Genomic DNA, 56,614 nt, shown 5'->3' with positions numbered 1-56,614 from the left:
GGCCGCGATGGTGCTTGAGGAGCGGAACAACACAGAACAGCGCCACAGCAACGGCGGCGAGCACGGCGGCGCCGATCAGCCCCGCCAAGTGCAGGACCCTGGCCGAGACAGCCGAGGAGCCCGTCACCGGTGCCCCGGACCACCTCCCCGTGAGCACGGCGGCTTCGCCGCGACGCGTCTGGAACGACTGGGCCTTACCGCTCCAGCCGTCGGATCGGAGTCGGCGCGCCGGCCAAGTGCCCGGATGCCGTCCGCAACGCCGGCCCAGCACGTAACCAGGGCCAGGGGCCACCGACCTGACGGCCGACGGCCCTCAAGCAAACCGGAACAAGTGGCTGAGAAGCAGCTCTGCCGATTTCAAGGAGTCTCATCACCGTTCGGAGCCGTGCGGCCGAGACGCGGCAGCTGTATGCGGACCGAAGACGGCCTTGGGTCATGCCGAAGGGGCGGGTGCGAAGGCCACCCCGGTCAGCTCCTCGGACAGCACCCACAGGCGGCGTGCGGTGTCAGGGTCCTCCGCCGCGGGGTCGGGGCGGACAACCGTGGGATGTCCGCGCAACTCCTTCCATCCGTCGGGGCCGAAGAACTGCCCGCCTTCGACGTCCGGTGCCGTCGCGGCGCGCAGCTGGGGAAGCGTGCCGATCTCGACGTCCTGGGCGAACAGCCGGTTGACGAGGGCGCCTCCCACCCGGAACAGGCCGGTCGGGCCGGTGAGCTGGAGGTTGGTGGCTGTGATCCCGGGGTGGGCGAGCAGGCTGCGGACCGGGCTGCCGGCCGCGCGGAGCCTGCGGTCGAGTTCCAGGCCGAAGAGGACGTTGGCGAACTTCGACTGGTCGTAGTACTTCACTCGCTGGTACTTCCGGGCGCCGGAGAGGTCGTCGAAGTGGATCTGCCCGCCGTGATGCCCGATGGAGCTGACGGTCACCACTCGCGGGTCACGGCCCTGCCGCAGCAGGTCCATGAGCAGGCCGGTGAGGGCGAAGTGGCCGAGGTGGTTGCCGGCGAACTGTGACTCGTGGCCCTGGGGGCTCAGCGTTCGGGGTGGCGTCATGACACCCGCGTTGTTGATCAGGACGTCGACGTGCAGTGCGTCGTCGTGCGCGCGGGCGGCGAACGCCTTGACCGAGTCCAGGTCGGCGAGGTCGAGATGGCGTATCTCAAGGCTTGCGTCGGGGTCGGCGGCGCGGATGTCGGCGACGGCCCGGCGGCCCTTGGCCTCGTTGCGTACGGCCATGACGACGTGTGCACCGTGCCGCGCCAGGTGGCGGGTGGTGGCCAGGCCGAGGCCGCTGTTGGCTCCGGTGACGACGAAGGTCCGGCCCGTCAGGTCGGGGATGCGGGATGCGGTCCATCTGCTGTCTGCCATGAGACCCAGACTGCCGTTGATGGCACAGTGAATCAACCAAGTCTCGGTGTGACCTCTCTGGCTCGGGCTAGCATCGGTGTCGTGGGAGATGCGAAGACGGCCCCGGCGGCCACCATGGCGGAGCGCAAGCGCCTGCTCGTGCGCAGCGAACTGGCGGAGGCCGCGGTCAAGCTGCTGGCCGACCAGGGATTCGAAGAGACGACGGTCGACCAGATCGTGGCCGCCGTGGGAATGTCACGCCGCACGTTCTCGCGCTACTTCGATTCCAAGGAAGACGTGATCGTGCACATGCTGGCGGGAGCCGGCGTGAGGCTGTGCGCAGAGCTGGACGCCCGGCCCGCCGACGAGCCGCCCGCGGTGGCGTTGCGCCGCGCCCTGTCGGTGTTCACCTCGATGAGTGTCGGCAATCCGGCCAAGATGCTGCGCGTGAGCAGGCTGATCCTCGACACCCCGGCCCTTCTGGCCCGTTTCCTGGAGCGGCAGTCCCAGTGGCAGGTCGAGATGACCGGCATCCTCGCCCTGCGCGCCGGACTGGACCCGGACGTCGACCTGCGTCCTGCCGTCGCGGCCGGCGTCGCCCTGACGGCCTTCCAAGCCGCCCTGCGCCGCTGGGTGGACAGCGACGGCAGCGAAAGCCTGGACGAGGTCGTCGATCAGGCTCTTGCCCTGGTCGGACCGGTGATCGACCTCCGAGTCGATGCGGGCTGACCGACTCGCGAACTGCATACCGGCCCGTCACGCGGCGACCGGTCAACGCGCAGAAAACCCGGCTGAGCTGAACTCGGCAAGAGGGACTCAGAGCCAGTCCCGTCGCTTGAAAATCACGTACAGACTGACGCAGACCACCCCCATCAAGCCGATGGCGAAGGGGTAGCCGAAGCTCCAGCTCAGCTCCGGCATGTGGTCGAAGTTCATCCCGTAGATGGTTCCCACGAGCGTCGGCGCGAAGAGGATCGCCGCCCACGACGAGATCTTCTTGATCTCCTCGTTCTGTTCGAAGCCCGCCTCCGCCAACGCCCTCATCTCCGCGTTCTGTTGCTGCGTGACCAGGGTCGCGTTGACCGTGAGGATGTCCGTGAGGGCCTGGCGGAAGCCGTCCACCCGTTCGCTGGTGTGGGTGACGTGGTCGGCCACGTCGCGCAGGTAGCGCTGGAGTTCCTCGTCCGTGCCGTACTTCGCGAAGCCCGCCATCAGGGCGTGCAGCATGCCCACCAGGGGGCGGGTCGCGCGCTGGAACTCCACCATCTCGCGCGAGAGTTCGTAGATACGGCGGGACACCTCCGGGTCGCCCCGGAAGACCTCCGTCTCGATCTCGTCGATGTCGTTCTGGACGCCCGAGACGACCGGGACGTAGCCGTCGACCACAGCGTCCAGGATGGCGTAGAGGACGGCCTCGGGGCCCAGCCTCAGCAACTCCGGGGTCTGCTCCATGCGGTGGCGTACCGCCGACAGGTCGGGCGCCGCGCCGTGCCGGACCGTGATCACGAAGTCCGGGCCCACGAACACGTGCAGCTCGCCGAAGTCGACCTCCTCCGGTGCGTCCAGATAGCGGGCCGCCCGCAGGACGACGAAGAGCGTCTCGCCGTAGCGCTCCAGCTTCGGGCGCTGATGGGCCTCCATCGCGTCCTCGACGGACAGCGGATGCAGGTCGAACTCCTCCGCCAGCGAGAGGAGTTCGCTCTCCGGGGGACGGGCCAGGCCGATCCACGCCATGCCGGAGGGCTGGTCGCGCAGCTCCCGGAAGGTGTCTGCGAGCGTCGCCGGGGACGACACGCGTACGCCGTCGCGGTACAGCGCCGCCTGGACGATGCTCGCCGGTTCGGCCGGTTCGTGGGTGGTCGGTTCCGCCTCGGGCGCCGGAGTCCTCGAGGGCGCGGAGGGCGGGGTCAGGGCGCGGCGCCAGGCGGACTTCCTGGCGGAGTTCTTCCCTGCGGGGCGGGGGCGTCGCTCGGACATCGTGTGCCTCTCGCTCTCGGGTCGAGCCGATGTCGGCGTGATCACAGAGCAGGGTATACGGGGCAAATGACATTCCAGGAGGCCCACCCCTGCACCACGCCCTGAGTTGCGGACAGAAACTGTCCGCAAGCGCCGCTAGCGTGCTTCTCATGACGAAGACGACCGCGTCGGCCCCCGTGCTCGGCACTCGCGCCCTGAACCGCGCGACCCTCGACCGGCAGCTCCTGCTGCGCCGGTCCGGCATGTCGGCGAAGGCCGCCGTCGGGCATCTGCTCGGCCTCCAGGCCCAGAACGTCAAGCCCCCGTACTACGCGCTCGCCGCCCGCCTCGACGGGTTCGCCCCCGAGGAGCTGTCGGCGCTGATGGCCGATCGCGAGGTGGTCCGGATCGTCACCATGCGCTCGACCATCCACACCCACACCGCCGAGGACTGCCTCACCCTGCGGCCGCTGGTCCAGCCCGCCCGGAACCGTGAACTCACCCACTTCCGCAAGGGACTCCAGGGCGTCGACCTCGACCGGCTCGCCGCGCTCGCCCGGGACCTCGTCGAGAGCGAACCACGCACCATGAAGGAGCTGCGGGAGGCCCTCCTCGTCGAGTGGCCGGACGCAGACCCGCAGGCCCTGGCCGTCGCCGCCCGCTGCAAGCTCCCGCTCGTCCAGGTCACCCCGCGCGGGCTGTGGGGCCGGAGCGGCCAGGTGGCCCTCACCACCGCGGAACACTGGCTCGGCCGCCCCGCGGAACCTGTCGGCTCCACGCGGCCCACGGAACCCGCCGGCTCCACGCGGCCCACGGAACCCGCCGGCTCCACGCGGCCCACGGAACCCGCCGGCTCCACGCGCCCCACGGAACCCGCCGGCTCCACGCCTCCCGCCGACCCTGCGCCGTCGGCGGAACACCGCCCCACCGACCCCACCCGCCCCACCCCCGACGCCACCGTCCTGCGCTACCTCGCCGCCTTCGGTCCCGCCTCCGTCAAGGACATGCAGACCTGGGCCGGACTCACCCGGCTCCGCGAGGCCTTCGAACGGCTCCGCCCCGAGCTGCGCGTCTTCCGTGACGAACACGGTGCCGAGCTCTTCGACCTCCCCGACGCGCCCCGTCCCGCCGAGGACACCCCGGCCCGGCCGCGCTTCCTGCCGGAGTTCGACAACCTGCTGCTCTCCCACGCCGACCGCACCCGCGTGGTGCCCAAGGAGTACTGGGGCCGCAGCTGGCAGGGCAACCAGGCCTACTGCACCCTCCTCGTCGACGGCTTCCTCGCGGGCGTGTGGAAGCTCCACGGGGACACCCTCGTCGTCGAGCCCTTCGGCAGGCTCACCAAGGCCCAGCGGAAGGAGGTCACCGAGGAGGGACAGCGCATGCTCGCCACGCTGTACCCGGGGACGTCGTACGACATCCGGTTCGGGACCGTCGTAGAGCAGCGGGCGACGTGAAACCGACGCCTCAGTCCGCCCGCCCCGTCACCGCCACCGTCAGCCCCAGCCCGATCATCGTGAAGCCGCCCGCCCCGCCGATCAGGGACAGGCGGCGGTCGGAGCGGGCGAACCAGGTGCGGGCGGCGGACGCGGTCAGGCCCCACAGGGTGTCCGTGACCAGGCCGATGGTGATGGGGACCAGGCCGAGCAGCAGCATCTGGGCGGGGACGTGGCCTGCCGTGTGGTTCACGAACTGGGGGAGCACGGCGGCGAAGAAGACGACGCCCTTCGGGTTGGTGACGCCGACCAGGGCGCCGTCGAGCACGGTCCGCAGGTCGCCCCGTGCCGGGCCCGCGGGTTCGGCGGTGATCGCCGAGGCCCTCAGTTCGCCCCGGTGCCGGAAGGCCTGGACACCGAGGAGGACCAGATACGCGGCGCCCGCCAGTTTCACCGTCAGGTAGACGGCCGCCGACCGTTCCACCAGCGAGCCGATCCCGATCGCCACGGCCACGACGAGCAGGTAGGAACCGAGCACGTTGCCCAGGGCCGTCGCCACCGCGGTCCGGCGGCCGTGCGCCAGGGCGCGGCCGATCACGAACAGCACGCTGGGCCCCGGGATGACGATCACCAGCAGGGACATCGCGGCGAAGGCGAGGACACGGTCCGTGGACACCATGGCGGTCATTGAAACAGGCGACCGCCGTCCGCCTCCAGAGCCGTGCCCCCTGCCCGTGCTGAGCCAGCACATGGACAGGGGGCGCTGCGGGCCGCTCGTGGAGGCCCGCAACGCCCCCGGTTTCATACCTGAGGGACCCTCAGGAAACCCTTGGGGACTACGAGTTGACCTGTGCGGTCACCAGGCTGGAGAAGGTCGTCAGCCGGGTGTAGACACCCGGGTAGCCGGCCTGCGCGCAGCCCTCTCCCCAAGAAGTGATCCCTGCCAGGACGCCCCCGATGAGCAGGGGACCGCCGCTGTCGCCCTGGCAGGTGTCTGTGCCGCCGGAGGTGTATCCGGCGCAAACCATGTCGGACTGGACGAAGTCCGAACCGTAGGAGCTCTTGCAGCTGGTGTCGGACACGATCGGGACGGTCGCGGTCCGCAGCTGGTTGGAGGAGCTGCCGTTCGACGAGGTGGTGCCCCAGCCGAGGATGCGGGCCGTGGTGCCGGCCGCGTACACGCTCGTCTGGGAGGAGGAGACGTACGACGCCTTCGTGTACGGCATCGACGTCGACAGGGTCAGCACGGCCACGTCGTCGCCGTTGGTGGCGTCCGTGTAGCTCGGGTTGATCCAGATCTTGCTGACCCGGCTCACTGTGCCGTTGGTGCCGTTGAGGTAGGTGCGGCCGCCGACGACTCTGACGCTGCTGGTGGTTTCGCCGACCATGCAGTGGGCCGCGGTGACGACCTTGGTCGCGGAGACCAGGGTGCCGCCGCAGAACTGGTTCTGCGAGGCGTCCGTGATCTGCATCATGAACGGGTAGGCGGTCGTGGTCGTCGTCGTACCGCCGACGATGGGCTGGGGAGCGGCGACAGCGGTGGGGGCGCTGAGCAACGCGGTGGCGGCGGCAGCGGCCGTCGCCAGGCCGACGGCGCCGGCCTTCTTCGCACGGGTGAGACCGAACATCAGTGAGTCTCCTCAGGGTTGCCGGTGGGGGTCGCGCGGGTGTGGGGGTGGTACACGGGGGTCGCGGGACCGACCCCCGTATGCCCGGGCGAGCGGCACGTTCATAAGCTAGAACGCGGGAGTTCCCCTTCCCAATGAGGGAAGCCCCTAAGGGAGTTGGGCAGGGAAAACCCTCGGTCGGCCCTGAGTGGAGCCGTACGCAGGGGCGTTCGGTTACGACCTTCGTCCCGCCGCCAGGCGGACGATGTCCACGCGGGAGCGGATCCCGAGCTTGCGGTAGACGCGGGTGAGGGTCGCCTCGACCGTCTTCACACTGATGAACAGCCGCGCGGCTATCTCCCGGTTGGTGGCGCCCTCCATGACCAGCGCCGCCACCTGACGCTCCATCGAGGCGAGCCCTTCGAGGCTGTCCAGCCCGTCCTGCGCGGTCGTCAACGGAGCGGCCGGCTCCACCGGCCGGGTCAGCGCTGCCGTCTCCACCTGCCGCAGCCAGGGCAGCGCACGGCAGCGCCGGAAGAGCCGGGCCGCCTCGTCGTACGACGTGGGACCGGGCTGCCGGGTGCGCAACTGGGCCAGCGCGAACGCGGCGCGGGCCTCCTCCAGGCCGTAGCCCAGCTTGGCGAGCCGGTCCTGAACCGACGTCAACCGGTCGAGCGCGGCGTCGTGTTCACCACGCGCCGCCCGCACCAGCGCCTCGGCCCGGTCCAGTACGGCGAGCACGCTCTCCCGGCCGAGCCGCAGCGCGTTCACCCGGGTTCCGTCGATGACGTCCTGCGCCTCCCCGATCTCCCCGATCCGTACGAGGGCCTCGGCCAGGTCGCCCTGCCACCGGCCGCGCGCCGGGTCGGTGATGCCGAGGCCGTGCTCCAGCTCGCGCACCCGGCGCAGCGAGCGGACCGCGCCCTCCGCGTCCCCGGCGACGAGCTGGGCGTACCCGAGCGCGGCCAGGCCCCGGGACTCGTACATCTGGTCGCCGTTCTCCTCGGAGTGATCGACCGCCTCCCGGGCAAGTTCCAGGGCCCGCTCGACACTGCCGCCCGAGGCCTCCGCGAGGGAGGCGAGCACGGCCGAGGCCACCTCGCCGATCCCGGTGTCGCGGGCCATCATCAGGCTCTCGCGGGCCAGGTCGAGCGCCCGCCCGCAGTGTCCGGAGCGCAGTTCGGTCTCGGCCACCCCGCGCAGGAAGTGCACCTCGCTCTCGACCGAGCCGCGGCGGCGGACCTCGCGCAGCAGGGCGGTGACCGTGGCGCGGGCCTCGGGCAGCTGGTCGCCCATGATCAGCCAGCGGAAGCGGGAGTACCCGGCGCCGTTGTGGTGGCAGGAGACCCGCGGGTCCTGGGGCTCCTTGAGGGCGCGCTTGATGGTCGCGGGGGCGTCCGGGTGGCCCATGAGGGTCTCCAGCTGGGCCTGGAGGGACAGACCCATCAGCTCGTTGTACCGGTCGCCGGCCCGCTCGGCCAGCGCCGCCGAGCGGGCGGCCTCCGCGCGTGCCTCGTCGAAGTCGCCCTCGACGAGCAGGGCGCGCCAGGCCAGCTGGTAGCGGATCAGGGCGAGCAGCCCGGGGTCGTCGCCCGCGTCGGCCAGCGCCTGCGGGAAGACCGCGTCGACCTCGGTCATGGCGTGGCCCGCGGTGTCGATCACGATGATCCAGGCGCGCACCCGGTCCGCGGGCACGGTGGCCCGGGTCAGCACGTCCCGGGCGATGTCCCGGGCGAGGTCCAGCTCGCCCGCGGTGATCGCGTCCTCGGCCGCGGTGAGCCGCCGTACGTCCGGGGCGGGCACGCTGTCGGCCGGGGTGTGGCGGGCCGACAGCAGTCCGAGCGAGGCGGCCATCGACGGGGCGCCCCGGTCCCGGGCCAGGGCAGCGGCCTCGGCGAGCCGGGCGGCCACCTCCGGGTCGGTGCCGTGGGTGGCGAGGGCCAGGTGGCGGGCGCGCTCGATCGGGTCGGAGGCGGCCGTGGACAGCGCGCGGTGCGCCTCCCGCCGTTCCTGCGCGGGCGCCTCCGCGTACAGGGCGGCCGAGATCAGCGGATGCGCGAACCGTACGGCGGGACCCTCGGCCTCCGTGGCGAGCAGGCCCAGCGCGGCCGCCTGGGCCATCTCGGCCTCGGCGTCCCCGCGGCCCGCCGCGTGCAGCAGGGCCGGGGTGGGGCGGGCGCCCGCGCTCGCCACCAGGAGGGTGCGGCGGGCCTCCTCGGACAGCATCTCCAGGCGGCTCAGCACCAGGGCCCGCAACGAGGTGGGCACCGGCAGCGGGTCGCCGGGGCGGGGCGGGACCGGGCTCTCGGTGAGCGCGCGGCCGAGCTCCAGGGCGTAGAACGGGTTGCCGCCGCTGGTGCGGTGGATGTCCCGGACGGTGGAGCGCTGGAGGCCGGTGTAGCCGCGGTGGTCGAGCAGCGCGGCGGTCTGGGCGCGGGTGAGCGGGTTGAAGCGGACGGCGAGGCTGTCCGGGGGCAACACGCGTAGATGGTGGTCGTACTCGGGACCGTCGGTCCGGACCGCGCAGAGCATCCGGACCGGGATGTCGCCGAGCCGGCGGGCGGCGAAACCGAGCAGCTCCAGACTGGCGGGATCCAGCCACTGCATGTCGTCGGCGACGATCAGGACGGGTCCCTCGGCGGCGAGGGCGCGCAGCGCCGACAGCACCGCGAGGCGCAGGGCGAGACCGTCGCGCTGGAGGGTGGACTCGCCGCGGCCGGTCAGCGCCGACTCCAGGGCGGTGCGCTGGGCGGCGGGCAGTTTGTCGGAGATGTCGTCCAGGACCAGGCCGAAGAGGTCGGCCAGGGCCAGGAAGGGCAGGTGGGACTCCGACTCGGTGGCCGAGCAGCGCAGCACGGTGCGGGCCGTGGAACCGCATTCCGTGGCCAGGGCCCGCAGGACGGTCGACTTCCCGATACCGGCCGGGCCGTGCAGCAGCACGCTGCCGCCCCGGGTCAGCCGGTCACGGGCCTGGACGAACAGGTCGTCCCGTCCGATCACCAGGTCGGGGCGGCATCTCGCGGGCTCCTGGAAGTCGCTTGGCACGGTCAGCGCTCCCTCCCTGTGGCGTGTCCTGGCCAATATTAGGCAAGGTGCTGCGGAATTCGGCGGGAAGATGCGGTGAGGGAGATAACAACCGGTTACGTATCAAGAAATTCAAAGCGCCCGCACCTGAATGAGATGTCTACGAATGTTACGGGAGCAGCCCCGCCCGGCGCGCGGCCGCGACCGCCTCGCCCCGGGTGCCGGCGCCCAGCTTCCGCATGGCCGATCGCAGGTACGCCTTGACCGTCTCGGCACTCACCCCCAGCCGCGCCGCCGCCACGGCGTTCGTCGCACCGGCCGCCACACACGCCAGCACGTCCAGCTCACGCGGGGCCAGCGCGACCCCCGCAGGGGACGCGGGCGCCGGGGTCAGCAGGGCACACGCGTCCAGCAGCTCGGTCCTGAGCGCCGGGTCGGTGATCCGCGGGGCCAGCGCCCGCAGCGCCGCGTGCGCCTCCCGTACCTGCTCCCAGCCGGAGCTGTCGCCCGGCGGCGGCTCGGCCCGCGCCGCCGCCAGCACGTCCCGCGCCTCGTCGGCGACGACCAGCGCCTGCTCGACGTCCCGCGCCGCGTCCACCGCCGCCGCCATCGTCCGGTCGCCCAGCGGCCGGGCGTCGCGCAGGGCGCCGTAGAGCACGCCCCGCACCCGGCGCCGTACCACCACCGGCACGGCGAGCACCGAGCGCAGGCCCTCGGCGGCGACCGCGGCGTCGTACTCGTGGCTGATCTGCCGGGACACGGAGTAGTCGGCCACGGCGCACGGTCGGGCCAGCGCCACGGTCTTGCCGCCCAGGCCGTTGCCCGAGGTCACCGCGAGCGCCAGCAGCGAGGTGGTGGCCGTGCCGCTCAGTTCGCTGATCCGCATCCGCGGCCGGCCGGCCTCCACCAGGCCCCCGAAGGCGACCGGAAGGCCCGTCGTGCGCCGCAGCCGCACAAGTGCACGCCGGATCTCCACCGCACCGGCCGCGTCCACTGTCACCTGTTCGTCCCTCCGCCGCGGCACACACCCCCGTTCGGGGGTAGTGAGACCCGCATCACGGATTACACGATGGCAGAGAGCCGCCCGGCAACAGCCCGGAACCAGGAGTCCCGGCCACAGTCCGGTACGACGAGTCCCGGCAACGGTCCGGAACGAGGACTCCGGCACCAGGAGTCCGGCACGAGGAGGACGAGAGATGACGGCTACGGAGGACTTCCGCGGGGCGCGGGACTTCCTGCTGGCGCACCGCGAGGACTACGCCACCGCGTACGAGGGCTTCGACTGGCCCCGCCCGCGGCACTTCAACTGGGCGCTCGACTGGTTCGACGTCATCGCGCGCGGCAACGACCGCACCGCTCTGCACATCGTCGAGGAGGACGGCGGCGAGGTCCGGCTCTCCTTCGCGGAGATGGCCGAGCGCTCCGACCGGGTCGCCAACCTGCTGCGCGAGCGCGGGGTGGAGGCCGAGGACCGCATCCTCGTCATGCTGGGCAACCAGACCGAGCTGTGGGAGACCGCCCTCGCCGCGATGAAGCTGCGGGCCGTCGTCATCCCGGCGACCCCCCTGCTCGGCCCCGCCGACCTGCGGGACCGCGTCGAGCGCGGCCGGGTGCGGCACGTGCTGGTACGGGCCGAGGACACCGGCAAGTTCGACGACGTGCCCGGCGACTACACCCGCATCGCGGTGGGCGGCGTACCGGAGGGCTGGCAGCCGTACGAGGACGCCGACGCGGCCTCCGCGGAGTTCCTGCCCGACGGCCCGACCCTCTCCGACGACCCGCTGATGCTGTACTTCACCTCCGGGACGACGGCCCGGCCCAAGCTCGTCGAGCACACGCACACCTCGTACCCGATCGGGCACCTGGCGACCATGTACTGGATCGGCCTCAAGCCCGGAGACGTGCACCTGAACATCTCCTCGCCCGGCTGGGCCAAGCACGCCTGGTCCAATCTGTTCGCGCCCTGGAACGCCGAGGCGACCGTCTTCATCCACAACTACACGCGCTTCGACGCGGCCCGTCTGATGGCCGAGATGGACCGGGCGGGCGTCACCACCTTCTGCGCCCCGCCGACCGTGTGGCGCATGCTCATCCAGGCCGACCTGACCCAGCTGCGCACCCCGCCGCGGGAGGTGGTCGCGGCCGGTGAACCGCTGAACCCCGAGGTGATCGAGCAGGTCCGGCGGGCCTGGGGCATCACCATCCGGGACGGCTTCGGCCAGACCGAGACCGCCGTGCAGGTCTCCAACAGCCCCGGACAGGTCCTGAAGACCGGCTCCATGGGCCGGCCCAGCCCCGGCTACAAGGTGGAACTCCTGGACCCGGTGTCCGGCGCGCCCGGCGCGGCCGAGGGCGAGATCGCGCTCGACCTCTCGGCCCGGCCGGTCGGCCTGATGACCGGCTACCACGGCGACCCGGACCGTACGGCGGAGGCGATGGCCGGCGGCTACTACCGCACCGGGGACGTCGCGTCCCGGGACGAGGACGGCTACCTGACCTACATCGGTCGCAGCGACGACGTGTTCAAGGCCTCCGACTACAAGATCAGCCCCTTCGAGCTGGAGAGCGCGCTCCTGGAGCACGAGGCGGTGGCCGAGGCGGCCGTGGTGCCCGCGCCGGACGAGCTGCGGCTCGCGGTCCCGAAGGCGTACGTGGTGCTGGCGGCGGGCTGGGAGCCCGGCCCGGACACGGCCAAGGTGCTCTTCGAGCACTCCCGTCAGACCCTGGCGCCCTACAAGCGGATCCGGCGGCTGGAGTTCGGCGCGCTGCCGAAGACGGTGTCCGGGAAGATCCGCCGGATCGAGCTGCGGGAGGCCACGGCCGCCGGCTCGGACGCGGAGTACCGCGAGGAGGACTTCCGGTGAGATCGCGAGGAGGACTGCCGGTGAGCCGCGAGGAGGACTTCCGGTGAACTCGTACACGCACGGCGTGAGCACGACCGCGCTGCTCGGCGACACCATCGGCGCCAACCTGGACCGGGCGGTGGCCACCTGGCCCGACCGCGAGGCCCTGGTGGACGTGCCGTCCGGGCGGCGGTGGACCTACGCGCAGTTCGGTGCCGACGTCGACGAGCTGGCGCGGGCGCTGCTCGGTGCCGGGGTGGTGAAGGGCGACCGGGTGGGCATCTGGGCGGTCAACTGCCCCGAGTGGACGCTGGTCCAGTACGCCACCGCCCGCATCGGCGCGATCATGGTCAACATCAACCCCGCGTACCGCACCCACGAGGTCGAGTACGTCCTCAACCAGGCGGGCATCTCCCTGCTGTTCGCCTCGCTGAGCCACAAGAGCAGCGACTACCGGGCGATGGTCGACGAAGTGCGGGTCCGGTGCCGCGAGTTGCGGGAGGTCGTGTACATCGGGGACCCGAGCTGGCAGGCCTTGCTCGAACGGGCCGTGCCGGACCCGGAGTTCCCGGACCTGTCCTGCGACGACCCCATCAACATCCAGTACACCTCGGGCACGACGGGCTTCCCCAAGGGGGCCACCCTCTCCCACCACAACATCCTCAACAACGGTTATTTCGTAGGCGAGTTGATTGCCTATACCGAGCAGGACCGGATCTGCGTCCCGGTGCCGTTCTACCACTGCTTCGGCATGGTGATGGGCAACCTGGCGGCCACCTCGCACGGCGCCTGCATGGTGATCCCCGCCCCGTCCTTCGACCCGGCGGCCACCCTGCGCGCGGTCCAGCAGGAGCGCTGCACCTCGCTCTACGGCGTCCCGACCATGTTCATCGCGGAGCTGAACCTCCCCGACTTCGCGTCGTACGACCTGTCCTCGCTGCGCACCGGGATCATGGCGGGCTCGCCCTGTCCGGTGGAGGTGATGAAGCGGGTGGTCGCCGAGATGCACATGGCGGAGGTGTCCATCTGCTACGGCATGACGGAGACCTCCCCGGTCTCGCTCCAGACCCGCAGGGACGACGACCTCGAACACCGCACGGGCACGGTGGGCCGCGTCCTGCCGCACATCGAGGTCAAGGTCGTGGACCCGGCGACCGGGGTCACCCAACCCCGCGGCACGGCGGGGGAGTTGTGCACCCGGGGCTACAGCGTGATGCTCGGCTACTGGAACGAGCCCGAGAAGACCGCGGAGGCCGTCGACGCCGGGCGCTGGATGCACACCGGTGACCTGGCGACGATGCGTGAGGACGGGTACGTCGAGATCGTCGGACGCATCAAGGACATGATCATCCGGGGCGGCGAGAACATCTACCCGCGCGAGATCGAGGAGTTCCTCTACGGCCACCCGAAGATCGCGGACGTCCAGGTCGTCGGCGTCCCTCACGAGCGCTACGGCGAGGAGGTGCTGGCCTGCGTGATCCCCCGCGACCCGGCCACCCCGCCGAGCCTGGAGGAACTGCGCGCCTTCTGCAAGGGCCGCCTCGCCCACTACAAGGTCCCGACACAGCTGCGGATCCTGGACGCCTTCCCGATGACGGTGTCGGGGAAGGTGCGGAAGGTGGAGCTGCGGGAGGGGTACGGCGCCCGCACGGAGTGAGTCCCGGAGACCGGAAGCCTGCCCTGCGACCGGGACGGTCCGGTCAGGTGTTGCCCAACTCGTCGGCCAGGGCGTTCACCGGCTGCGGGGTGCCCGTCAGGTCCAGGACGAACAAGGGGACTCCCAGGGTGTCCGCGCGGGCGCGGGCCTCCGTGGTGTACCCGGCCAGGGAGAAGTAGACGCAGTGCGCGGACTCCGTCATGGCCGTCAGCCACAGGCACTCCACGTCCCGCGGTGAGGCGGGCCGTACGGTCGGGTCCACCTGGGCCAGCAGTCCGTGCGCGGCGAGACCCACGCCTGACGTGCCGCGCGCGGCGAGGCCGATGCCGGACGGCGGTCGCTGGTCCGCCCGCCGGATGTCCTGGTAGCCGAGCCAGCGCAGGTACAACGCGGCCACGGTCACCGCGTCGCGCGCCGTGCGGATCGTGATGGGCTGGAAGGCGCGGCGCGGGGGAGCGGGGGTGGCGGATGCGGGGTTCTCGGCGGGACGAGGCCTCTCTGCGGCAGCGGGCGCGTCCGTCGCGTTCGCCGTTCCGCCGCCCGCCGCGGCCCGCTCCGGCACCGACCGCGCCGGGCCCGCCCCGTCCGCCGTCACGGCGATCCGCAGCACCGTCCCGCACGCGCACCCCAGTTCCGGGTGCGGCCAATCCGACCGGCGCCCGCACAGTGCGCACTCCACGGTGACCCAGGTTTCTTCCCACACCTGATGCGTCACCGCCCGCGCCTCCGGCTCCAGCGGCGGCGAGATCGGGGCGCCGCACCCGCACGGGTACGTCGGCGCCGCGTAGAGGTGCTCGCGGCGGCAGGCCGGACAGCGCACCGGCACGCTTTCGGACATGGCCACATCGTCCTCCAGGACCCGGCCCGTTGTCCGCCTCTTGACGGTCTTCACCCACCGACCTACATTGCTTCCAGATAGCAGAAAACATATTCCGTATTGCGGAAGTGCTCACCGCGGGGCGCGACGGGAGTACGCATCCGACAGCCGACACAGTTGAAGCAGTCGAAGCAGGAGTACTCGATGGCTCGAATGACCGCTGCCCGCGCGGCAGTTGAGATCCTCAAACGCGAAGGCGTCCGGGACGCGTTCGGCGTGCCCGGCGCGGCGATCAACCCCTTCTACGCCGCGCTCAAGGCGTCCGGGGGCATCCACCACACCCTCGCCCGCCATGTCGAGGGCGCCTCGCACATGGCCGAGGGGTACACGAGGACCCGCCCGGGCAACATCGGTGTCTGTATCGGCACTTCGGGCCCTGCCGGTACCGACATGATCACCGGGCTGTACTCCGCCACCGGCGACTCCATCCCGATCCTGTGCATCACGGGCCAGGCCCCGACCGCCGTGATCCACAAGGAGGACTTCCAGGCCGTCGACATCGCGTCCATCGCGGGCCCGGTGACCAAGATGGCCGTCACCGTCCTGGAGGCCGCCCAGGTCCCCGGCGTCTTCCAGCAGGCCTTCCACCTGATGCGCTCCGGCCGCCCGGGGCCGGTCCTGATCGACCTGCCGATCGACGTCCAGCTGACCGAGATCGAGTTCGACCCGGAGACGTACGAACCCCTCCCTGTCTACAAGCCGGCCGCGAGCCGCGCGCAGATCGAGAAGGCGATCGGGATGCTGAACGCCTCCGAACGCCCGCTGATCGTCGCCGGCGGCGGTGTCATCAACGCCGACGCCGCCGAACTTCTCGTCGAATTCGCCGAGTTGACCGGCACCCCGGTCGTCCCGACCCTCATGGGCTGGGGCGTGCTGCCCGACGACCACGAGCTCAACGCAGGCATGGTGGGCCTCCAGACCTCGCACCGCTACGGCAACGCCACCTTCCTGGAGTCCGACTTCGTCCTCGGCATCGGCAACCGCTGGGCCAACCGCCACACCGGCAAACTGGACGTCTACACGGCGGGCCGGACGTTCGTCCACGTCGACGTCGAGCCCACCCAGATCGGCCGGATCTTCGCCCCGGACTACGGCATCGCCTCCGACGCCAAGGCCGCGCTGACGCTCTTCGTCGAGGTGGCACGGGAGCTGAGGGCGGCGGGCAGGCTGCCCGACCGCGGTGCCTGGGCGGCGTCCGCGCAGGAGAAGAAGGCGACCCTCCAGCGCCGTACGCACTTCGACGACATCCCCATCAAGCCGCAGCGCGTCTACGAGGAGATGAACAAGGCCTTCGGCCCGGAGACCCGGTACGTCTCCACGATCGGCCTCTCGCAGATCGCCGGCGCCCAGATGCTGCACGTCTTCCGGCCGCGGCACTGGATCAACTGCGGCCAGGCCGGTCCCCTCGGCTGGACGATCCCGGCCGCGCTCGGCGTCGCCAAGGCCGACCCGGAGGCACAGGTCGTGGCGCTCTCCGGGGACTACGACTTCCAGTTCATGCTCGAGGAGCTGGCCGTCGGGGCGCAGCACCGGATCCCGTACATCCACGTCCTGGTGAACAACTCCTACCTGGGCCTGATCCGCCAGGCGCAGCGCGCCTTCGACATCGACTTCCAGGTCAATCTGGAGTTCGAGAACGTCAACTCCCCGGAGCTGGGCGTCTACGGCGTCGACCACGTGAAGGTCGCCGAAGGTCTGGGCTGCAAGGCGATCCGGGTGACGGACCCGGCGGAACTGGGGGCCGCGCTGGAGCAGGCGAAGAAGCTCGCCGCGGAGTTCCAGGTCCCGGTCGTCGTCGAGGCGATCCTGGAGCGGGTCACCAACATCGCGATGTCCACCACCAACGACATCGGAAACGTGGTGGAGTTCGAGGAGCTCGCGACGGAGCCGGCGCACGCGCCGACGTCGATCAGGACGCTGAAGGTCTGACACCGCGGAAAGTCTGACACCACGCACAGCTGAAGGGCGGTCCCACCGCGATGGCGGGACCGCCCTTCAGCTGTGCCCGGCTCCCCCGAAGCCGTCCCCCGTCGTGCGGCCCGCCGCCCCCGTGCCGGCGAACCTCACGTGATGAGAATGCGCCCGAGGCGGGGCGAGTTGAAGCCCCCTGAGCCGTGTTCAGAGGTTGATTTGAGGTTCGGAGGAGCCGTTGCAGGTCGGCTGCGGGCCGGTGGGGGCTGGTCGCGCCGTTCCCCGCGCCCCTAGAACAACGGTGGGTGCAGTCCAGGCATGCCCAGCTGCAACCCACCCAGGGGCGAAGGGAACTGCGCGACCGGCCACGAAGCACCTGAACGCAGAAACGCGCGGGACACGGCAAATGCCATGTCCCGCGCAGGGACCGCGGCGGTCGCGACGGTACCGGTGGACCCCCTCCCCTCAGGTCGAAGAAGAAGATCCCGGCGCCTTCACCACCGCACTGGCTCGCACGCCGCCGCGGTCCGTTCCCTGCCCCGCCGTCACCGGGCGACCACCCCTCATCCGGGTCGCCGGTGCGTCGGGGCAGGGAGTCTCGAAAGAGGTTGGTACCGGGCGGCGCCACCGCCTGGGCGCGACAGGACAGATGTCGGCGAGGGCGCCGCCCGGGGTCTCGGGGGGTGTCAGACCTGGGCGCCGGACAGGCGCTCCACGGCCCGCAGCAGCGCCGAGTGGTCCAGGCCCCCGTCGCCCTGTGCCCGGAGGCCGGCGACCAGTTGGGCGACCACGGCGCCGACCGGCAGGACCGCGCCGACGGTGCGGGCGGCGTCGGTGACGATGCCCATGTCCTTGTGGTGCAGGTCGATCCGGAAGCCCGGCTTGAAGTCGCGCTGAAGGAAGTTGTCCTTCTTGCGGGTCAGCACGGTCGAGCCGGCGAGACCGCCGTTCAGGACGTCCAGCGCGGCCTTCAGGTTCACGCCCGACTTCTCCAGGAAGACCACGGCCTCGGCGCACGCCTGGATGTTCACGGCGACGATCAGCTGGTTCGCGGCCTTCACGGTCTGCCCCGAGCCGTGCGGACCGCACAGCACGATGGTCTTGCCCAGCGCCTCGAACACCGGCTCGGCCGCGTCGAAGTCGGCCTGCTCACCGCCGACCATGATGGACAGCACGGCCTCGATCGCTCCGGCCTCACCGCCGGAGACGGGCGCGTCCAGGACCCGGATGCCCTTCTCGGCGGCGGCCTTCGCGAGGTCCACCGAGGTCTGCGGGGTGATGGAGGACATGTCGATCAGCAGGGCGCCGGAGCGGGCGTTGGCGAGGATGCCGTCCGGGCCGTAGGCGATGGCCTCGACCTGCGGGGACGCGGGCACCATGGTGATGATGACGTCGGCGTCGCGCACGGCCTCGGCGATCGAGGCGGCCGCGGTGCCACCGGCGGCGGCCAGTCGGTCCAGCTTGTCCTGCTCCAGGGTGTAGCCGGTGACGTCGTAGCCCGCCTTGACCAGGTTCTCGGACATGGGGGAGCCCATGATGCCGAGGCCTATCCAGGCGATCTTGGGGAGACTGCTCATGTCGGGGGTGCCTCTCGGTGTGTAAGGGGGGTCAGCGGGCGAGCCAGTCGAAGGCCTCGGAACTCGGGCGGTCGCCGGGCTTGTACTCCAGGCCGACCCAGCCGTCGTAGCCGGCCTTGGCCAGCAGGCCCAGCAGCTCCTCCAGCGGCAGCGTCCCGGTGCCGGGAGCGCCGCGTCCGGGGTTGTCGGCGATCTGGACGTGCCCGGTCTTCGGGGTGAACTGCTCGATCACCGCCGGGAGGTCCTCGCCGTTCATGGACAGGTGGTAGAGGTCCATGAGGAAGCGGGCGTTGCCGAGGCCGCTCGCCGCGTTGACCTTGTCGACGATCCCGACCGCGGCCGCCGCGCTCACCAGCGGGTACCGGGGCGACTCGGGCTTGTTCAGGGCCTCGATCAGGAGGACCGCGCCGATCCGGTCGGCCGCGCGGGCCGCCAGGACCAGGTTCTCCAGCGCCAGCGCGTCCTGCTCGGCCGGGTCCACGCCGTCGACGCGGTTGCCGTACAGGGCGTTGAGCGCCGTGGCGCCCAGCGATCCGGCGAAGTCGGCGGCCACGTCGATGTTGGCGCGGAACCGCTCCGACTCCTCGCCCGGGATCGACAGAGCGCCGCGGTCCGGTCCCGGCAGCTCGCCGGCGTAGAAGTTCAGGCCGGTGAGCCGGACGCCGGCGTCCTCGAGGGCCCGCTTGAGGGCGTCGAGCTCCGACTGCTCGGGGGTGGGGGTGTCGATCCAGGGCCACCACAGCTCGACCGCGGTGAAGCCGGCCGCGGCGGCTGCCGCGGGGCGCTCCAGGAGCGGGAGTTCCGTGAAGAGGATCGACAGGTTGACGTTGAAGCGCTGCTCTGCGAATCCCATGGACCCGGCGCTCCCTTCCGTGTCGAGTGTTTCCGTGATGCGGAAGTTAGTTTCTGCTTATTGGAAGATTGCCGTTCGGTCGGAGGCGTTGTCAAGAGGGCCCGGCGGAAAGCCGCACCGCGGGTTAGGTTGTGCGCGTGCGATTGAGAGTGGAGTTCACGACCGAGCCCTTCGACCTCGACGAGGCCCCGGCGCACGCCCTGGTGGCCCGCGAGGTCGTCGAGGCGGCCGAACTGGACGCGGTGGACGTCGGCCCGTTCGGCAACACCGCCGAGGGCGGCGCCGACGAGGTGCTCGGCGCCGTGGACGCCCTGCTGCACAGGGCTCTCGCCGCGGGCGCCACCCGGATCTCCCTCCAGGTCAACGTGGTCGCGGAAGGGGACGTGTGAGCGCCGACGAGCCGTTCATCGCGGCGGTCAAGCCACTGGTCGACGCCATGGGCGGCGAGCTGCTGCCGCCGGACGAGGCCGGCCCCGACGACGTCGTACTCGCCTGGGAGGGCGCCGATGCCGTCGCCGTACGGCTGCCCCAGCTCGCGGACTCCCTCGACCACATCCTGGCCGCCATGGAGCGCAAGCGCGGGATGCCGCTCGCCGACCTCGACCGCAAGGCCAAGCAGGAGGTCGTACGGGTGCTGGAGGCGCGCGGCGCCTTCTCGGTGCGGCATGGTGTGGAGACCGTGGCGAGCGCGCTCGGGGTGAGCCGCTTCACCGTCTACAACTATCTGAACCGGGACAAAACGTAGGCAACACAGCCGTGCGGGTTTCGTCACCCCGAATTTTCAACAAAGTGTTGACGTGATGTCGCGTCGGGGCGTTAGCTGACTGTCGTGACTTCGACTTCCACGCCTCCCGGCCTGGCCCGGTTCAACGTCCTGGAGGAGCCCGCGGCCCGTGCCGTCCTCCTCGAGGCGTGCGCCTCCACGGCGTGGGCTCGGCGTCTGCTCGCCGGCCGCCCCTACGCGACCGCGGACGACCTCTACGCCGCCAGTGACGACGCCATGGCCGAGCTGACCGCCGACGACCTCGGCGAGGCGATGGGCGGGCATCCGCCGATCGGCCGCCCCAAGCCGGGCGACCCGACCTCGGCCCGGGAGCAGTCCGGCATGGCCTCGGCCGACGACGCGCTCAAGATCGAGATGCTCGAACTCAACCTGGCGTACCAGGAACGGTTCGGCCATGTCTTCCTGATCTGCGCGACCGGCCGCAGCGCCGAGGAGATGCGGGACGCGGTCAGGGAGCGGATCGGCAACGCGCCGGAACAGGAGCGCGAGATCGTCCGCACCGAGCTGGGCAGGATCAACCGCATCCGGCTCGCCCGCATCGTCGAAGAGGACGCCTGACCATGAGCACCAGCACCACCGCCTCCGTGTCCACGCACATCCTGGACACCAGCGTCGGCCGCCCCGCCGCGGGAGTCGCCGTCCGGCTCGCGGCCCGCAGCGGCCGGGACGCCGCATGGCAGGCGCTCGGCGGCTCCACCACCGACGCGGACGGCCGGTGCAAGGACCTGCCGGCGCTGCCGGAGGGGACCAGCCACGTACGGCTCGACTTCGAGGTCGAACCGTACTTCCTGAAGAAGCAAGCCGATGCGCAGCAGGACGCCCCCGCGAATCGGGACAGCGGTGCCGGAGCGTTCTTCCCGGAGGTGGCGATCACGTTCGCCGTCGAACCCGGCGAGCACTACCACGTACCGCTGCTGCTCAACCCGTTCGGCTACTCCGTATACCGAGGGAGCTAGCTACATGACCGACAATTCCCGCCCGGCCCGCCCTGTCATCCTGGGACAGAACCAGTACGGCAAGGCCGAGAACCGAGTCGTCAGGATCACGCGGGACGGCGCCACCCACCACATCAAGGACCTCAACGTCTCGGTGTCGCTGAGCGGCGCCATGGACGACGTCCACTACTCCGGCTCCAACGCCAGTGTCCTGCCGACCGACACCACCAAGAACACGGTGTACGCGTTCGCCAAGGAGCACGGCATCGAGTCCGCCGAGCAGTTCGGCATCCACCTCGCCCGCCACTTCGTCACGAGTCAGGAGCCGATCCACCGGGCCCGCATCCGGATCGAGGAGTACACCTGGGAGCGGATAGAGACACCCGGCGAGGCCGAGCACTCCTTCGTGCGCAAGGGCCAGGAGACCCGGCTCGCCCAGATCACCTACGACGGCTCGTCGTGGGAGGTCGTCTCCGGCCTCAAGGACCTGACCGTGCTGAACTCGACCGACTCCGAGTTCTGGGGCTACGTCAAGGACAAGTACACGACCCTGCCCGAGGCCTACGACCGCATCCTGGCCACCGACGTCTCCGGACGCTGGCGCTTCAACTGGACCGACGACGCCCAGGAGATGCCCGACTGGGATGCGTCGTACGAGCAGACGAAGCAGCACATGCTGCGGGCCTTCGCCGAGACCTACTCCCTCTCGCTCCAGCAGACCCTGTACCAGATGGGCTCGCGGATCATCGAGAACCGCGACGAGATCGACGAGGTCCGCTTCTCGCTCCCCAACAAGCACCATTTCCTGGTGGACCTGGAGCCCTTCGGGCTCAAGAACGACAACGAGGTGTACTTCGCCGCCGACCGGCCCTACGGCCTGATCGAGGCGACCGTCCTGCGGGACGGCCGCGAGGCGAGGATCCCCGCGGACCTGACCACCCTCTGAGGGGCGCACCATGACAGCAGTTCAGCGCATCGTGATCGAGAACTGTTCGATCGCGACCGTAGACGCCGACGACACCGAGTACGCCTCCGGCCATGTCGTCATCGCCGGCAACCGCATCGAGTCCCTCGGCGCGGGCCCGGCCCCCCAGGGCCTCCAGGACGTGGTGCGCCGGATCGACGCCACCGGTCACCTGGTGACCCCCGGCCTGGTCAACACCCACCACCACTACTACCAGTGGATCACCCGGGGCCTGGCCACCGACCACAACCTCTTCAACTGGCTCGTCGCGCTGTACCCGACATGGGCGCGCATCGACGAGGAGATGGTCTACGCCGCCGCCCAGGGGTCGCTCGCGATGATGGCCCGCGGTGGCGTGACCACCGCGATGGACCACCACTACGTCTTCCCGAAGGACTCCGGCGACCTGTCCGGCGCGATCATCCGCGCCGCCCGCGAGACGGGCGTCCGCTTCACCCTGGCCCGCGGCTCCATGGACCGCAGCGAGAAGGACGGCGGTCTGCCCCCGGACTTCGCGGTGGAGACCCTCGAAGGTGCCCTCGCCGCGACCGAGGCCACCGTCAAGGAGCACCACGACTCCTCCTTCGACGCCATGACCCAGGTGGCCGTCGCACCCTGCTCGCCGTTCTCCGTCTCCACCGAACTCCTTCGGGAAGGCGCCGAGTTGGCCCGCCACCTCGGCGTACGGCTGCACACCCACGGCTCGGAGACCGTGGAGGAGGAGCAGTTCTGCAAGGAACTGTTCGGCATGGGCCCGACCGACTACTTCGAGTCCACCGGCTGGCTCGGCGAGGACGTGTGGATGGCGCACTGCGTCCACATGAACGACTCCGACATCGCCGCGTTCGCCCGGACGAAGACCGGCGTGGCCCACTGCCCTTCGTCGAATGCCCGGCTGGCGGCGGGAATCGCCCGCGTCCCCGACATGCTCGCGGCCGGCGTCCCGGTCGGCCTCGGTGTCGACGGCACGGCGTCCAACGAATCCGGCGAGCTGCACACCGAGTTGCGCAACGCGCTGCTCATCAACCGGCTCGGCGCCCACCGCGAGGCCGCCCTGAACGCCCGTCAGGCCCTGCGCCTCGGAACGCACGGCGGCGCCCAGGTCCTGGGGCGCGCGGCCGAGACCGGCTCCCTGGAGGCCGGCAAGCTCGCCGACCTGGTCCTGTGGAAGCTCGACACCCTGGCCCACGCCTCGATCGCCGACCCGGTGGCCGCGCTGGTCTTCGGTGCGGCCGCCCCGGTCACGGCCTCGTTCGTGAACGGCCGTCAGATCGTCGAGAACAGCCGCCTGTTGCACGTCGACGAGGACGCCGTCGCCCGCTCCACCCGGGAACAGGCCCAGCGTCTCGCGCGGATCGCGGCGCAGGGCTGAGAGGCGACCGGAGGACGCGGAGCTGCCCGTCCTCCGGTCGCCGCCGCACCCCCGTACTCCGGCCGAGAGGGACGGCTCTCGGCCGGCAGCCGTGGACCCGGTTGCGGTTCCGCGGCGGCCGTGCCCGGGGCGCGCGTCGGACGCGCGCGCCCCGGAACGGTCCCCGTTCCCTCCCCGGGAACGACCCGTCACGGTCCCGCACGACCACTCGCACCACCTCCATGAAACCCACGTCAGTGCCGACGTGTAACCGCCCGGAGGCGAGCCGCAGTGTCAGTCCACCCCGTCGACGAGAAACTCCCCGCCCTGAAGATGGCGACCACCGGCCTCCAGCACGTGGCCGCCATGTACGCCGGAGTCGTCGCCCCACCCCTGATCGTCGGCGCGGCCATCGGCCTCACCGCCGGTGACCTCACCTTCCTGACCGGTGCCTGCCTCTTCACCGCGGGCCTCGCCACCTTCCTCCAGACCCTCGGCGTCTGGCGGATCGGCGCCCGGCTGCCCTTCGTCAACGGCGTCACCTTCGCCGGCGTCGCCCCCATGACCGCGATCGTCGCCGCCACGCACGACAAGGCGGACGCCCTGCCCGTCATCTTCGGCGCGGTGATCGTGGCCGGGTTCCTCGGCTTCCTCGCCGCCCCCTTCTTCAGCAAGGCGATCCGCTTCTTCCCACCGGTCGTCACCGGGACCGTCATCACCCTGATCGGCGTCTCCCTCCTGCCGGTCGCCTTCGGCTGGGCGCAAGGCCCCAACCCCGGTGCGCGGGACTACGGTTCGACGACCAACCTGGGCCTGGCGGCGGCCACCCTGGCGATCGTGCTGCTGCTCCGACGCTTCACCCGCGGCTTCGTCAAGCAAGTGGCCGTGCTGCTCGGCCTGGTGGCCGGCACCCTGGTCGCGATCCCCTTCGGGGCAACGGACTTCACCCCCGTCGCCGACGCGGCCGTGGTCGGCTTCCCGACCCCCTTCCACTTCGGCGCCCCGCGGTTCCAGCTCGCCGCGATCCTCTCGATGTGCGTGGTCATGGTGGTCTCGATGACCGAATCCACCGCGGACATGCTGGCGTTGGGCGAGATCGTGGAGCGCCCCGCCGACGAGCGGACCATCGCGGCCGGCCTGCGTGCCGACACCCTCGGCTCGGCCCTCAGCCCCCTGTTCAACGGCTTCATGTGCAGCGCCTTCGCCCAGAACATCGGCCTCGTCGCGATGACGAGGATCCGCAGCCGGTACGTCGTCGCCACCGGCGGCGCCTTCCTGGTGCTGATGGGGCTGTGTCCCATGGCCGCCTCGCTCATCGCCGTCGTACCGCGCCCGGTGCTCGGCGGCGCCGGAGTGGTCCTGTTCGGCTCGGTGGCCGCGAGCGGCATCCAGACCCTGGCCAAGGCGGGCCTGGACAAGGACAACAACGTCCTGATCGTCGCCGTTTCGCTGGCCGTCGGCATGATCCCGATCACCGCGCCGGAGTTCTACCACGCCTTTCCCGGGACCGCGAAGATCGTCCTGGACTCGGGGATCTCGACCGGCTGTGTCGCCGCTGTGGTGCTGAACCTGGTCTTCAACCACCTCGGCCGGGGCGCGCGGGACGGGCGGGACGCACGGGAGGTCACCCACCCCATGGAGGCCGTCCCGGCTCAGTCGATCTCGTAACTGTCGCCGTACACACGCCACTTGAGCGGGGTGTCCAGGTCGAGATTGCCCGCGGTGAGGAACAGCCGCTGGGCGGTCTCGACCCGGCTCACGTCCCGGTGCGCCGCCTCCTGCCTCATCGCCCGTACCCGCGCGTCCAGAAAGGCGTGCAGATACGCCGTCTGGTCACCGCCGTCCGCGGGGGTGTCCGCCCGCGCACGGGCCCGGTCGCGGATGCCGCCGAAGCTGCGCGCGTCACTGCCCGGACCGTGCATGACCATCGCGTCGTAGTAGATGAACTGCCCGAGCGTGCCGAGGCCGTCCTTCTTGGCGCGCGCGACCGCCGGGTCGAAGTAGCCGCGGTCGCGCTCGTCCCGCTGCGCCCTGCGGAACGCGGAGGTCCGCGCCGCCGTACGCCAGGCCGCCGGGAAGCCGGGGTCGAGGCCCTCGTGCGAGCCGGTGCCGTCCACGGCGCGCAGGGCGGGCAGATACGGGGCGAGGGGGTTGCGGGGAACCCGGTTCGTGTAGAGCTCGACCAGCGCCAGCATGTCGCTCGTGCCGGAGCAGAACCCGATGATGCCGGCGGTGTAGCCGCGGCCGTCCCCGATGTCCTCGATGTACGCGTACTGCGCCTGCCAGTCCAGCGAGGAGTTCTCCGCGCTGGACACCAGCCGCATCGCGAGGTCCTTCTTGGCCGGCGCGTCGAGCCCGCTGGGGTCCGCGGGGTCGGCGGACGGCCATCCGGCGCTCAGCACTCCGGCCCCGAGGGCGGCGAGCAGGGTGCGGCGGGCGGCCGCTCTGGACGGGAAGGACACGTCGTCTCCAAGTCTCCCGGAGGAGCGCTGTGCGGGGCTAAGGGCTGTCGATCGCCTGGCAGGACCCGGGAGCGGGAAGCCGTCCGGTGAAGTAGGAGCGCGGCGGGACACCCATCAGGGTGCGGAAGTCGGACGTCATGTGGGACTGGTCGTAGTAGCCGGTGACGGCGGCCAGATCGGCCCAGCGCAGCTCGTCGGCGTGGGCCAGCACGGCACGGACCCGGTTGATACGGGTGTAGTGCTTGGGCGAGAGACCGACACCGTCGCTGAACAGGTTGCGCAACTGGCGCTCGCTGACGGCGAGTTCACGTGCCACGTCACCGACCTGACCGGGTATGCGGTCAGACCGGACCGACAGTGCGGTGACCGCGGCCCGCAGCAGCGCGTTCCGCGTCGCGCCGGCCGGAGTGGGCAGCCGGTCCGGAAGCAGGTCCGCGAGCCGGGACACCGCGTCCTCGTGGTCCAGCCGCCCGAGTTCGTACGACAGCTGCCGCGCGGTCCGCCCGGGCAGTGCGCCCAGCGGGACGACCCGTCCGACCAGGTCGACGGCCGGCACGCCCAGCACCGCCCGCACGGTGCCCGGCGGCAGCCGGAACTCCGTGCAGGACACGGAGGGCTTGCCCCGGTGGTAGGTCGCCCGGACCCTGGGGCCGGACACCAGCAGGGCCGGACGGCCGGACCCCTCGGTACGGACGAGCAGCTTGGTCGCGGAGTCCGGCAGCCGCACGAAGACCTTCGGCGGATCAGCGTCCTCGGGGCCGGTCCCGGTCTCAACGGCCCACGGTCGCAGCTCGTCCGGGAGGCGCGGGGCGGGTTCGGCGGCGGAGTCGGTCACCCGTCCACGGTAAGCGGACGACCCCGGCGTCCGGGCCCGCGAAACGTGCCGGAATTTCCTATCCGCCGCGACGGCCCTGCACGCACCGTGGTGGCCATGATTCTGGTGACGGGTGCCACGGGCACCATCGGCGGTGACGTCCTACGACAGCTCCTGGCGCGCGGCGAGAAGGTGCGGGCGCTCACCCGGGACCCGGCCGCGGCCCAGCTGCCGCCCGGCGTGGAGGTGGCCCGCGGCCACCACCGGGACGCCGGGGCGCTCGCGGCCGCCATGACGGACGTCGACTCGGCGTTCCTCGTGGGTGTCTTCGGCCCGGAGGACGCGGACAGCGACCGGGGGATGGCCGAAGCGGCCCGGGCAGCGGGGGTACGGCGGATCGTGAAGCTCTCGGCGATCATGGCCGGGGACACCCGGACCGGCCTGGGCGGTGTCGCACACGGCCGGGGTGAGGAGGCGGTCCGGGGGAGCGGCCTGGAGTGGGTGATCCTGCGGCCGTCGGTCTTCGCGTCCAACACCCTGAGCTGGGCCGGGCCGCTCCGCTCGGGTGAGCCGGTGCCGAACATGCTGGGCTCGGGCCGGCAGGGGGTCGTGGATCCGCGCGATGTCGCCGAGATCGCGGCAGCCGCACTGATCGATCCCGGCCATGCGGGACGGACGTACACCTTGACCGGCCCCGGGACCCTCAGCCCCCAGGACCAGGCCGGCGTGCTGGGCGAGGTGCTTGGCCGCCGTGTGGACCTGCGCGACCTCACCCCGCCGGAGACCCGCGCCCTGCTGGTCGCCTCCGGCTGGAGTGAGGAGTCCGCCGAAGCCATGCTGCGCAGTGTCCGCTTCGTGGCCGAGGGCGGCAACGAGGTGGTCACCGGGGATGTGGCGGACGTGCTGGGCCGTCCGGCGCGGACGTATCGGGAGTGGGCGCGGGACCACAGGGGGATGTTCGGCGGGGGATGACAGGAGAGGGTCGGTGGGGGTGGAAGGGGGCGGCACGTTGTGGCCCAGGTCCCTGCCTGTGACTTCGTCGGTCCCGGGCCTCCTTTCGTGGGCGCAGTACCACCGCGGCCAGTGAGCCGGAGCCGGAGCTCGTCTGAGCTGCGCCTAGTGCTGACCGGGGGCGTGGGCTACAGCAGGCCCGGGTCCGTGGCCAGGCCCTTGAGGACCTCGCCGGGGTTCGGGACCAGGCGTCGTGCGCTCAGGTCCATCAGGCCGCCGACCGCGGTGATCTCGGCCGCCACGGTGCCGTCCTTCTTGCGGATCGTCTGCTGGATGCGGAACGTCTTGCCCTCGCCCCACTCGAAGCCGCAGCCCACCTCCACCTCGTCACCCGCCAGCAGCTCCCGCAGGTAGCGGATGGTGGTCTCCAGCGCCACCGGGCCCACCCCGCTGCCGATGAGCCGGGCCTGGGTGATCCCGGCGGCCCTGAGCAGCGACCAGCGGGCGTGCTCGGCGTAGTTGAGGTACACGCTCTGGTTGAGGTGACCCTGTACATCCGTCTCGTACCCGCGGACGGTCACCGGTACGGAAAACGGCTCACTCACGTCAATCCCCTCTCACGCCACGGCAGTTACCGGAACCGATCCTGACACGTGCCCTCTACACCCGGCGTGGCGAGGCCAGCAGGTAGCGGGTTCCGGTGCGCGGCTGCGTGTACTCGCCGACCTGCCAGCCCGCCCGCTCCAGCGTGCTCGCGCAGGCCCGCAGCGCCTCGCCCTCGGGGGCGTGCACGGCGACGGCCTCCGGCTGCGGGGTCGCGCGCACCCGGTAACCGGGCGCGCCGCCCGCTTCCGGGGCATGGCCGGCCGCCTCCAGGGCCAGGGCGGCCGCCGGGACGAGGTGGCCGCGCTCCCAGCTGCACGGCCGGTCCGTGGCGCCGTCCGGGTTGGTCATCCTGCGCAGCTCCAGCAGCCCCTGCCAGGCGCTGTGCACCTCGCGCACCCGGGCCGGACCGGTCTCGGCGGGTTCCTCGGTGCCGCCGACGTGGGCCGTGAACACGCCGGCGGCGGGGGTGGGATCGGTGGCGGGAGGCTGTTCGGGAGCCGCGGCGGCCGTCTCGCGTACGCGGTGGCCGGCCGGGGTCAGGAAGTGGTCGTGCGGCGGCCGGGGGTGCCGGAAGGCGAGACCACGCTTGACCAGTGCGTCCAGCTGGGACTCGGTGCCCTTGAGCCTGCCGGTGACGGGATCGGCGGCGTCGATGACACGCCGCTGGGCGGCGGTGGGCGGTCGGGTCACGGCGTGCTCCTTCCGGGCGACGGGCGACGGGCGACGGGGCGACACGGACGACACGGACGACCTGTCCGACCGCCCGGGTCACCCGGGTCACCCGGGCGGTCGGACAGCAAGTCGTACGCGGGCCGCGCCGATCACCGCTCCTTCGCTTCGAAGGCTACGACGAGGGTCTGACATTCCACCCGGCGATCACCGGCCGCCCGTGCTCCGTCCCCAGCCGGCACAGCGTCCCCGTGGCCAGCTGGAACAGTGCCCCGGCCGACGCGGGCAGGCCCAGCCGGCGGGCGGTGAGAACCCGCAGGAAGTGGCCGTGCGCGACCAGCACCACGCATCCCTCGGTGTTGGCGTGCGCCGCGTCCACCTTGGCCAGGACCCGGTCCGCGCGCTCTCCTACCTGCTCCGGGCTCTCCCCGGGGTGGTCGGGCGGACCGGGCGCCACGCCGTCCGTGAACAGGAACCAGTCCGGGCGCTCCCGCTGGATCTCTACGGTCGTGACGCCCTCGTAGCCGCCGTAGTCCCACTCGCGCAGGTCGACATCGACCCGGACATCGTGCAGGCCGATGAGCTCCGCGGTCTCGCGCGCCCGCTGGAGGGGGCTGACGAAGGCGGCGCCGATGCGGTGGGAGCGGATCAGCGGCACCAGGCCGCGCGCCTCCTGCCGGCCGCGCTCGGTCAGCGGTACGTCCGTCCAGCCGGTGTGCCGCCCGGACCGCGACCACTCGGTCTCCCCGTGCCGCACCAGAAAGAGATCACCCACGCCCGCACCTTTCCCAGTGGCCTCCCAGCACCGTGCCACAGGGCCGTGGGCTTCGCAGGGCGAGCCCCGCCGGCGGTCACCTCACAGCCCTGCCGGCGGTCACCTCACAGCCCCGTCGGCGGTCACCTCACAGCCCCGCCGACGGGTCACCTCCATTCCCGCCGACCGGGTCACCTCACAGCCCCGGCAACCCCTGCACCGACTGCGCGAGCTGACCCACCGCCACCACCAACGGCGTCACCGGCTGGACGAACTCGTTGAGCCGGGTCAGGGCCCGGCGCAGGACCGTGGGCTCGGGTTCGGGCTCGTCCAGTTCCTCGCGCAGGCGGCGGAGTTCCCTGCTCGTGGCGTCCGGGTCGGCCAGCGCGGCCCGGTGTTCGTCCAGCAACCGCTCGACGTACGCGAGGAGTTCAGCCGTACGCTCGGCGTCCTGGGGCTGGAAGGAGACCGAGCCGGAGAAGGCCTGCGCACGGTGTCCCACCGCCTGGTTGCCGACGTGGTGCGTGCCGCCGCTGATCATGACGCCGTTGTTGACCGGAGGGTCCTGGCGTCCGTCGTCGCTGCCCATGATGAGGACCTCCTCGGTCTACGTGCCCGATCCTGCCGCGGCACCCGGTCCGGGCCCGCCCACGGCACCGAGCGCCGTCGAGGAGCCCGACTGCTGCTGCGGGAAGTTCTGTGTGGCGCTCGCCCCCGCGCCGATCGCCTGGTTGCCGATGATGCTGGTGCCGCCCTGCTGGATGAGCCCCTGGTTGAGGATGGTCTGCTGCTGGGCGCGGAAGTCGGTGATGTCGTAGCCGCGCGCCTCGAGGAACTCCCGGATCGCGGCGAGGGTGTGCCGCTCGACCAGGGCCGTGATCCGCGTGGCGTCCACGACCTGGAAGTAGTTCTGGTAGTCGGGGCTCAGTGCCAGTTCCCGGACGCTCACCCGCGCCCCGAAGTCGTAGATGGGGTCCTGCTCCAGCGCCCGGAGCTCGTCCACCATCCGTCTTCTGTGCCGCTCGTCGAAGTACGCCTGCCGCAGTGCCCGGAACGGCGCCGCGTAGAAGGCCCTGCCGGTGCGGGGGACCGCGTCCAGCAGCAGCCCCCGCCGCGCGGAGGGGGACAGGGGCCCGCGCAGCCGGTCCACGACGTGGTACTCGGCGCGCACCGGGCCGAGCACATGATTGCTGCAATGCAGGTGCAGCGTGCGCCCTGTGGTCGAGAAGTGCAGGAACAGGCTCGGCACCACGTCCCCGCCCCACAGCGGCACATGGACCGCCAGATGGTGGCGGACCGTACCGGTGGGGTGCTCCATGATCCGCTCGACCTCTTCGGCCGACAGCCGGGCGGCGGGGGCGAGGCTCCTGGTCCTGATGAACCGCTCGTCCTCCCCGATGCTGGTGCCGCTCGCGAAGACCCGGTCCTCGATGACGAGGGAGTCGAGCGGCGCGGGGGATCCGGCCGGCGCGGGGGCCTGCGCCGCGTCCGTCACCGCCGCGTCGGCCGCGCCACGCACGGCGGTCGTCCGCAGCCGCGCGCGTACGTGGTCGACGAGCTCGGCGACGGTGAACGGCTCCGGCCCGCCCGGTCGCGACAGCCCGCCGACGGGGTCGCCCGCGGGCAGCAACGGCACCGCGAGGGACCACTGCGCCGCGGACCTCGCGTACCCGATGAAGGGCGTGAACCCGCTGTACACCGTGACGTTCCCGTCCTGCGCCTCCCTGATGGCCGCCAGCCGTTCCGCCATCCACTTGCGCCGGGGCACGGTCGGCCGCGGCTGCCGGGCGAACGCCTCGCGGGTCATGGTCGTCCGCAGCAGCCGGTCGACGTCGAGATCGTGGCGTACGACGGTGGCGTACGCGTACGCCACGGCCGCCACGGACAGCAGGGCGGCCGGCACCCCGGCCAGGTAGGAGCCCAGCAGCCAGCTCACGAAGCCGGGGGCGGGCAGCGCGGAGACGAGGAAACCGAGGACGAAGGCGAGGATCACGGCGAAGCCGGCGGCGACCGCGGTGCCGACCAGCGCCCTGCCCTGTGGCTGGTGGCGGCCGCGGGTGGCCAGGCTCGGCCGGGTGACGGCCTGCCGGGTGGTCGACAGGAACACGGTGATGAACAGCAGCCACAGGGGCGCGAACACCCCCACCGCGGCGAAGGCCGCGGTCAGCCGCAGGTCGCGGCGCTGCCGCAGCTCCTGGGCCGTCAGACAGTGGCGCACCACCGCGAGCAGGTCGACGTCGGGCGAGGGCGCCACGGCGCCGGCCTCGTCGGCCAGGACGTCCTCGACCACCCGCTCGGCGAAACCCTCGTCGACGTAGGCCGCGGCGCACAGATACCGGGTGACGTCCCCCGGCGCGCTCCCGACCGGCATGTGGACCGGCGCGGTCGTCATACCGGGCCCTCCTTCTCTCCAGCGTCGGAGCGGCGCCGTGACGGCGCCGATGGAGCTCGTGCCGGCGCTGCCGCCCCCGCGGGGCAGGCCGGTCGTGACCACCAGCAGCAGGGCACCCGCCACCAGCCCGAACAGGAGGCCGCTGGGCAGCAGGTAGTCCAGCAACTCGTCGCTCGGCCCCAGAGGTATCTCGGACACGAAGGTCGTGTGCAGGCCCCACCACAGCAGGTTGGCCGCCACCGGGACCGCCAGGCCCACGACGAGGCAGCGGATCCGCCCCGCTCTCCCGCGGGCTGTCATCCGCCACAGGAAGAAGGCGAGCCCCGCGATCAGGAACAGCACGGCGAGGTCGTTCACCACCAGCCCCGACGTGTTGCCGTACCGGTCGGAGGAGGTGTCCCAGCGGGGGACGAACGCCGCTTCGAACAGCCGGCGCAGGGTCGTGCTGTCGGACGCCTCGATGTAGAACTTGCGCTCGTAGCGGTCCCAGACGGGCTGCTGCACCCAGGGGCTGCCCAGCAGGACGAGGCTGAGGACCAGCAGCGTGAGCCGGCCCCGTAAGGCCGTAGAAGCGCGCGAGACGCGCAGACGAGACGACAACACCCGGGATCCCCCTGTCCCCCGGCCCTGCGGATCAGTGGCCGCACTCTAGGGCATCCCCGCTCTCCCCGGCCGTGAACCCAGGCAACACCAGTCAACGGCAGGCGACTTCAAGCCGTACGGCGGGCTACTGCCGATAGCCGCTCAAGAACCTCCCGATCCGCCCGATCGCCGCCTCCAGGTCCTCCGCGTGGGGCAGCGTCAGGATGCGGAAGTGGTCCGGCGTCGGCCAGTTGAAGCCGGTGCCCTGGACGACCTGGATCTTCTCCCGCAGCAGCAGGTCCAGGACGAACTTCTCGTCGTCGTGGATCTTGTGGACCTTGGGGTCCAGGCGCGGGAAGGCGTACAGCGAGCCCTTCGGCTTCACGCACGACACCCCGGGGATCTCGTTCAGCTTCTCCCAGGCCACGGTGCGCTGTTCGTGCAGCCGGCCACCGGGGGCGGTGAGTTCGTGGATGGACTGCCGGCCGCCGAGGGCCGCCTGGATGGCGTACTGGGCGGGCGCGTTGGCGCACAGCCGCATGGAGGCCAGCATGGTCAGGCCCTCCAGGTAGTTCTTCGCGTGCTGCCTGGGGCCGGTGACCACCAGCCAGCCCGAGCGGAAGCCCGCCACTCGGTAGGTCTTCGACAGACCGCAGAAGGTCAGCACGACCAGGTCGGGCGCGAGCGCGGCCACGGAGTGGTGCACGGCGTCGTCGTACAGGATCTGGTCGTAGATCTCGTCGGCGAAGACCATCAGACCGTGCCGGCGGGCCAGGTCGAGGATGCCCTCGATGATCTCCTTCGGGTAGACCGCGCCGGTGGGGTTGTTCGGGTTGATGATGACGACGGCCTTGGTGCGGTCCGTGATCTTCGACGCCATGTCGGCCAGATCCGGGTACCAGTCGGCCTGTTCGTCGCACAGGTAGTGGACCGCCTTGCCGCCGGCGAGCGTGGTGACGGCTGTCCAGAGCGGGAAGTCCGGGGCGGGGATGAGGATTTCGTCGCCGTCCTCGACCAGCGCCTGTACGGCCATGGAGATCAGCTCGGAGATGCCGTTGCCGAGGTAGACGTCGTCGACGCCGACGTCCAGGCCCAGGGTCTGGTAGCGCCCGGCCACGGCCCGGCGGGCGGAGAGGACGCCGCGCGAGTCGGTGTAGCCGTGGGCCTGCGGGAGCATCCGGATCATGTCCTGGAGGATCTCCTCCGGCGCCTCGAAGCCGAACAGCGCGGGGTTGCCGGTGTTCAGGCGCAGCACGCTGTGCCCCGCCTTCTCCAGTGCGTCGGCGTGCTCGATCACCGGGCCGCGGATCTCGTAGCAGACCTCGCTGAGCTTGTTCGACTGCCGGAACTCCATGCGCTGCTGCCTCTCCGGTTTCGTGTGTTGCTTGGTTTTACCAAGTGGCAGCTTGGAAAGTCCAACAACTTGTCTAGACTGCGTCGCATGTCACCTCGCCGAAGCTACGACCAGTACTGTTCCGCGGCTCGCGCCCTCGACCTCGTCGGCGACCGCTGGACCCTGCTGATCGTCCGGGAACTGCTGGCCGGCCCGCGCCGCTACACGGACCTGCACGCCGACCTGCCCGGCGTGAGCACGGACGTACTCGCCTCACGGCTGAAGGACATGGAGCGCGACGGCCTCACCACACGACGCCGGCTGCCCCCGCCCGCCGCGGCCTACGTCTACGAACTCACCGCACGGGGACGCGATTTGCTGCCGGTGCTTCAGGCTCTCGGCGCCTGGGGAGGGCCCGAGCTCGGCGAGCGGCGGCCCACCGACGCGGTACGGGCGCACTGGTTCGCGCTGCCCCTGCTGCGCTCGCTGGAGGGCGAGGGACTCGTCGAAGTGCGCCTGGAGGAGGGCGACTTCCATCTGTACGTCGGCTCCCCGACCGGTCCCGCGTACGGCGACGGGCCGGCCCCCGAGGAGCCCGACGCCCGGCTCGTCCTGGACGCGGAGACCTGCGGGGCGCTCGCCCGGGGGGAGTCGAGCCTGCCGGAGGCGGTGCGCGAGGGGCGGGTCGAGGTGACCGGGGAGGGCACGATCGCCAAGGCGCTGAGGGATGGCTGAAACAGCGGAAGGCCCGCCGGAGCGGGCCTTCCTGAGGAGACGTCAGGCGTCCTGACCGGCGTCAGGCCCCCGGCGGCACCCGGGACGGCCGTCCCGACCCGCGGGTCAGCGCGTATCCGCCGACACCCGCGAGCGCGGCCAGCGCACCGCCGATCGCCGTCCACACCCAGCGGTCGGACCACCAGCCGGAGGACCAGCCGTCGTCCGGCTCGATCGCGGACAGCACGGGGGAGGAGTCCTTCGAGCCGTTCTTCGAACCGTCCTCGTCCGCCTCGGACTTCACCGCGATGCCCGGCACCAGCGGCTCGGCCAGCGAGCCGTCCACCGCGGCCGAACCGCCGATGTCCTTGGAGCCGACCCGCACCTCGGTGCTGACCGGCAGACCCAGGTCGGCCGTGCCGACCCCGACGGCCGTGAGCCGGAGGTAGTACGTGCCCGGCAGCGGGTCGTTGGCCCAGGCCTCGGACCAGGCCCGGACCGTGCGCAGGGTGCAGGCCAGCTCCACGTCGGCCACGCCCGCCGCGGCGGTGCGCGTCTGGGAGCCGTACTGGCAGGACTGGCGGCGCCGCAGACCGTCGTACACGTCGATCTGCCAGGTCTGGGCGGCGTGCGTCTCCGGCAGCTTCACCGTCGCCTTCACGGTGGGCCGTTGACCGGAGTCCGCCGGGAACGACCAGTACAGGTAGTCACCCGTGGAGCCGCTCGCCGTGGCGGTCTGGCCCTGCTCGATCTCGGTCGCCGTGCGGAAGGACGTGCCCGCTCGGGTGGGGGCGCCGGCGTCCGCCGAGGCCGAATCCGTCGGGGTCGGCGAGGAGTCCGCCGCGGCCGGTGCGACGGCCAGCCCGAGCATCAGCAGGGAAGCGCTCAACACACGTGTGATCCGCATCAGTTGGTCCTCCAGACCGCGACCCGCCAGCGCGACACCCAGCCCCACAGCAGACCGGCGACGAAGCCGGCGAGGATCAGCACGCCGAGCAGCCACCAGCCGCGCCCGAGGCCGAAGGAGGCCACGTCGCTCGCCTTCGACGGCCCGTCCACGACGTCCACGGTCAGCTCCAGCGGCAGACCCGGAGTGGTCTTCACCCCGGTTCCGGCCGAGAAGGAGTTGGTCACCTGGAGGCACACGGTCTCGGCCGGGGCGTCGTCCTCGTCGCTCTCCGGCTTCGGGTAGCGCAGGCCCGACGAGATCACGTCGGTACGGCCGTTGCCCGCCGCCTCACCGCGCACGATCTCCCGTCCGTGCACGGTCACCGCCCGCAGCAGCACCCCGTACGAAGGGTTGACGGCCCGGTCGGCCGCCACGCTCACCGAAGTCCGCAGCTCCTGGCCCGGCTCGACGTCGACCCGGTACCAGCGCTGCTGGGTGAACTCCTCGCGGTCGGTGTAGAGACCGGACTTCAGCGTGGGCGCGGTGGCACAGGCGTCGGTGCCCTCGGTGGCCACCGGCGTCACCACCGGGTCGGCCGCACGGTCCACCAACTGGTTCACCTTGTCGGTGAGTTCATCGGTGTGCTCGACCGAGGTGTAGGTGCCGCCGGTCGCCTCGGCGATACAGCTGAGCTGCTTGCTCAGCTTGGTGCTGGGGACCAGGCCGAGGGTGTCGATGGTCAGTCCGACACCCTTGGCGGAGATCTCCCGGGCCACCTCGCACGGGTCGAGCGGGGCGCAGGTGTCCTCGCCGTCGGTGATCAGCACGATCCGCTTCGAGCCGTCGCCCGCGGCGAAGTCGCCGGCCGCCTTGAGGAGCGCGGGCCCGATCGGGGTCCAGCCGGTGGGGGAGAGGGTCGCCACCGCCGTCTTGGCCTCGGTCCGGTCCAGGGTGCTGACCGGGTAGAGCTGCGCGGTGTCCTTGCAGCCCGTCTTGCGGTCGTTGCCCGGGTAGTCGGCGCCGAGCGTCCGGATGCCGAGCTGGACCTCCTCGGGCGTGGCGTCCAGCACCTCGTTGAACGCCCGCTTCGCCGCCGCCATCCGGGTGCCGCCGTCGATGTCCGCCGTCCGCATCGAGCCGCTGACGTCGAGGACGAGATCGACCTGCGGCGCGCTGCCGCCCACGGGTTCACCGGCGGCCGCCGCGACCGGGAAGGCGATCCCGGCCGTCAGGGCGGCGAGCAGGGCACCCACTCCCGCCGTCAGCCGTTTTCTTGTGATCATCGCCGGATCCTATTGATCAGGTGTGCCGCGCTCCAAAACGGCCGCTCACCGCAGGGGGTTGGGCAACTCCGTCCACTGGTCGCCCGGTGTCCCCGGCGAGAGCCGCATCAGCGTCAACGCCTTGGCGGGCAGCGGCTGTTCGAGCAGCGCGATCAGATCGGGCGTGCGCGGCAGATCCCGTACGGCACTCTCCAGCGCCCCGCGCAACGCAGTCGCCGAACCCGCCGTACCCGCGAGGGCCCCCGCCACCAGGGAGCCGAACAGCTTGCGCCGCAGGGTGGTCACGTCGTCCGTGACGACCCGTCCGGACAGCTCCGGTACCGGGATGCCGTGCCGGGCCAGCCGGGCCGGGCTGATCCTGATGTCGGCGAGGTCCCGGTAGACCAGCCGCACGGGCGCGCTGTCCTGGTCCAGCACGACGAGGAGGTTCTGGCCGTGCGCCTCCAGGGCGACTCCCAGCTCCAGCAGCCGCAGGCCCACCGTGACGGCGAGCCGGGCGAACTCCGCGAGCCAGGCGGGGGATGCGGGCAGATCGGTGGTGGCGAGGGCGGCGACCGGCAGCACCCGGTCGCCGTGGAGCTGCGGGGACTCGCGCAACACGGCCGCGAGATCGGGGGAGTTGGCGGTGGCGGCCCCCAGGGTGCGGGTGAAGTGCAGCAGTCCGTCCATCCGGTCGGCCAGGGTCTCCGCGAACTCGGAGAGCGTGGCGGACACACCGATCGAGTACACGGAGATGTCCCGCACCGAGGACGTGAGACGGGCGCTCAGGGCCGTCTTGACGTGCCGTTCGCCGGTCATGGCGAGGGTGCGCAAGGACATCAGCGGATGGGCGTCGAGGCCCTCGGACGCGGACCGCTTCAGCACGTGCTCGGCCTGCCAGGGATGCACCGGCAGCAACAGCCGCTCCCCGTCCCGCAGGTCCTCGGGCCATTCCCCGCTCACCAGGCACTCCCCCGCCGGGACCGGTACCAGCCCCAGCCGCACCACGGGCCGGTGCTCGGGCCCGTAGGCCAGCTGCTCTGCCACCGAGAAGCCGGGCCGGGAACGGCAGTTGGGGTGGAAGGGGTGGCCGTCGACGACCCGCTGCTCCCACTCCCAGTCGCGCACCGGCCACGTGGTCGCGAGGGGCTCCTGAGTCGCCCTGGACAGCGCCAACGAGGCCACGCTGTCGTCGAGTTCGGCCGCGAGCTCGGTGCCGTGCGGCACACCGAGACCGGTCATCAGGTGCGCGGGACGGTCGTACGGGGTCCCGTCCAGCCGTACGACCGTGACGTAGGCGGCGGTGGCGTACGGGTCCGGGTGCGGGCCGTGCAGCCGGCGGCCGTCCGCGAGGCGCAGGGTGAGGCCCTCCCGGCCCGCCTCCCGCGCCACCACCCAGGGCAGCGGCTCGTGCGTGAGTCCACGCCACAGCCGGGACAGCACGGCCGCCCGGGCGCCGGGCAGCTCGGCCGCGTACCGCGCCGCGAGGTCGGGGCGTACGACGGCCAGCTCGTCGGCGAACTCGGCCTCGGTGGCGCGGGGACGGTGCACGGGGGGACTCCTCGGGAGCGACTGGTGTCACGGTGGAGGAATGACGGCAGACATACTGATCGTCATCGCCCCAGATCAAACCGTAGAGAACGAGTGGAACGCGTGGACCTCCTGCCCCCGCCGGCCGACGCCGTCGCACACCGTGCCGACGCGTACGCGGCGGCGCCCCTGCTCAACTGCCTGCTGCGCGAGGTGGCCGAACGGCTCCCGGAACCCGGCGACCGCCCGGTGTACCGGCTCCCCGACGGACGGCTGCTCCGGGTGCGCGGCGAGCGGCGGCCCACCGAGCCCGAGGTGCGGGTGGCGGGCGGCTGGCGGCGGGTGAACCACACCGAACTCGTGAAGCTCGTCGCCGAGGAACTGACCCGGCACACCGGACTGTCCAACCACGACCTGCCCGCCGAGATGATCGACAGCCGGGACGCGGTGGCCGCCCTGCTCGCGGCCAGGGGCCGGGCGACGGCGCCCCGTGACCCGTATCTGCGCTCCGAGCAGTGCCTCGTCACCGGCCACCCCCACCACCCCGCCTCCAAGGCCCGCGGCGGGGGCCCCGTCGCCGCCTGGCTGCCGTACGCCCCCGAGGCGCACGCCCGGTTCCCCCTGGTCCTGCTCGGTCTGCGCGAGGACGCCGTCGTCGAGGAGGGCGACACCGCGGCCCTCGACGCGCTCGGCGAGGCCCCGCCCGGCTACCGGCTGCTCCCGGCCCACCCCTGGCAGCTGGATCTCGTGGGCTGCGCGGAGGCCTTCGCGGACGGTCGCCTGATCCGGCTCGGCACGACGGGCTCCGACGTCTGGCCGACGGCCGCGATCCGCACGGTGTACGCCCCCGCGAGCGACCTCTTCCTGAAGTTCAGCCTGGACGTGCGCATCACGAACGACATCCGCCGACTCTGGCGTCACGACCTGCTCAAACTCCGCCGTACGGATGAAGCGGTGGTGAGAGCCTTCGCCCGGGACTCCGTCTCCTCGGGACCTGGCTCCTCGGGCCCCGGCTCCTCGGGGAGCCCCCCTTCCGCCGCCTGGCTGAGCGACCGCGGCTACCGCACCGCCGACTTCGCCTTCGAGGAACTCGCCGTCCTGGTCCGCGACGGCCTGGCCGGCCATGTGCGGCCCGGGGCGACCCCGCTGCTGGCCGCCGCCCTGGTGGAGGGCTTCGAGGGCAACCCGCTCGACACCGCCGAGGACCCGGCCGCCTGGTGGGAGGCGTATCTGCGCGCGGTCGTACCGCCCGTGCTCGCGGCCTTCTCCGACCACGGCGTCGTGCTCGAGGCGCACCTCCAGAACACCCTGGTGGCCGTGGCCGACGACGCCACGCCCGTGCAGGCGCTGTTCCGGGACGCCGAGGGCGTGAAGCTCCTGACGGACGTGGAGCGCGCGGACGGCTGGGAGCGGCTGGTGTACTGCCTGGTCGTGAACCACCTGTGGGAGATCGCCGCGGCCCTCGCCGAACGCCGGCCCGGCTTCGACCCCTGGCCCGCCGCCCGCCGCGAACTCGCCCGCCACGCCCTCCCCGAAGCCGCCGCCCTCCTCACCGCGCCGACCCTCCCCGGCAAGACGAACCTGCTGCTCAGGTGGACGGGGGCGGACGGGGCCGCCGCCCGGTACCTGCCGCTGCCGAACCCGCTGGCCGGAGCGTGACCTGAACTACCCTGGCCGGTGTGCTGCGCCCTGTGACTGCTGTTCGATACGTGACCCCGCTGAGGTCCGGCGGCTCCGTCCCCGGGGTCGTCGAGGCCGACGACCTCGGCACCTACGTCGTGAAGTTCACCGGCTCCGCCCAGGGACGCAAGGCGCTGGTCGCCGAGGTGATCGTCGGTGAGCTGGCCCGGGCCCTCGGGCTGCGCTTCCCGGAGCTGGTCCTGGTGCGCTTCGACCCGGCGATCGCCGACGGTGAGCCCCACCAGGAGGTGCGCGACCTCCACGCGGCCAGCGCGGGTCTGAACCTCGGCATGGACTACCTCTCCGGTGCCCGCGACTTCACCCCCGAGATCGCGAGGACGTTCCCCGTCGACCCGGTGGAGGCCGGCCGGATCGTCTGGCTCGACGCGCTCACCGTCAACGTCGACCGCACGGTCCACAGCTCCAACCTGATGATCTGGCCGACCCTCGGCGTCGCACCCCCGCGCCTGTGGCTGATCGACCACGGCGCCGCCCTCGTCTTCCACCACCGCTGGGACGGCACCGACCCCACGAAGTCCTACGACTTCCGCCACCACGCCCTCGGCCACTACGGCCCCGACGTGCGCGCCGCCGACGCGGAACTCGCGCCCAAGGTCACGCTCGACGTCCTGCGCGAGGTCACGGCCGCCGTTCCCGACGCCTGGCTCACCGACTTCGCGACCCCGGACGAGGCGCGCGAGGCCTATGTGACATACCTCCACACGCGCGTGCGGGCCTCCGAGGCTTGGCTGCCCACGGACTTCCCCACCCGGGAGGAACTCGCCGCCGAGGAGGCCCTGCGCGCGGCGCGGACACAGGAAGGCCGGCCCAAGTGGCTGAAGCGGGTCCCCGACCTGCACGGCAAACCGGCCGCGGAACAGGATTGGTCGGTGCACCTCGGATGAGCCCCGTCGTACAGATCGAGTACTGCACCCAGTGCCGTTGGCTGCCCCGCGCGGCCTGGCTGGCACAGGAGCTGCTCACCACCTTCGAGACCGAGCTGACCGAACTGTCGCTCAAGCCCGGTACGGGCGGTGTCTTCGTGGTCCGCGTCGACGACGAGGTCGTGTGGGACCGCCGGGAGCAGGGCTTCCCGGAACCCACGGCGGTCAAGCAGGCCGTACGCGACCGAGTGGCCCCGGGGAAGTCCCTGGGCCACTCGGACAAGGCTTCGCCGGAGCAGGTCAGCCCTTGAGCTGCTCGTACGCCGGCAGCGTGAGGAAGTCCGCGTAGTCGTCGTCGAGGGAGACCTGGAGCAGCAGGTCGTGGGCCTGCTGCCAGTGTCCGGCGGCGAAGGCCTCCTCGCCGAGCTCGGCACGGATGTTCGCCAGCTCCTCGGCGGCGACCTTGCGGGCCAGCTCCGGCGTGGCCTTCTCGCCGTTCTCGAACTCCACGCCCGCGTTGATCCACTGCCAGATCTGCGAGCGGGAGATCTCGGCGGTGGCCGCGTCCTCCATCAGGTTGAAGATGGCGACCGCGCCCAGCCCGCGCAGCCAGGCCTCGATGTAGCGGATGCCGACCTGCACGGCGTTGACGAGACCGGGGTACGTCGGCCTGGCCTCGAGCGAGTCGATCGCGATGAGGTCGGCGGCCTCGACGTGGACGTCCTCGCGCAGCCGGTCCTTCTGGTTCGGCTTGTCGCCGAGGACCTTGTCGAAGGACTCCATGGCGATGGGGACCAGGTCGGGGTGGGCGACCCAGGAGCCGTCGAAGCCGTCGCCGGCCTCACGGTCCTTGTCGGCGCGGACCTTCTCGAAGGCGACCTTGTTGACCTCGGCGTCCCGGCGCGACGGGATGAAGGCCGCCATGCCGCCGATCGCGTGTGCGCCGCGCTTGTGACAGGTGCGGACGAGGAGTTCGGTGTACGCCCGCATGAACGGGGCGGTCATCGTGACCGCGTTGCGGTCCGGCAGGACGAACTTGGCGCCGCCGTCACGGAAGTTCTTCACGATGGAGAACAGGTAGTCCCAGCGGCCCGCGTTCAACCCCGAGGCGTGGTCGCGGAGTTCGTAGAGGATCTCCTCCATCTCGTACGCGGCCGTGATCGTCTCGATCAGGACGGTCGCGCGGACGGTGCCCTGCGGGATGCCGGTGTACTCCTGCGCGAACACGAACACGTCGTTCCACAGGCGCGCTTCGAGGTGGGACTCGGTCTTCGGGAGGTAGAAGTACGGGCCCTTGCCGAGGTCGAGCAGCCGCTGGGCGTTGTGGAAGAAGTAGAGGCCGAAGTCGACCAGGGCACCGGGGACCTGGGTGCCGTTCGCGTCGACCAGGTGCCGCTCGTTCAGGTGCCAGCCGCGCGGCCGCATGACGACGGTGGCGAGTTCCTCGTCGGCCTTGAGCGCGTAGGACTTGCCGGACTTCTCGTCGGTGAAGTCGATGTTCCGGGTGTAGGCGTCGGCGAGGTTGACCTGTCCCAGGACGACGTTCTCCCACGTGGGCGCCGAGGCGTCCTCGAAGTCCGCGAGCCACACCTTGGCACCGGAGTTGAGGGCGTTGATGGTCATCTTGCGGTCGGAGGGGCCGGTGATCTCGACCCGGCGGTCGCTAAGGGCCGCGGGGGAGGGGGCCACCTTCCAGGACTCGTCCGCGCGGATCGCGGCGGTCTCGGGGAGGAAGTCGAGTGTGGAGGTACGGGCGATCTCGGCCCGGCGCTCGGCCCGGCGGGCCAGCAGCTCGTCACGCCGGGGCGTGAACCGGCGGTGCAGCTCGGCCACGAAGGCGAGGGCCGCCTCGGTGAGGACCTCCTCCTGCCGCGGCAGGGGCTCGGCGTCGACGATGGCCAGCGGGGACGGCGCTGGTGCGGACATGAGCGGTCACTTCCTTCAGCGGTGGCACCGGGTGCCAGTCGAACCGGGTACGGCGGGGAGCGCCCCCGGAGCGGTAGGGCGCTTCTGAGCAGTGGATACTAGTTTCCTCATCGTGGAATTTCAATGGTTTGTTGATGTCGAGATTCTCTGGGTCGAGGCACTGTGGCGCTCAGTGTCACCTCCCTCACTCCAGGTGCGCGAGATCCGCAGCCGTGTCGATGTCGTACGGCCGCGCCACGTCCCCGCACTCGACGAGCGTGAGCGCGTCCCGGTGCTCCTTCAGGTAGGCGCGTGCCCCCTGGTCGCCGGTCGCAGTCGCGGCGATCCCGGCCCAGTGGGCGCTCCCGAGCAGGACGGGGTGGCCGCGTACGCCGTCGTAGGCGGCCGAGGCGAGCGAGGTCTCGTCCTCGTACGCGCCGAGCACCCGGCGCACGGCCTCCGCGCCGATGCCGGGCTGGTCGACCAGTGAGACCAGCGCGGCCCGCACCGGCGTCCCGTCCAGCGACGCGAGCCCGGCCCGCAGCGACGACCCCATGCCCTCGGCCCACGCCGGGTTCTCCACGGTCACGCACTCACCGAGCTCCGCCCGCTCCCGTACGGCCGCTGCGGCGGCGCCCAGGACCACGTGCACCCGTGCGCAGCCCGCCGCCCGCAGGACGCCCACCGCGTGTTCGACGAGCGGGCGGCCCCGGTGTTCGAGCAGTGCCTTGGGCCGCCCGCCGAGCCGCCGCCCGCCGCCCGCGGCCAGGAGCAGCCCGGCGACCTGCTGTTCGTTCTCCGTCATGCGTCCTGCATACCGGACGCACCGGTGTACGGCGGGCTTCGGCGGGCTTAATTTCGGTCCGCACGGTGGCGCCCGGCGCCCCGTGTGGCGTTTACTGACCCGCATCCCTGGGCGCCTGACCGACGCCGCGGGACATCAGGGTGCGGAAGGTGTGCGGGGAGAGCTGTGTTGCGGAGCTTGGGGCAGAGACCGGTGAGCGGCAGCGACAACGATCCGAGAGTGGCGGAACTGCGGACCGCGGTCTCCCGACTGCGCCGCGAACTCGCCGCGCACCCGGCGGAGTTCCCCGACCGCGACATCGCCGAGGACGAACTCGCCGCACTGGCCGCCATGACGATCGAGGGCTCCCCCGAAGTCCCCCGCCTGCGGCGGTCCTTGCTGCTGATAGCGGGGGCGATCGGCTCGGTCAGCGCGTTGTCGCGCGGCCTGGGCGAGGTCCGCGAGGCAGTGGAACTCTTCGGGGAACCGCGCCGCTAGCCGGGGAAGGGTCCTCGACACCGGCCGGTGAAGGGACCGGCTGTCGCCGTACGACGGTCACGCCGGGTTCTGGGTGGCCAGGGCCTCGGAGAGTTCACCGGCGACCTGCTGGAGGACCGGCACGATCTTCTCGGTGGCTGCCTCGGTGACCCGTCCGGCCGGGCCGGAGATCGAAATGGCCGCCGCGGTGGGGGAGTTGGGCACCGAGACCGCGAGGCAGCGGACGCCGATCTCCTGCTCGTTGTCGTCGACGGCGTAGCCCTGCGCGCGGACGTCCACGAGGGCCTCGAGGAAGCCGTCCGGTGTGGTGATCGTCTTCTCGGTCGCGGCCGGCATGCCGGTCCGGGCGAGAAGAGCGCGCACCTCGTGGTCGGGGGTGTTGGCGAGCAGTGCCTTGCCGACGCCCGTCGAGTGCGGCAGGACGCGTCGGCCGACCTCGGTGAACATCCGCATCGAGTGCTTCGAGGGCACCTGGGCGACATAGACGATCTCGTCCCCGTCGAGCAGGGCCATGTTGGCCGTCTCCCCGGTCTCCTCGACCAGGCGGGCCAGATAGGGCCGGGCCCAGGTGCCGAGCAGCCGGGAGGCCGACTCGCCGAGGCGGATCAGGCGCGGGCCGAGGGCGTAGCGGCGGTTGGGCTGCTGGCGGACATAGCCGCAGGACACCAGCGTGCGCATCAGGCGGTGGATGGTCGGCAGCGGCAGCCCGCTGCTCGCGGAGAGCTCGCTCAGACCGACCTCCCCACCCGCGTCCGCCATGCGTTCCAGCAGGTCGAAGGCGCGCTCGAGGGACTGCACCCCGCCGGCGGACCTGGCGGAGTCGGTGGTGCTGGCGCTGGACGTCGGCACGGCGCGTTCCTTTCGGGGCTGCCTTCGGGGCGGGGCAGGAAGGAGCAGCAGCCTACCCGGCAGTCGGTTGACTCCCCGCTGGTGCATGGCTACGTTCTGCTTGCTGGAAGTCTAATTCCGCTTTGTGGAAACGTCCAGAGAGGCGACATCGGGCGCACTCTGGAGAAGTGTGCCCTTGACGGCGTCCGAACGGGAGTGAAGACTCCTTCAACAGAAAGTTGAATTCCGTTACGCGGAAGTTAACGGCGGCGCGGGAGTCATCCGCGGCAGAGAGGGGTCCGGGTGTCCGACACTGAACTGGTGCTGCGCTCGACGCGCGTCATCACACCCGAGGGGACACGCGCCGCGTCGGTCGCGGTCGGCGGCGGAAGGATCACCGCCGTCCTGCCGTACGACTGCGAGGTGCCGACGGACGCCCGTGTCGAGGACCTCGGCGACGACGTCCTGCTGCCCGGCCTCGTCGACACCCACGTGCACGTCAACGACCCCGGCCGCACCGAGTGGGAGGGCTTCTGGACCGCCACCCGCGCAGCGGCGGCCGGCGGCATCACCACCCTCGTCGACATGCCGCTCAACTCCCTCCCGCCCACGACGACCGTCGAGAACCTGCGGACGAAGCGCGAGGTCGCCGCCGACAAGGCCCACATCGACGTCGGCTTCTGGGGCGGCGCGCTGCCCGACAACGTCAAGGACCTGCGCCCGCTGCACGAGTCGGGCGTCTTCGGCTTCAAGGCGTTCCTCTCGCCCTCCGGCGTCGACGAGTTCCCGCACCTCGACCAGGACGGACTCGCCCGCTCGCTGGCCGAGATCGCCTCCTTCGACGGTCTGCTGATCGTGCACGCAGAGGACCCGCACCACCTGGAGACCGCCCCGCAGCGAGGCGGCCCCAAGTACGCCGACTTCCTGGCCTCCCGCCCGCGCGACGCCGAGGACACGGCCATCGCCCAACTCATCGCCCAGGCCAAGCGGTTGGACGCACGTGTGCACGTGCTCCACCTGTCGTCGAGCGACGCGCTCCCGCTGATCGCCCAGGCCAAGGCGGACGGCGTCCGCATCACGGTCGAGACCTGTCCGCACTACCTGACGCTGACCGCAGAGGAAGTCCCGGACGGCGCAAGCGAGTTCAAGTGCTGCCCGCCCATCCGCGAGTCCGCCAACCAGGACCTGCTGTGGCAGGCGCTGGCCGACGGCACCATCGACTGCGTGGTCACCGACCACTCGCCGTCCACGGCCGACCTGAAGACCGACGACTTCGCCACGGCCTGGGGCGGCATCTCCGGCCTTCAGCTGAGCCTGGCCGCGGTCTGGACGGAGGCCCGCAGGCGCGGCCACACCCTGGAGGACGTCGTCGGCTGGATGTCCGCCCGGACCTCCCGGCTCGTCGGCCTGGACCGCAAGGGCGCCATCGAGGCCGGCCGCGACGCCGACTTCGCCGTCCTCGCTCCCGACGCCACCTTCACCGTGGACCCGGCGGCCCTACAGCACCGCAACCGCGTCACGGCGTACGCGGGCAAGACCCTGTACGGGGTGGTGAAGTCGACCTGGCTGCGCGGCCAACGCATCGTGGCCGACGGCGAGTTCACGCCCCCGAAGGGCCAACTGCTCACCCGCACGCCCTGACCCCACCCGCACGTCCCGATCCCCCCCGCACCGGCCCACTCCCGAAAGGCACATGTACGTGACGGCGATTCCCAGCTTCACCGGCGACGCGCACCCGTACGGCGGCGGCGACCCGTACGCGGACTACCGCACCGCCGACTTCCCCTTCACCCAGTACGTCAACCTCGCCGCACGGACGCTCGGGGCCTCCGTCATCGCCGCCAACGACGAGTTCTTCGCCCAGCGCGAGAACCTGCTGATGCCCGGGCGGGCCGAGTTCGACCCCGAGCACTTCGGGCACAAGGGCAAGATCATGGACGGCTGGGAGACACGGCGCCGCCGGGGCGCCTCGGCCGAGCACCCCTGGCCGACGGCGGAGGACCACGACTGGGCGCTGGTGCGGCTCGGCGCGCCCGGCGTGATCCGGGGGATCGTCATCGACACCGCGCACTTCCGCGGCAACTACCCGCAGGCGGTGTCGGTCGAGGGCACGAGCGTCGCCGGTTCCCCGTCCCCCGAGGAACTGCTGGGCGACGACGTGAAGTGGACGACCCTGGTCCCGAGGACACCGGTCGGCGGCCACGCGGCGAACGGCTTCGAGGTGCCCCTGGAGCAGTGCTTCACCCACCTCAGGGTCAACCAGCACCCGGACGGCGGCATCGCCCGTCTGCGCGTGTACGGCGAAGTCGTCCCGGACCCGGCGTGGCTCGAGGTCCTCGGCGCCTTCGACGTGGTCGCGCTGGAGAACGGCGGCCGGGCCGAGGACGCCTCCAACCTCTTCTACTCGCCCGCCTCCAACACCATCCAGCCCGGCCGCTCACGCAAGATGGACGACGGCTGGGAGACCCGCCGCCGCCGCGACCAGGGCCACGACTGGATCCGCTACCGCCTGGTGGCCCAGTCCCACATCCGTGCGATCGAGATCGACACGGCGTATCTGAAGGGCAACAGCGCGGGGTGGGCGTCGGTGTCGGTCCGCGACGGCGACGCCGGCGACTGGCGCGAGATCCTTCCGCGCACCCGGCTCCAGCCCGACACCAACCACCGCTTCGTCCTGCCGGAACCGGCGGTCGGCACGCACGCGCGCGTGGACATCTTCCCGGACGGCGGAATCTCCCGCCTGCGACTGTTCGGCTCCCTGACGGAGGCGGGAACAGCGGCGCTGTCGGCCCGGCACCGGGAGGTGGGCGGCTGAGCGGAAGCCTGCCGGCCGACGCCGGACCACGCCGGTCGGCCACCGACCGGACGACGTCCGTCGACTGCCGACCCGACGGCGGCGTCTCGCTGCTGCCGACCAGGCGGCGTTCCCGGGCCTTCGACCAGGTGGAGTTTCCGGGCCGTCGGCCGGGCGGCGCTTCCCGGCCGCGGTCGGGCAGTGTTTTCCGGTCCCGTTGGACGGGGCTAACCCGTCGGCCGCGACAGGGCGAGCCCCGGCTGCCGACGGGCTCGCCCAACGCCTGCGGCGGAGCGTCCGAGCGGCTGAGACGGAGTTGGCCCCTGGCCCGGACCGGCCCCTGGCCCGGACCCGGACCCGGTCCCGGACCCGGACCCGGTCCCGGCCCCGGCCCCGGACCCGGCCCCGGACCCGGGACCCGAGCCGGGGACACGGCAACCTCCGCCCGGCCCCGCCCAAGCCGCGACCTCACGCCGCATGTCCCCCGTCCACCGAGAACTCCGCGCCGGTGACATACCCCGCGGTCGCCAGACACGCCACCATCGACGCCACCTCCTCCGCCGCCCCGAACCGCCCCAGCGCGGTCATCGCGGCCTGGCCCGGCGCGAACGGTCCGTCCGCCGGGTTCATGTCGGTGTCGACGGGACCGGGATGCACGAGGTTCGCCGTGATCCCGCGCGGCCCCAGCTCCCGCGCGAGGGCCTTGGTCAGCCCGATCAGAGCCGACTTGCTCGCCGCGTACAGCGTCCCGCCCGGCCCCGGCACCCGCTGGGTCATACAGCTGCCGATCGTGATGATCCGCCCGCCGTCCCGCATCCGTCCGGCCGCCGCCTGAGAGGCCAGGAACACGCCCCGCACATTGACGGCCAGCACCCGGTCCACGTCCGCGAGGGACAGCTCGCCGAGCGGCCCGAGCACCCCCACCCCCGCGTTGTTCACCAGCACGTCCAGTCCGCCGAGCGCCTCCGCCGTACGGCCGACCGCCCCCGCCGCCTCCTCGGGGTCCCCGGAGTCCGCCCGCAGGGCCACGGCCCGCCGCCCCAGCGCCTCGACGCGCCGTACGACGTCATGGGCCGCTTCCTTGCCGGCCACGTAGGTCACGGCCACGTCCGCGCCCTCCCGCGCCAGCCGCAGGGCCGTCGCCGCCCCGATGCCGCGACCGCCGCCGGTGACGAGCGCGACCCTGCCGTACAGATGTCCTTGAGTCGTTGTCATGACACCCATCCCAGCGGCCAGGAACGGGGATGACCGGCGGCCAACGGACATCGACCCCGACCGCACCACCCAAGGGCGCCGGCCCCACCACCCGACGGCCCCGCCCCGTCGCCCCCCTCGGCGTCACCCCCGGCTTCCGACAGCCTCCGCCGCCGCGAACAGGGCGAACGCCAGCACGATCAGGGCGACGCTCGCGTAGACCTCGTATCCGTCGAGGAAACCGATCCGCTGCACGAGTCCGACGTGCCAGTCGGTGAACTCGTGCAGCAGGCCCATCCCGCCCTGCACCAGGGCGACGAAACCGACCACTTCCAGCAGTTGCTTCATGAGGAGACCCTCCCCCCGCGGGCCCCGCCCGGACATCGGCCGCGGGGTGAGCGCGGTCGCGCGAAAGCATGACGCCCGCCGGGCCCCGTACGCCGAAAGTCTGCGCTGCCGCGACTTTGGTCGCCGATGCCGTCCGTGGACGGGTGCGACGCGCCCTCGCTGCGTAGATTTGTCGACCGTGAGCCGTGACGAGACAGTGTCCGACCCCGAGGCCTTCGCCGGCCGGCGCTGGCTGATGCCGTCGGCCGTGATCCATGAGTTCGACCCCTCCGCCGTACGGCCCCGGCGTACCGCACGCGACTGGATCGTCGACTTCTCCTGCTTCCTCCTGGCCGTACTTGTCGGCATCATCGGCGCGGAAGCGGCGGGCGACAACCCGCATCTCTCGCACTCCGCGGCCACCCTCGACCAACTGCTCGGCGCCCTCGCCTGCGCCGCCGTATGGCTGCGCCGTCGCTGGCCGTTGGGCCTCGCCGTGGCGACCATCCCGCTCGGGCTGCTCTCGGACTCCGCGGGCGGCGCCTGCACGATCGCCCTGTTCACCCTCGCCGTGCACCGCCCCTTCAAGTACGTGGCCTGGGTGGGCGGCATCAACATCGCCCTGGTCCCGGTCGCCTTCCGGATGCGCCCCGACGCCGACCTGCCGTACGTCGTCTCGGTCGTCTTCTCGGTCCTGGTGATCGCTTCGATCATCGGCTGGGGCCTGCTCGTGCGTTCCAAGCGGCAGCTCATGTTCAGCCTGCGCGACCGCGCCCGGCGCGCCGAGACCGAGGCTCGGCTGCGGGCCGAACAGGCGCAGCGGCTGGCCCGTGAGGCCATCGCGCGCGAGATGCACGACGTCCTCGCGCACCGGCTGACCTTGCTCAGCGTGCACGCGGGTGCCCTGGAGTTCCGGCCGGACGCGCCCCAGGAGGAGGTCGCGCGCGCCGCCGGTGTCATCCGGGAGAGCGCCCACGAGGCACTCCAGGACCTGCGGGAGATCATCGGCGTACTGCGGGCCGGGGAGCAGGACGAGGGCGGGCGCCCGCAGCCGACCCTCGTCGCCCTGGACACCCTGGTCGCCGAGTCCCGCGAGGCCGGCATGAAGGTCGTCCTCGACAGCCGGGTCACCGACCCCGCCGCCGTGCCCGCCTCCGTCGGCCGCACCGCCTACCGCATCGCCCAGGAGGGCCTCACCAACGCCCGCAAGCACGCCCCCGGCACGGAGGTCACGGTCACCGTCTCCGGCGGTCCGGGCGGCGGACTCGTGGTGAGCGTCTGCAACCCCGCGCCCGAGGGGGAGGTGCCGCACGTCCCCGGCTCGGGGCAGGGTCTGATCGGCCTCACCGAGCGCGCGACGCTGGCCGGCGGACGGCTGGAGCACGGGGCGGAGGCGGACGGGGCGTTCCGGGTGCAGGCGTGGCTGCCGTGGCCGTGACACCCCCCGCCACGACGGATCGCTCCCCATGACGGACCGCCCCCGCCACGACGGACCGCCTCCGGCCATGACGGACCACTCCCGGCCATGACAGACCCCTCCGCCACGACGGACCGCCTCCGGCCACGACGGACCACTCCCGGCCATGACAGACCCCTCCGCCACGACGGACCGCCCCCCCGGATCACCGGGCCCCCGCCGAGCCCTTCCTGCCCGCACAACTCGCCCGCCCGCGAGGGTGATTGCCCCCGGTCCCTCGGCCCGACCGTGATTACGTAAGGCACATGACTGTGATCAGACTGCTCCTCGTCGACGACGACCCCCTCGTGCGGGCCGGCCTGTCCCTGATGCTGGGCGGGGCCGAGGACATCGAGATCGTCGGCGAGGCCGCGGACGGCGCCGAGGTCGCGGCCGCCGTCGACCGGACCCGCCCGGACGTCGTCCTCATGGACATCCGGATGCCGGCGGTGGACGGCCTCACCGCCACCGAGCGGCTGCGGGCCCGACCCGACGCCCCCGAGGTCGTCGTCCTGACCACCTTCCACGCGGACGAGCAGGTCCTGCGCGCCCTGCGCGCGGGCGCCGCCGGCTTCGTCCTCAAGGACACCCCGCCCGCCGAGATCCTCGCCGCCGTCCGCCGCGTCGCGGCCGGCGACCCGGTCCTGTCGCCCACCGTCACCCGCCAGTTGATGGAGCACGCGGCCGGAACCGCGGCGGACCGGCGCAAGGCACGCGCGCGTGAGCGCATCGGCGCCCTCAACGACCGGGAGAGAGAAGTGGCCGTCGCGGTCGGCCAGGGACTGTCCAACGCCGAGATCGCCGCCGCCCTCTTCATGAGCGTCGCCACCGTCAAGACCCATGTCTCCCGCGTCCTGGCCAAGCTCGACCTCAACAACCGGGTGCAGATCGCGCTGTTGGCGTACGACGCGGGGTTGCTGGAGCAATCCGCGGAACCCGAGCCGGACGGGCACTAGGCGAGGCCGCCGGGCGTTGACGGTGTGAAGGGGGAGCCTCATGACCGATCCAGTGATCGACCTCGGGAAGTACGGCGACGCGTTCCGCGTCGATCCGCACCCCGTCTACGCCGAGTTACGCGCCCAGGGACCCGTCCACCGGGTACGACCACCGGGCTCGGACCCCGGCTACTCCACGTGGCTGGTCGTCGGCCACGAGGAGGCGCGCGCCGCGCTCGCCGATCCCCGGCTGGCCAAGGACGGCCGCCGCATCGGTGTGCTCTTCCAGGAGGACGGGCTGATCGGCCGCCATCTGCTGGGCAGCGACCCGCCGGAACACACCCGGCTGCGCGCCCTCGTCTCCCGCGCCTTCACCATGCGCCGCGTGGAGACCCTGCGTCCCAGGATCCAGGAGATCACCGACGAACTCCTCGACGCGATGCTGCCGTACGGCCGCGCCGACCTGGTGGCCTCCTTCGCGTACCCACTGCCGATCACCGTGATCTGCGAACTCCTCGGCGTGCCCGAGATGGACCGCACGGAGTTCCGCAGGCTCTCCACGGAGGTCGTGGCACCGACCAGCCCCGAGAGTTCGTACGACTCCTTCGTGCACCTCGCCGCCTACCTGACCGAACTCATCGAGGACAAGCGGTGCGCGGGCCCGAGCGACGACCTGCTCGGGGACCTCGTCCGCACCACCGCCGAGGACGGCGACCGGCTCTCCCCGTCGGAACTGCGCGGCATGGCCTTCCTGTTGCTGATCGCGGGTCACGAGACCACGGTCAACCTCATCACCAACGCCGTGCACGCCCTGCTCACCCACCCGGACCAACTCGCCGCCCTGCGAGCCGACATGACCCTCCTCGACGCCGCCGTCGAGGAAGCCCTGCGCTACGAGGGCCCGGTGGAGAACGCGACCTTCCGGTACGCCGCCGAGCCCCTGGAGATAGCGGGACGGGCCGTGGACGCGGGCGACCCGGTGATGATCTGCCTCGGCGCGGCCGACCGCGACGCCACGCGCTACCCGGACCCGCACGACTTCGACATCCACCGCGACTCCCGCGGCCACCTCGCCTTCGGCCACGGTCTCCACTACTGCCTGGGCGCCCCACTGGCCCGCCTGGAAGCCCGCACGGCGCTGCGGACCCTGCTGGACCGCGCACCAGCACTCGCGTCGGACGGGCCGCCGGGGGAGTGGCTGCCGGGAATGCTGATCCGGGGGGTGCGGAGCCTGCCGGTGCGGTGGGTCACCTGAGGCGGCGTGACAGCCCTCAGAACGCGCCCGCGCTCGTGCCGCCCGGGATCTCCGCCAGCCGAACGGCCCGGTGCTCCCGCCGGGACACCTCGCACGCCTCGGCGATCCGGAGCGCCTGGAGGGCCTCACGGCCGTCGCAGGGGTTGGCCCGCTCACCCCGGACCACCTCGACGAACGCGGCCAGCTCTGCCTCGTAGGCCGGTCCGAACCGCTCCAGGAACCCCGTCCACGGCTTGTCCGCGGCGGGCGGTCCGCTCGGCTCCGTGGACGCGATGGGCGTCCGGTCGTCCAGGCCCACCACGACCTGGTCCAGCTCCCCGGCGAGCTCCATGCGCACGTCGTACCCGGCCCCGTTCAGCCGCGTGGCCGTGGCCGTGGCGAGGGTCCCGTCGTCGAGGGTGAGCAGGGCGGCCGCGGTGTCCACGTCCCCCGCGGCCCGGAACATCGGCGGACCCGCGTCGGAACCGGCCGCGTACACGTCGACGACCTCGTGCCCGGTCACCCAGCGCAGCATGTCGAAGTCGTGGATCAGGGTGTCCCGGTACAGCCCGCCGGACAGCGGCAGCCACTCCGCGGGCGGCGGCGCCTGGTCGGAGGTCAGCGCCCGCACGGTGTGCAGCCGGCCGAGCCGCCCCGAGCGCACCGCCTCACGCGCGCCCGTGTACCCCGTGTCGAAGCGGCGCTGGAAGCCCATCTGGAGAACCGTCCCGGCGGTCTCGACCTCGGCGATGGCGTGCAGCGTGCCGGGCAGGTCGAGCGCGATGGGCTTCTCGCAGAACACCGGCAGTCCCGAGCGCGCCGCCCGGCCGATGAGCTCCGCGTGGGCCGAGGTCGCCGTAGTGATCACCACGGCGTCCACGCCCCATTTGAAGATCTCGTCGACGCCCGGGGCCGCGGTCTCCCCCAGGCGGTGCGCGAGCTCCTGGGCCCGTGCGCCGTCCGCGTCCGTGAGGATTAAGGAACCGACCTCCCGATGGCGGCTGAGCGTCTTCGCATGAATGGTGCCGATGCGGCCCGTCCCAATGACCCCGATGCGCATGTGAACAAAATGTGGTCGATGACCGCCGTTGTCAATCCGTATGTCCGGACAACCGAACTACACGACTTCCCGTCAACAACGCACGCAGCTACGCTCGGGCCCGTGCCGAAACCAGAAGTGGACCCGACCGTGACGCTCGAGCTCAGTGTGGACCGCAGCAGCCCGGTGCCCCTGTACTTCCAGCTGTCCCAGCAGCTGGAGGCCGCCATCGAGCACGGAACGCTCACTCCCGGCAGCCTCCTCGGCAACGAGATCGAGCTCGCGGCCCGGCTCGGCCTCTCCCGTCCCACGGTCCGCCAGGCCATCCAGTCCCTCGTCGACAAGGGCCTGCTCGTGCGGCGCCGCGGAGTCGGCACCCAGGTCGTGCACAGCCAGGTCAAGCGCCCCCTGGAGCTCAGCAGCCTCTTCGACGACCTGGAGGCGGCCGGCCAGCGCCCCGCCACGAAGGTCCTGGTCAACGCCGTCGTCCCCGCCACCGCCGAGATCGCCGCCGCGCTCGGCGTCCCCGAGGGCAGCGACGTGCACCGGGTGGAACGCCTGCGCCTCGCCCACGGCGAACCGATGGCCCACCTGTGCAATTTCATTCCGCCGGCCCTCCTCGACCTGGACACCGCACAACTGGAGACCACCGGCCTCTACCGCATGATGCGAGCGGCCGGCATCACCCTCCACAGCGCCCGCCAGACGATCGGCGCGAGAGCGGCCACACCGGAGGAGGCGGACCGCCTGGCGGAGGAGGCGGGCGCCCCTCTGCTGACGATGCAACGCGTCACCTTCGACGACACGGGCAGAGCGGTGGAATACGGCACACACACATACCGCCCGACGCGCTACTCATTCGAATTCCAGCTCCTGGTCCGGCCCTGAAAGGGGCGCGGGGAACCGCGCGACCAGCCACGACGCACCCGCACCCGGCAACGAACCGTGCCCCCCTTCGCCGCCCCGTGTTCGGCACCCGCAGGGCCCGTGCGGCAGAATCGGGCCTTGATGAGCACCTACGGCAACTTCAGCGCCCCCATAGGCTCCCGCCGCGCCCCCGCCCTGCGCACCGTCGGCACGCGGGAACGCCGCTCACACCTGACGGCACCCCGCGTGCCCACGGTCGGCATCGACATCGGCGGCACCAAGGTCATGGCGGGTGTCGTCGACGCCGACGGCAACATCCTGGAGAAGGTCCGCACCGAGACCCCGGACAAGTCCAAGAGCCCCAAGGTCGTCGAGGACACCATCGTCGAGCTGGTCCTGGACCTGTCCGACCGCCACGACGTGCACGCCGTCGGCATCGGCGCGGCCGGCTGGGTCGACGCCGACCGCAACCGGGTGCTGTTCGCCCCCCACCTGTCCTGGCGCAACGAGCCCCTCCGGGACCGCATCGCCGGCCGCCTCGCCGTTCCCGTCCTGGTGGACAACGACGCCAACACCGCTGCCTGGGCCGAGTGGCGCTTCGGCGCGGGCCGCGGCGAGGACCACCTCGTCATGATCACGCTCGGCACCGGCATCGGCGGCGCGATCCTGGAGGACGGCCAGGTCAAGCGCGGCAAGTACGGGGTCGCCGGCGAGTTCGGCCATATGCAGGTCGTGCCCGGCGGCCACCGCTGCCCGTGCGGCAACCGCGGCTGCTGGGAGCAGTACAGCTCCGGGAACGCGCTGGTCAGGGAGGCCAGGGAGCTGGCCGCCGCCGACTCGCCGGTGGCGTACGGGATCATCGAGCACGTCAAGGGCAACATCGGCGACATCACCGGCCCGATGATCACCGAGCTCGCCCGCGAGGGCGACGCCATGTGCATCGAGCTGCTCCAGGACATCGGCCAGTGGCTCGGCGTCGGCATCGCCAACCTCGCCGCCGCCCTCGACCCGTCCTGCTTCGTCATCGGCGGCGGCGTCAGCGCGGCCGACGACCTCCTGATCGGCCCCGCGCGGGACGCGTTCAAGCGCCAGCTCACCGGCCGCGGCTACCGTCCCGAGGCCCGTATCGCCCGCGCCCAGCTGGGCCCGGAGGCCGGCATGGTCGGCGCCGCCGACCTGGCCCGCCTGGTCGCCCGGCGGTTCCGGCGCGCCAACCGGCGCCGGGTGGAGCGGCACGAGCGCTACGAGAAGTACGTGGAGGCCCGCCGCACGTCACGGGACACGGCGTGAACGCGTCCCTGCCGCGCCAGTCCACCGCGCCCCCCGACGAACCGCGGCGGCCCACCGAGGACCGGCGGCACCGCAACCGCCGCCGGGCTATCACGCTGCTCATCATCGGCCTGCTGATCGGCGTCCCGGCCGGCTACCTGGTGATCTCCGCCAACCAGAGCCGGGACAGCGGCAAGGACAAGGAGGCGAAGTACTCGGCGACGGGCCTCACCCCCGACTGGCCGTCCAAGGTCCAGCGCCGCCTGTACCAGGTGCCGGTCCCGCACCCCGCGGACCTGGTCGCCTCCTACGAGACCAACAACTGGAAGACCAGTCGCCTCTACGTCCAGTTCCGGACGAGCGACGCGGGCCTGGCCGCCTTCCTGACCGCGATGGGCGTCAGCCGCGCCGACCTGAAGAAGAACGACATCTCCATCAGCGAACGCGACCAGAAGATCACCGGCTGGAGGTTCGACGGACCCCGCTCGTGGTGGGGCCTGACCCACGCGCAGAAGGACCCGGCACCCACTCAGGACGTCATGGTCAACCTGACCGTCCCGAACGCCCCGAAGGTGTACGTCGTCTCCCGCACCGTGCCGTAGCGCCCCCGCTCCGGCGAGCGGGTGCGGCCCGTCGCCGGAGCCGATTGTCAGACCCCGCCCGTAGAGTCGAAGACGACTGATCCGACACGCGGGCGGGAGGTGACAGGACGTATGAGCGACAGGGCCGTGGCGGCCGAGCGCCCGGGACCGGCCGTCCCTCGCGGGCTGCCGGGATCTCCCGTCTCCGGGGGGCTGCCGGGACCAGCCGTCCCCGCCGGGCTGCCAGGACCGGCCCTGCCC

The 56,614-nt window shown here is 71.9% G+C and carries 53 protein-coding genes (1 of these 53 cut by a window edge); 27 read left to right on the top strand and 26 right to left on the bottom strand.

Translation table 11 applies throughout. The annotated features are described in order from the left end of the window. Positions 1-433: 433 nt before the first annotated feature. On the bottom strand, positions 434-1,366 hold the full coding sequence (locus tag IF54_RS0101035) for an oxidoreductase (RefSeq protein ID WP_030313423.1): 933 nt from the start codon (positions 1,364-1,366) through the stop codon (positions 434-436). Positions 1,367-1,480: 114 nt separating this feature from the next. On the opposite strand from IF54_RS0101035, the gene IF54_RS0101030 reads away from it, so the two are divergent. Then, positions 1,481-2,074, top strand: coding sequence for a TetR family transcriptional regulator (locus IF54_RS0101030; protein WP_030313421.1), 594 nt, complete (start codon positions 1,481-1,483; stop codon positions 2,072-2,074). 87 nt (positions 2,075-2,161) lie between these two features. Here IF54_RS0101030 and IF54_RS0101025 read toward each other — a convergent pair whose 3' ends face one another. Further along, positions 2,162-3,322, bottom strand: a complete 1,161-nt coding sequence (locus IF54_RS0101025; RefSeq protein ID WP_030313419.1) for a magnesium and cobalt transport protein CorA — start codon at positions 3,320-3,322, stop codon at positions 2,162-2,164. A gap of 149 nt (positions 3,323-3,471) precedes the next feature. Here IF54_RS0101025 and IF54_RS40830 point away from each other — a divergent pair, with 149 nt between their 5' ends. Then, positions 3,472-4,758, top strand: coding sequence for a winged helix DNA-binding domain-containing protein (locus IF54_RS40830; protein WP_037819132.1), 1,287 nt, complete (start codon positions 3,472-3,474; stop codon positions 4,756-4,758). A gap of 10 nt (positions 4,759-4,768) precedes the next feature. On the opposite strand, the gene IF54_RS0101010 is transcribed toward IF54_RS40830, so the two are convergent. The 4 genes from IF54_RS0101010 to IF54_RS0100995 form a co-directional block, all read right to left on the bottom strand. Then, positions 4,769-5,416 (bottom strand): LysE family translocator, encoded by a 648-nt coding sequence (locus tag IF54_RS0101010; protein ID WP_030313418.1) that lies wholly within the window; start codon positions 5,414-5,416, stop codon positions 4,769-4,771. Positions 5,417-5,573: 157 nt separating this feature from the next. Then, positions 5,574-6,365, bottom strand: coding sequence for a S1 family peptidase (locus IF54_RS0101005; RefSeq protein ID WP_030313416.1), 792 nt, complete (start codon positions 6,363-6,365; stop codon positions 5,574-5,576). 213 nt (positions 6,366-6,578) lie between these two features. Next, positions 6,579-9,395 carry a helix-turn-helix transcriptional regulator gene (locus IF54_RS0101000; protein WP_030313414.1) on the bottom strand — a complete coding sequence of 939 codons (2,817 nt, stop codon included), beginning with the start codon at positions 9,393-9,395 and terminating at the stop codon, positions 6,579-6,581. 142 nt (positions 9,396-9,537) lie between these two features. Then, on the bottom strand, positions 9,538-10,368 hold the full coding sequence (locus IF54_RS0100995; protein WP_030313413.1) for a helix-turn-helix transcriptional regulator: 831 nt from the start codon (positions 10,366-10,368) through the stop codon (positions 9,538-9,540). A gap of 196 nt (positions 10,369-10,564) precedes the next feature. On the opposite strand from IF54_RS0100995, the gene IF54_RS0100990 reads away from it, so the two are divergent. Beyond that, positions 10,565-12,232, top strand: a complete 1,668-nt coding sequence (locus IF54_RS0100990) for an AMP-binding protein (RefSeq protein ID WP_030313411.1) — start codon at positions 10,565-10,567, stop codon at positions 12,230-12,232. 43 nt (positions 12,233-12,275) lie between these two features. Then, positions 12,276-13,868, top strand: coding sequence for an AMP-binding protein (locus tag IF54_RS0100985; RefSeq protein ID WP_030313409.1), 1,593 nt, complete (start codon positions 12,276-12,278; stop codon positions 13,866-13,868). Between the two features lie 43 nt (positions 13,869-13,911). Here the strand turns inward: IF54_RS0100985 and IF54_RS0100980 are convergent, their stop codons facing one another. Next, positions 13,912-14,706 (bottom strand): hypothetical protein, encoded by a 795-nt coding sequence (locus IF54_RS0100980; RefSeq protein ID WP_037819130.1) that lies wholly within the window; start codon positions 14,704-14,706, stop codon positions 13,912-13,914. A gap of 183 nt (positions 14,707-14,889) precedes the next feature. Here IF54_RS0100980 and gcl point away from each other — a divergent pair, with 183 nt between their 5' ends. Next, a complete protein-coding gene (gcl, locus tag IF54_RS0100975) occupies positions 14,890-16,674 on the top strand; it encodes a glyoxylate carboligase (protein ID WP_030313405.1) in 1,785 nt (594 codons plus the stop codon). Positions 16,675-17,342: 668 nt separating this feature from the next. Here gcl and IF54_RS0100970 read toward each other — a convergent pair. Next, positions 17,343-18,233, bottom strand: coding sequence for a 2-hydroxy-3-oxopropionate reductase (locus IF54_RS0100970; protein ID WP_030313403.1), 891 nt, complete (start codon positions 18,231-18,233; stop codon positions 17,343-17,345). Between the two features lie 31 nt (positions 18,234-18,264). After that, positions 18,265-19,086, bottom strand: a complete 822-nt coding sequence (locus tag IF54_RS0100965) for a TIM barrel protein (protein ID WP_030313401.1) — start codon at positions 19,084-19,086, stop codon at positions 18,265-18,267. Positions 19,087-19,223: 137 nt separating this feature from the next. On the opposite strand from IF54_RS0100965, the gene IF54_RS0100960 reads away from it, so the two are divergent. The 7 genes from IF54_RS0100960 (at position 19,224) to IF54_RS0100930 (ending at position 24,788) form a co-directional block, all read left to right on the top strand. Continuing rightward, a complete protein-coding gene (locus IF54_RS0100960) occupies positions 19,224-19,475 on the top strand; it encodes a hypothetical protein (protein ID WP_037819127.1) in 252 nt (83 codons plus the stop codon). Between the two features lie 47 nt (positions 19,476-19,522). Then, on the top strand, positions 19,523-19,831 hold the full coding sequence (locus tag IF54_RS0100955) for a helix-turn-helix domain-containing protein (protein WP_199821169.1): 309 nt from the start codon (positions 19,523-19,525) through the stop codon (positions 19,829-19,831). 84 nt (positions 19,832-19,915) lie between these two features. Continuing rightward, positions 19,916-20,428 (top strand): 2-oxo-4-hydroxy-4-carboxy-5-ureidoimidazoline decarboxylase, encoded by a 513-nt coding sequence (gene uraD, locus IF54_RS0100950; RefSeq protein ID WP_030313395.1) that lies wholly within the window; start codon positions 19,916-19,918, stop codon positions 20,426-20,428. Between the two features lie 2 nt (positions 20,429-20,430). Beyond that, the gene (gene uraH, locus IF54_RS0100945) at positions 20,431-20,826 is read left to right on the top strand and encodes a hydroxyisourate hydrolase (protein ID WP_030313393.1); all 396 of its coding nucleotides are present in this window, start codon (positions 20,431-20,433) and stop codon (positions 20,824-20,826) included. 4 nt (positions 20,827-20,830) lie between these two features. Continuing rightward, complete coding sequence (pucL, locus tag IF54_RS0100940; RefSeq protein ID WP_030313392.1) at positions 20,831-21,751, top strand: factor-independent urate hydroxylase; 921 nt, start codon at positions 20,831-20,833, stop codon at positions 21,749-21,751. 10 nt (positions 21,752-21,761) lie between these two features. Further along, complete coding sequence (locus IF54_RS0100935) at positions 21,762-23,141, top strand: 8-oxoguanine deaminase (RefSeq protein WP_030313391.1); 1,380 nt, start codon at positions 21,762-21,764, stop codon at positions 23,139-23,141. Positions 23,142-23,411: 270 nt separating this feature from the next. Continuing rightward, positions 23,412-24,788 (top strand): nucleobase:cation symporter-2 family protein, encoded by a 1,377-nt coding sequence (locus tag IF54_RS0100930; RefSeq protein ID WP_030313390.1) that lies wholly within the window; start codon positions 23,412-23,414, stop codon positions 24,786-24,788. On the opposite strand, the gene IF54_RS0100925 is transcribed toward IF54_RS0100930, so the two are convergent. Next, a complete protein-coding gene (locus IF54_RS0100925) occupies positions 24,773-25,582 on the bottom strand; it encodes a chitosanase (protein ID WP_030313389.1) in 810 nt (269 codons plus the stop codon). The two genes, IF54_RS0100930 and IF54_RS0100925, sit on opposite strands and share 16 nt — an antisense overlap. A gap of 37 nt (positions 25,583-25,619) precedes the next feature. Next, complete coding sequence (locus IF54_RS0100920) at positions 25,620-26,417, bottom strand: AraC family transcriptional regulator (RefSeq protein WP_030313387.1); 798 nt, start codon at positions 26,415-26,417, stop codon at positions 25,620-25,622. An 87-nt stretch (positions 26,418-26,504) separates the two neighbouring features. Between IF54_RS0100920 and IF54_RS0100915 the strand changes: the two genes are divergently transcribed. Next, complete coding sequence (locus tag IF54_RS0100915) at positions 26,505-27,368, top strand: NAD(P)H-binding protein (RefSeq protein ID WP_030313385.1); 864 nt, start codon at positions 26,505-26,507, stop codon at positions 27,366-27,368. A gap of 167 nt (positions 27,369-27,535) precedes the next feature. Here the strand turns inward: IF54_RS0100915 and IF54_RS0100910 are convergent, their stop codons facing one another. The 6 genes from IF54_RS0100910 to IF54_RS0100885 form a co-directional block, all read right to left on the bottom strand. Continuing rightward, on the bottom strand, positions 27,536-27,952 hold the full coding sequence (locus IF54_RS0100910; RefSeq protein ID WP_030313384.1) for an acyl-CoA thioesterase: 417 nt from the start codon (positions 27,950-27,952) through the stop codon (positions 27,536-27,538). A 55-nt stretch (positions 27,953-28,007) separates the two neighbouring features. Continuing rightward, positions 28,008-28,643 carry a hypothetical protein gene (locus IF54_RS0100905; RefSeq protein ID WP_030313381.1) on the bottom strand — a complete coding sequence of 212 codons (636 nt, stop codon included), beginning with the start codon at positions 28,641-28,643 and terminating at the stop codon, positions 28,008-28,010. A 154-nt stretch (positions 28,644-28,797) separates the two neighbouring features. After that, a complete protein-coding gene (locus IF54_RS0100900) occupies positions 28,798-29,397 on the bottom strand; it encodes a histidine phosphatase family protein (protein ID WP_030313379.1) in 600 nt (199 codons plus the stop codon). A 175-nt stretch (positions 29,398-29,572) separates the two neighbouring features. After that, complete coding sequence (locus tag IF54_RS0100895; RefSeq protein WP_030313376.1) at positions 29,573-29,965, bottom strand: DUF5955 family protein; 393 nt, start codon at positions 29,963-29,965, stop codon at positions 29,573-29,575. A gap of 18 nt (positions 29,966-29,983) precedes the next feature. After that, positions 29,984-32,371, bottom strand: a complete 2,388-nt coding sequence (locus IF54_RS0100890; protein ID WP_030313373.1) for a hypothetical protein — start codon at positions 32,369-32,371, stop codon at positions 29,984-29,986. Between the two features lie 124 nt (positions 32,372-32,495). Next, the gene (locus IF54_RS0100885) at positions 32,496-33,704 is read right to left on the bottom strand and encodes a pyridoxal phosphate-dependent aminotransferase (protein WP_030313371.1); all 1,209 of its coding nucleotides are present in this window, start codon (positions 33,702-33,704) and stop codon (positions 32,496-32,498) included. Between the two features lie 87 nt (positions 33,705-33,791). Between IF54_RS0100885 and IF54_RS0100880 the strand changes: the two genes are divergently transcribed. After that, positions 33,792-34,418, top strand: coding sequence for a winged helix-turn-helix transcriptional regulator (locus IF54_RS0100880; RefSeq protein ID WP_030313369.1), 627 nt, complete (start codon positions 33,792-33,794; stop codon positions 34,416-34,418). Between the two features lie 61 nt (positions 34,419-34,479). Here IF54_RS0100880 and IF54_RS0100875 read toward each other — a convergent pair whose 3' ends face one another. From IF54_RS0100875 to IF54_RS0100865, 3 genes are read right to left on the bottom strand one after another with little or no spacing between them, the layout of a single operon-like run. Continuing rightward, on the bottom strand, positions 34,480-35,304 hold the full coding sequence (locus tag IF54_RS0100875; protein WP_030313367.1) for a hypothetical protein: 825 nt from the start codon (positions 35,302-35,304) through the stop codon (positions 34,480-34,482). Then, positions 35,304-36,569, bottom strand: coding sequence for a VWA domain-containing protein (locus tag IF54_RS0100870; protein WP_030313366.1), 1,266 nt, complete (start codon positions 36,567-36,569; stop codon positions 35,304-35,306). Before IF54_RS0100870 ends, IF54_RS0100875 begins: the two co-directional genes overlap by 1 nt. 45 nt (positions 36,570-36,614) lie before the next feature. After that, on the bottom strand, positions 36,615-38,099 hold the full coding sequence (locus IF54_RS0100865; protein WP_030313364.1) for an IucA/IucC family protein: 1,485 nt from the start codon (positions 38,097-38,099) through the stop codon (positions 36,615-36,617). A 102-nt stretch (positions 38,100-38,201) separates the two neighbouring features. On the opposite strand from IF54_RS0100865, the gene IF54_RS0100860 reads away from it, so the two are divergent. From IF54_RS0100860 to IF54_RS0100850, 3 genes are read left to right on the top strand one after another with little or no spacing between them, the layout of a single operon-like run. Beyond that, complete coding sequence (locus IF54_RS0100860; protein WP_030313358.1) at positions 38,202-39,737, top strand: IucA/IucC family protein; 1,536 nt, start codon at positions 38,202-38,204, stop codon at positions 39,735-39,737. A 20-nt stretch (positions 39,738-39,757) separates the two neighbouring features. Next, complete coding sequence (locus tag IF54_RS0100855) at positions 39,758-40,663, top strand: HipA family kinase (protein ID WP_030313356.1); 906 nt, start codon at positions 39,758-39,760, stop codon at positions 40,661-40,663. Further along, positions 40,660-40,953: a SelT/SelW/SelH family protein gene (locus IF54_RS0100850; protein ID WP_030313354.1), complete on the top strand. Its 294-nt coding sequence runs from the start codon at positions 40,660-40,662 to the stop codon at positions 40,951-40,953. Before IF54_RS0100855 ends, IF54_RS0100850 begins: the two co-directional genes overlap by 4 nt. On the opposite strand, the gene aceB is transcribed toward IF54_RS0100850, so the two are convergent. Further along, a complete protein-coding gene (gene aceB, locus IF54_RS0100845) occupies positions 40,943-42,568 on the bottom strand; it encodes a malate synthase A (protein ID WP_030313352.1) in 1,626 nt (541 codons plus the stop codon). The genes IF54_RS0100850 and aceB overlap by 11 nt on opposite strands. A gap of 184 nt (positions 42,569-42,752) precedes the next feature. Further along, positions 42,753-43,352 (bottom strand): nucleotidyltransferase family protein, encoded by a 600-nt coding sequence (locus IF54_RS0100840; RefSeq protein WP_030313348.1) that lies wholly within the window; start codon positions 43,350-43,352, stop codon positions 42,753-42,755. A 192-nt stretch (positions 43,353-43,544) separates the two neighbouring features. Here IF54_RS0100840 and IF54_RS0100835 point away from each other — a divergent pair, with 192 nt between their 5' ends. Then, entirely contained in the window at positions 43,545-43,829 is a 285-nt protein-coding gene (locus IF54_RS0100835) for a DUF5955 family protein (protein ID WP_028808913.1), read from the top strand. 57 nt (positions 43,830-43,886) lie between these two features. Here IF54_RS0100835 and IF54_RS0100830 read toward each other — a convergent pair whose 3' ends face one another. Further along, entirely contained in the window at positions 43,887-44,678 is a 792-nt protein-coding gene (locus IF54_RS0100830; protein ID WP_030313345.1) for an IclR family transcriptional regulator, read from the bottom strand. A 282-nt stretch (positions 44,679-44,960) separates the two neighbouring features. On the opposite strand from IF54_RS0100830, the gene allB reads away from it, so the two are divergent. Both allB and alc read left to right on the top strand, forming a co-directional pair. Beyond that, the gene (allB, locus tag IF54_RS0100825; protein ID WP_030313342.1) at positions 44,961-46,298 is read left to right on the top strand and encodes an allantoinase AllB; all 1,338 of its coding nucleotides are present in this window, start codon (positions 44,961-44,963) and stop codon (positions 46,296-46,298) included. 52 nt (positions 46,299-46,350) lie between these two features. Continuing rightward, positions 46,351-47,472: an allantoicase gene (gene alc / locus IF54_RS0100820; protein WP_030313340.1), complete on the top strand. Its 1,122-nt coding sequence runs from the start codon at positions 46,351-46,353 to the stop codon at positions 47,470-47,472. 447 nt (positions 47,473-47,919) lie between these two features. Here the strand turns inward: alc and IF54_RS0100815 are convergent, their stop codons facing one another. Further along, positions 47,920-48,675 carry a 3-oxoacyl-ACP reductase family protein gene (locus IF54_RS0100815; protein ID WP_199821160.1) on the bottom strand — a complete coding sequence of 252 codons (756 nt, stop codon included), beginning with the start codon at positions 48,673-48,675 and terminating at the stop codon, positions 47,920-47,922. Between the two features lie 114 nt (positions 48,676-48,789). Then, positions 48,790-48,993, bottom strand: coding sequence for a hypothetical protein (locus tag IF54_RS0100810; protein ID WP_030313335.1), 204 nt, complete (start codon positions 48,991-48,993; stop codon positions 48,790-48,792). Between the two features lie 169 nt (positions 48,994-49,162). On the opposite strand from IF54_RS0100810, the gene IF54_RS0100805 reads away from it, so the two are divergent. From IF54_RS0100805 to IF54_RS0100795, 3 genes are all read left to right on the top strand, one after another. Beyond that, positions 49,163-50,410 (top strand): sensor histidine kinase, encoded by a 1,248-nt coding sequence (locus IF54_RS0100805; protein ID WP_037819021.1) that lies wholly within the window; start codon positions 49,163-49,165, stop codon positions 50,408-50,410. Between the two features lie 284 nt (positions 50,411-50,694). Then, entirely contained in the window at positions 50,695-51,384 is a 690-nt protein-coding gene (locus IF54_RS0100800; protein WP_030313331.1) for a response regulator, read from the top strand. A 40-nt stretch (positions 51,385-51,424) separates the two neighbouring features. Further along, positions 51,425-52,618, top strand: coding sequence for a cytochrome P450 family protein (locus IF54_RS0100795; RefSeq protein ID WP_030313329.1), 1,194 nt, complete (start codon positions 51,425-51,427; stop codon positions 52,616-52,618). 16 nt (positions 52,619-52,634) lie between these two features. Here the strand turns inward: IF54_RS0100795 and IF54_RS0100790 are convergent, their stop codons facing one another. Further along, entirely contained in the window at positions 52,635-53,657 is a 1,023-nt protein-coding gene (locus IF54_RS0100790; RefSeq protein ID WP_030313326.1) for a Gfo/Idh/MocA family oxidoreductase, read from the bottom strand. 129 nt (positions 53,658-53,786) lie between these two features. Here IF54_RS0100790 and IF54_RS0100785 point away from each other — a divergent pair, with 129 nt between their 5' ends. From IF54_RS0100785 to IF54_RS0100770, 4 genes are all read left to right on the top strand, one after another. After that, the gene (locus IF54_RS0100785; RefSeq protein ID WP_199821168.1) at positions 53,787-54,524 is read left to right on the top strand and encodes a GntR family transcriptional regulator; all 738 of its coding nucleotides are present in this window, start codon (positions 53,787-53,789) and stop codon (positions 54,522-54,524) included. A 120-nt stretch (positions 54,525-54,644) separates the two neighbouring features. Further along, positions 54,645-55,793 (top strand): ROK family glucokinase, encoded by a 1,149-nt coding sequence (locus IF54_RS0100780; protein ID WP_030313323.1) that lies wholly within the window; start codon positions 54,645-54,647, stop codon positions 55,791-55,793. After that, the gene (locus IF54_RS0100775; protein WP_030313321.1) at positions 55,790-56,374 is read left to right on the top strand and encodes a hypothetical protein; all 585 of its coding nucleotides are present in this window, start codon (positions 55,790-55,792) and stop codon (positions 56,372-56,374) included. Before IF54_RS0100780 ends, IF54_RS0100775 begins: the two co-directional genes overlap by 4 nt. 111 nt (positions 56,375-56,485) lie before the next feature. Further along, positions 56,486-56,614 carry the beginning of a DEAD/DEAH box helicase gene (locus IF54_RS0100770; protein ID WP_234438889.1) on the top strand. Its footprint extends 2,808 nt past the window's final position, so the window shows 129 of its 2,937 coding nt (coding positions 1-129); the start codon lies at positions 56,486-56,488; its stop codon lies off the right edge, out of view.

The sequence above is a fragment of the Streptomyces sp. NRRL B-3229 genome, from assembly GCF_000719505.1.
In the GTDB taxonomy this organism is placed as follows: Bacteria; Actinomycetota; Actinomycetes; order Streptomycetales; family Streptomycetaceae; genus Streptomyces; species Streptomyces griseorubiginosus.
This window is presented reverse-complemented; position numbering and strand designations above follow the sequence as displayed.

Excerpts from the sequence above, each read along its gene's own strand:
- IF54_RS0101035 (WP_030313423.1), bottom strand. The coding sequence starts at position 1,366 with ATGGCAGACAGCAGATGGACCGCATCCCGCATCCCCGACCTGACGGGC.
- IF54_RS0101030 (WP_030313421.1), top strand. The coding sequence starts at position 1,481 with ATGGCGGAGCGCAAGCGCCTGCTCGTGCGCAGCGAACTGGCGGAGGCC.
- IF54_RS0101025 (WP_030313419.1), bottom strand. The coding sequence starts at position 3,322 with ATGTCCGAGCGACGCCCCCGCCCCGCAGGGAAGAACTCCGCCAGGAAG.
- IF54_RS40830 (WP_037819132.1), top strand. The coding sequence starts at position 3,472 with ATGACGAAGACGACCGCGTCGGCCCCCGTGCTCGGCACTCGCGCCCTG.
- IF54_RS0101010 (WP_030313418.1), bottom strand. The coding sequence starts at position 5,416 with ATGGTGTCCACGGACCGTGTCCTCGCCTTCGCCGCGATGTCCCTGCTG.
- IF54_RS0101005 (WP_030313416.1), bottom strand. The coding sequence starts at position 6,365 with ATGTTCGGTCTCACCCGTGCGAAGAAGGCCGGCGCCGTCGGCCTGGCG.
- IF54_RS0100990 (WP_030313411.1), top strand. The coding sequence starts at position 10,565 with ATGACGGCTACGGAGGACTTCCGCGGGGCGCGGGACTTCCTGCTGGCG.
- IF54_RS0100980 (WP_037819130.1), bottom strand. The coding sequence starts at position 14,706 with ATGTCCGAAAGCGTGCCGGTGCGCTGTCCGGCCTGCCGCCGCGAGCAC.
- gcl (WP_030313405.1), top strand. The coding sequence starts at position 14,890 with ATGGCTCGAATGACCGCTGCCCGCGCGGCAGTTGAGATCCTCAAACGC.
- IF54_RS0100970 (WP_030313403.1), bottom strand. The coding sequence starts at position 18,233 with ATGAGCAGTCTCCCCAAGATCGCCTGGATAGGCCTCGGCATCATGGGC.
- IF54_RS0100965 (WP_030313401.1), bottom strand. The coding sequence starts at position 19,086 with ATGGGATTCGCAGAGCAGCGCTTCAACGTCAACCTGTCGATCCTCTTC.
- IF54_RS0100955 (WP_199821169.1), top strand. The coding sequence starts at position 19,523 with ATGGGCGGCGAGCTGCTGCCGCCGGACGAGGCCGGCCCCGACGACGTC.
- uraH (WP_030313393.1), top strand. The coding sequence starts at position 20,431 with ATGAGCACCAGCACCACCGCCTCCGTGTCCACGCACATCCTGGACACC.
- pucL (WP_030313392.1), top strand. The coding sequence starts at position 20,831 with ATGACCGACAATTCCCGCCCGGCCCGCCCTGTCATCCTGGGACAGAAC.
- IF54_RS0100935 (WP_030313391.1), top strand. The coding sequence starts at position 21,762 with ATGACAGCAGTTCAGCGCATCGTGATCGAGAACTGTTCGATCGCGACC.
- IF54_RS0100895 (WP_030313376.1), bottom strand. The coding sequence starts at position 29,965 with ATGGGCAGCGACGACGGACGCCAGGACCCTCCGGTCAACAACGGCGTC.
- IF54_RS0100885 (WP_030313371.1), bottom strand. The coding sequence starts at position 33,704 with ATGGAGTTCCGGCAGTCGAACAAGCTCAGCGAGGTCTGCTACGAGATC.
- IF54_RS0100880 (WP_030313369.1), top strand. The coding sequence starts at position 33,792 with ATGTCACCTCGCCGAAGCTACGACCAGTACTGTTCCGCGGCTCGCGCC.
- IF54_RS0100875 (WP_030313367.1), bottom strand. The coding sequence starts at position 35,304 with ATGCGGATCACACGTGTGTTGAGCGCTTCCCTGCTGATGCTCGGGCTG.
- IF54_RS0100870 (WP_030313366.1), bottom strand. The coding sequence starts at position 36,569 with ATGATCACAAGAAAACGGCTGACGGCGGGAGTGGGTGCCCTGCTCGCC.
- IF54_RS0100850 (WP_030313354.1), top strand. The coding sequence starts at position 40,660 with ATGAGCCCCGTCGTACAGATCGAGTACTGCACCCAGTGCCGTTGGCTG.
- aceB (WP_030313352.1), bottom strand. The coding sequence starts at position 42,568 with ATGTCCGCACCAGCGCCGTCCCCGCTGGCCATCGTCGACGCCGAGCCC.
- IF54_RS0100840 (WP_030313348.1), bottom strand. The coding sequence starts at position 43,352 with ATGACGGAGAACGAACAGCAGGTCGCCGGGCTGCTCCTGGCCGCGGGC.
- alc (WP_030313340.1), top strand. The coding sequence starts at position 46,351 with ATGTACGTGACGGCGATTCCCAGCTTCACCGGCGACGCGCACCCGTAC.
- IF54_RS0100815 (WP_199821160.1), bottom strand. The coding sequence starts at position 48,675 with ATGGGTGTCATGACAACGACTCAAGGACATCTGTACGGCAGGGTCGCG.
- IF54_RS0100810 (WP_030313335.1), bottom strand. The coding sequence starts at position 48,993 with ATGAAGCAACTGCTGGAAGTGGTCGGTTTCGTCGCCCTGGTGCAGGGC.
- IF54_RS0100800 (WP_030313331.1), top strand. The coding sequence starts at position 50,695 with ATGACTGTGATCAGACTGCTCCTCGTCGACGACGACCCCCTCGTGCGG.
- IF54_RS0100795 (WP_030313329.1), top strand. The coding sequence starts at position 51,425 with ATGACCGATCCAGTGATCGACCTCGGGAAGTACGGCGACGCGTTCCGC.
- IF54_RS0100790 (WP_030313326.1), bottom strand. The coding sequence starts at position 53,657 with ATGCGCATCGGGGTCATTGGGACGGGCCGCATCGGCACCATTCATGCG.
- IF54_RS0100780 (WP_030313323.1), top strand. The coding sequence starts at position 54,645 with ATGAGCACCTACGGCAACTTCAGCGCCCCCATAGGCTCCCGCCGCGCC.